The following is a 56,432-nucleotide window of genomic DNA, read 5'->3' as shown; positions in this document are numbered from 1 at the left end:
CCTTAACGTCGAAATTTTGAAAAAATTCATTGTACCTGTCCCACTCCAAAACAAAACCAATAATAACTGTGCTAATCCCACCAAGAAACAACGTCGTTAAAAATAGTCGTACCCACTTGCGGCTATTCACAACACATCCCCCATTATCCTTATATTTCTAATTAAATTGTATCAATGACAATTTCAAAAAGCTAGCCATGTTCATGTATAAATTCCTTAAAGATATTTATATTAAAAAGAGAGAACTGTGCTGAAAGGAGTTCCAACTTATGAAACGGATACTATTCATTTTCGTTTCTTCTTTTCTACTTATCGCACTTGTAGCATGCGCACAAGGAAAAGAAACGAAATCCGAACTAGATTACGATCAAACAAAGAAAATGATTGTTGATATTTTAAAAACAGATCAAGGTAAGAAAGCTATTCAAGATGTATTAACTGATGAAAAAATGAAACAAGCACTCATACTAGATGAAACAGTAGTAAAGAAAACGATTGAAGATGCCATGGTATCCGATAAAGGGCAACAATTCTGGGAAAAGCTCTTTAAAGATCCTGAGTTCTCATCAAAGTTTGCTAAAAGTATGGGGAAAGAACAAACCCAATTAATGAAAACCTTATTAAAAGACCCTGAATACCAAGCAGGCGTTATAGAAATTATGAAAAATCCTGAAGTAGAAAAAATGATGTTACAAACAATGAAGAGTAAAGAATACCGTCAATATCTACAACAAGTACTAACAGAAACTGCTGAAAGTCCACTCTTCCAAGCCAAGATGATTGATATCATTAGTAAAGGTGTACAAAAGGCTGAAAAAGGTGGATCTGATAAGAAAGAAGCAGGCGGTGACGGCGGTTCTCAAGGCGAGAAGAAGGAAGAACAGTGAAAATAATAACTATAATAACGAGTGGACAATGTATAAATTGTCCACTCGTTATTACTTTATCTTGCTATTAACAGACAAAATGGCCCTCTAGTTAAGCGAAAGGTTTACTAGTTGTTGCCAGTAACAGATGAACCCCACTGATTAAAGTTTCGCTTTATTTTTGTGTAACAGCTGTTTTATCAATTACTGTTTCAGCTATTTTACTATAAATAATGCCGGTTGTATGTGTATCCTCATATACTGAAGGAGCAAAGTCTTCTTTATTCCAATCGGGTTGTTGCAGCGGAATACGCCCAAGAACATTCGTTTGTAGTTCGGTAGCTAACTTATCTCCCCCGCCTCTTCCAAATACATATTCTTTCTCACCAGTTACCTTACTTTCAAAATATGCCATGTTCTCAACAACACCGAGAATACTATGTTCAGTGCGTAATGCCATCGCTCCAGCACGCGCTGCTACAAACGCAGCTGTTGGATGCGGCGTCGTTACAATAATCTCTTTGCAAGATGGCAACATTGAGTGCACATCTAACGCAATATCACCTGTGCCTGGTGGCAAATCTAATACTAAATAATCTAAATCGCCCCATTCTACTTCTGTGAAGAAGTGGTTTAACATTTTCCCAAGCATAGGTCCTCTCCAAATAACTGGTGCATTATCCTCTACAAAGAAGCCCATTGAGATTACCTTTACACCTAAACGTTCCACCGGAATTATCTTATCACCTCTTACGATGGGACGTTTTTCTATCCCCATCATGTCTGGCACACTAAAACCGTAAATGTCCGCATCAATAATACCAACTTTTTTTCCTAAACGAGCTAAAGCAACTGCAAGGTTAACGGAAACGGTTGATTTTCCCACGCCACCTTTTCCACTCGCTACTGCTAAGAATGTCGTTTTTGAATTTGGTGACAATAAAGATTCACTTTGCTCTGCTTCTTGTTCTGGTGCAAACTGAGCTAATTCCTCTTCTGTAAATTCTGCAAAACGAAGTCCAACTGTTGCTGCTCCAAGCTCTTTTAATAACTTTACAATTCCAGACTGCAACTGCATTTGTTCCGCTGTACCAGTTTTTACGATTGCAATTTTGACACTCACATGTTCCTTCTCAGGCTTGACTGTTACCTCTTTAATTGCACTTGTTTCTTTTAATGTTTTATGTAAAAACGGATCTACAATCCCTTCTAACGCTTCAACCACTTGTTCTTTCGTTACCATAATTAGCCCAGCCCCCTGTATGAAAAATAACGTAATGTTAATTGAATTTATCTCTGCTTATTCTTGAAATAAATGCGTTTACATTTCCAGTATAACATATTTTCCGAAAACTTCGTTAACGAGAGAAACTCAAAAAAATCCTCCTTATTCTGGAGGATTTCCTTTTTCCGTGAAATAGCGTAATATACCTCGGTATATTGCAGCTGCTACCTTTTGCTGGTATTTCTCCGAATTTAACATATACCTTTCGTTCACATTCGATAAAAAGCCGGCTTCAATTAAAGCACCTGGTGTTTTAGAATACTTTAATAAATACACATGCGAAATTGTCTTAGCAGAACGATTCGTGTTCTCTAAACTTGTTCTCAATTCAGCCTGTATAAATTTTGCAGCACGTTCATTTTCAATTGAAGAGCGGTAATAGAACGTTTGTGCGCCCTTCGATCCACTACTAGTTAAAGCATTTAAATGAATACTTGCAAAAAAGTCTACATCAGGTTTATTGATGATTTCTACACGTTTTTTTAAATCCTCTGCTTTACGTCTACTATATGACTTTGTATCTTTGTTAGCTAAATCATAATCTCCCTCACGCGTTAAAATAACTAGTGCACCTTGTTCTTGTAAATAGTCTTGTACCTTTTTTGTAATTTCAAGCGTAATATCCTTTTCTATAATATCCTTTCCTCCAACAGCCCCTCCATCTGGTCCACCATGCCCAGCATCTAATACAATTACTTTCCCTGATAAGGGTAAATTCCAAGCTCGCCACGATTTTGTAATTTGAAATTCTTGTTTGACTAAAAAAAACAATACAACCGCAGCGAGTGCAAAAGAGATAATTCGAATTCTCTTCATACCTTTCCTCCTCCAGCTAGTCCCTCTAATTACTTATATGGGACAAGAGGAAAGTTTATGCTTGTCTTAATGAAGCTTTAATCGATATCTTCTTTCACCTTTTTCATACCCTTCTTGCCACCACAATCCTATAAACTGCTGACAAGATTCAAAAAGTAATTCCTCATCTTTCAACTTTATTTCTCGCATAGTCATACTCGTTAAAAATTGAAATAGCGTTTCAGTTAATTGTTGTTCTTCTTCTAAAGCTCTATATTTCACATCAAAAAACGATTCACCATAATAACCAAATTTACTATATCTCGCTCCTAATAAATAAGATTCTATCCCTAATTCAATACAGTAATCTTCATACTGACGATGAAGCTCTTGCATTTGAAAGGCATCACGAATATTTGAACGTAATGTTTTTAATGATAATTCCCGCAACATCTTCCGCTCGTATTTTAACTGCTTTTCTTTTTGTTTTTCTTGTAAGCTGACAATGACATTCATAGTACTTATAAACCTCCCTAATACGTATTAGTCTAAACTTCTAAAGAAGAAGCATACGCGCGGTGGTAGCACTAAAATATTCCAAGCTATAAAAATTACAAAAGAGGAATGAAACATAAAAAAACCCCAACCAAAATGGTTGGGGTTTGTAGTTCGCAAAAATTAACGTTTTGAGAACTGAGGTGCACGACGTGCGCCTTTAAGACCGTATTTTTTACGCTCTTTCATACGTGCGTCACGAGTTAATAGACCTGCACGTTTTAGTGTTAGACGGTATTCTGGATCAGCTTTTAATAAAGCGCGAGAAATACCGTGACGAATAGCACCAGCTTGACCAGTGTATCCACCACCATTTACGTTTACAAGTACATCGTAGTTACCTAAAGTTTCTGTTGCAACTAGAGGTTGTTTCACTACTTCACGTAATGCAGCAAATGGGATATAGTTTTCAAAATCACGACCGTTAATGATAACGCGTCCTTCGCCTGGAACTAGGCGTACGCGCGCTACTGAACTCTTACGACGTCCAGTGCCATAGTATTGAACCTGTGCCAAAGTAAGCCCTCCTTTAATTAATTATCCGCGAAGTTCGTAAACTTCTGGTTTTTGTGCTTGGTGTGGATGCTCTGCTCCAGCATACACGTTAAGTTTCTTAGAAACTTGACGGCCTAAGCGTCCTTTTGGAAGCATGCCTTTAATTGCAAGCTCTAACATTTGTACAGGGTAGTTTGTACGCATTTCAAGAGCTGTTCTTTGCTTAAGTCCACCTGGGTGGTTAGTGTGACGGTAGTAAATTTTATCGTTTAATTTATTACCTGTTAAATGAATTTTCTCAGCGTTAATAATAATTACATGATCACCCGTGTCAACGTGTGGTGTAAATGTAGGTTTGTTTTTACCACGTAAAATGGATGCTACTTCAGTAGATAGGCGACCTAAAGTTTGACCTTCAGCATCAACCACATACCATTTACGCTCAACTTCGTTAGCTTTTGCCATAAAAGTCGTACGCATGTGTTTCCCTCCTCGTTATCTTTTCCATAGAAAAAATCTATTGTTTATCTTAAACACGATTTCCTTCCGGGGCTAATCGTGGTTTTAGAAACAATACCATATGTTATGATATACTTTTGAGTTTCTAATGTCAAGCAAATGTTACACCAGGATTAGTTGTTATAGTTTACCTCCCATAGGTAAAGCCCATGACCTGGAGCCATCTTTCCAGCAAACTGACGATTTTGTTTCGCTAAAATCTCTGGAATGCTATCAGGATCAAGCTTTCCTTGCCCTACGTTAAGTAACGTACCAACAATAATTCTGACCATATTATATAAAAATCCATTACCTACAAAACGAAAAATTAATTCATCGTCTTGCTCAATTAACTCGATTTCATAAATTGTTCGCACTTTATCTTTTTTGTCAGTTTTTGCCGAACAAAAAGAAGTGAAATCATGCGTTCCAATAAAATACGGAATTGCTTTTCTTATTTTTTTGATTTCGAGCGGATATGGATATTGATATACGTAATTTCTACGGAATACATCCGCAGTCTTTGATAATAATACACGATAACGATATTCTTTTTTCTCAACACCGTAACGTGCATGAAATTCTTCTGTTTTTTTCTCTACTTGCCTAATAACAATATCATCTGGCAACATTGTATTTAAAGCGTTACTCCATTGCCACTCTTCAAGAGACAAAGGAGTATCAAAGTGTATGACTTGTCCTTTTGCATGAACCGTAGAATCTGTTCTACCAGATGCCTGAACACGAACAAGTTCTCCCTTATGCAATTTCTGTAATGCTTTTTCTATCTCCTGTTGAACAGTACGATGCTTCGGCTGAATTTGATAACCACAAAAATGCATGCCATCATATGCAACCGTACATTTTATTCTATCCATTTCTCTATTCTCCATTACGATCGCACCCATGCCAAAATACAAGCTAAACAAAATAAGCTTACAATCGTTACTGTATCGCTTGTTTTCCAGCGTAGTTGCCTAAATTTAGTACGTCCTTCACCACTTTGATATCCACGAGCTTCCATCGCAATAGCTAAGTCCTCTGCACGCTTAAAAGCACTGATAAACAGAGGAACAAGCAGTGAGATAATAGCTTTCATTCTATCTTTTATCGGTCCCCCAGCGAAATCAATACCACGTGATGCTTGTGCTTTCATTATTTTACTCGTTTCATCCATTAATGTCGGAATAAAACGAAGAGAAATTGACATCATTAATGCGATTTCATGAACAGGAACCTTTATACGCTTCAACGGCTTTAATAACGTCTCCAAACCATCTGTAATTTCAATAGGTGTCGTCGTTAACGTTAATAATGTCGTCATTAAAATAATAACGAAGAATCGTACAGAAATGTATATCCCTTGCTCTAATCCTTTTTCATGTATCGAAAACCAACCAAGCTGGAGTAGTACATCCCCCTCTTTATTTGTAAAAATATGCAGGAAAAATGTAAAAAGAAAAATCCATAAAATTGGTTTTAAGCCCGAAAGTACATAACGAATCGGCACTTTTGCAAAAAATAAAGCAATGAGTGCATATAAAAATAAAAATCCATATGAAATCGCATTATTTGCTAAGAAAACAACAAATACATATAAAAAGACAATCAGCAGCTTCGTACGTGGATCAAGTTGATGAATAAGTGAATTCCCTGGGATATATCTCCCAATAATCAACTGCTGCATGATTCATGACCACCTTTTCGTAACACCTGCACAACTTCATGAGTAAGATCCTCTAAAGATAAGGTAGCCTTTGGAATTGAAATACCAAACTTCTCTTCAATTGCACGTTTATACTTTAATGACATAGGAAGATCCACACCAATTTTCTCTAGTTCATCAGCATGTGAAAATACTTCCTCTGCACTTCCTTGCAAAAAGACCGTTCCTTTATGCATAACTACAATCTGCTCCGCATACTGAGCGGCATCCTCCATATTATGCGTTACAAGGATAACTGTAAGCCCCTTCTCCTTATGCAACTTATAAAACATCTGCATAAGTTCGTTCTGCCCTTTTGGATCTAGACCTGCTGTAGGTTCATCTAATACAAGCACTTCAGGTTCCATCGCCAATACACCCGCTATCGCAACACGCCTCATTTGCCCGCCACTTAACTCAAACGGTGAACGTGTTAACAGTTCTGGCTCTAACCCTACAAGTTCAATTGCCTCTCTTGCCTTTTGCTTCGCTTCTTCTACAGATACCCCAAAATTAGTAGGGCCGAAACAAATATCTTTCTCCACAGTCTCTTCAAACAACTGATGTTCTGGGAATTGAAAGACAACCCCTACTTTTTTACGTAGTGGCTTTAGCTTTTTTTCTTTCTTTCCTGCCGAAATCAAATGTTCACCAATTTGAACTGTACCATTTGTCGGCTGCAATAAACCATTTAAATGTTGAATCATCGTCGACTTACCTGAACCAGTATGACCGATAATGGCATAATAGCCCCCACTTGGAAACGACACGTCTACATCATAAAGTGCGCGTCTTTCAAATGGAGTTTTATATTGATAACGATGTTCTACTTTTTGGAATGTAATCTCCAAAGTTCGTTCACCAAGCTTTCCATTGTAAGATGCGTATTTTGCAAAAGAATTTCATTTCTTTTTAATAATTCTGCTATTTTCACCGAAAACGGTACATCTAAGCCAATTTCTTGGAGCATATGAGAGGATTTGAAAATTTTTTCTGGAGTCCCTTCCTCTAATATTTCTCCCTTATTTAAAATAATGACACGATCTGACTGTGCCGCTTCTTCTAAATCGTGTGTAATTGATAGCACAGTAATACCTTTTTGATTAACAAGTTGTCTAACCGTTTCTACTACTTCACGTCTTCCTTGAGGATCTAACATTGACGTTGCTTCATCTAATATTAAAATAGATGGCTGAAGTGCTAAAACGCCTGCTATTGCCACTCGCTGCTTTTGCCCACCAGATAAGGAATGAGGCTCATCATTAAGAAAATCTTCCATACGGACAAGTCGTAAGGCCTGTTCTAATCTTTCAATCATTTGTTCTCTGGGCATTCCGATATTCTCTAAGCCAAATACAACATCATCTTGCACTGTTGTTCCAACAAATTGATTATCTGGATTTTGAAATACCATTCCAATTTGTTTTCGAACATCCCATACCGTTTCCTCTGATAAAACCATTGAATCATTTACTGTAATAGTCCCTGCTTCCGGCAAAAACAAACCATTCAATAATTTTGCAAGTGTAGACTTTCCTGAACCGTTTTGTCCAATAATAGATACCCATTCTCCCTCATATAAGGAAAATGAAACATCTTTTAATGCATACGTGGCTGCCCCAGGATATTGAAATGATATATTTCCTATCCGAAGTTTCTCTTTTTTCAATAGAAGGCACCCTTTCCTTCGCCAAGCTCGCCTATTTTTATATTTAAAAAAAAGGGCCATGACCAGTTTCTTGAAAAGAACTGTCCTGCCCTTTTAATTATCATTATACTAACTCGATAATTACCATTGGTGCTGCGTCTCCGCGACGTGGACCAATTTTTGCAATACGAGTGTATCCGCCTTGGCGCTCAGCATAGCGTGGAGCTACATCAGCGAATAATTTTTGAAGTGCATCTTGACCAGTCTCAGCGTTAGCTACTTCATTGCGAATGAAAGCTGCTGCTTGACGACGAGCATGAAGATCTCCGCGTTTACCTAAAGTGATCATTTTTTCCACTACAGAACGAAGTTCTTTTGCACGAGTTTCTGTCGTTTGGATGCGCTCGTTGATAATTAAATCAGTAGCTAAGTCACGTAACATAGCTTTACGTTGCGCACTTGTACGGCCTAATTTTCTGTATGCCATTCGTAGTTCCCTCCTTTGTTCATGGGTTTAAATCCTCAGTCGTCTTTACGTAAACCTAAACCTAATTCCTCAAGTTTATGTTTAACTTCTTCTAAGGATTTACGTCCTAAGTTACGAACTTTCATCATATCTTCTTCTGTTTTGTTCGCAAGCTCTTGTACAGTATTAATTCCTGCACGTTTTAGGCAATTATAAGAACGAACAGAAAGGTCTAGTTCTTCGATAGTCATCTCAAGAACTTTCTCTTTTTGATCTTCTTCCTTCTCGACCATAATCTCAGCATTTTGTGCTTCATCAGTTAAACCAACAAAGATATTTAAATGCTCAGTTAAGATTTTGGCACCTAAAGAGATAGCTTCTTTTGGCCCGATGCTTCCATCCGTCCATACATCAAGCGTAAGCTTATCATAATTAGCCACTTGTCCGACACGTGTCTTTTCCACTTGGTAAGTCACACGTGATACTGGAGTATAAATAGAATCAATAGGAATTACTCCTATTGGTTGATCTTCGCTTTTATTTGCATCAGCTGGCGTATACCCACGGCCACGCTTTGCAGTTAAACGCACGCGGAAATGCGCATCTTTTGCTAACGTTGCAATGTGTAAATCTGGATTTAAGATTTCTACATCACTATCGTGAGTAATATCAGCAGCTGTGACAATACCTTCGCCCTGCACATCAATTTCCAACGTCTTCTCTTCTTCAGAGTAGATTTTAAGAGCTAACTTTTTCAAGTTTAAGATGATCGTCGTAACGTCTTCTACTACGCCCTCAACTGTTGAAAATTCATGTAATACGCCATCGATTTGGATAGCAGTAACAGCGGCACCAGGGAGTGAGGATAAAAGAATACGACGTAAGGAGTTACCCAAAGTAGTACCATATCCACGCTCAAGCGGTTCAATTACGAATTTACCATATTTAGCATCTTCGTTAAGTTCAACCGTTTCGATTTTCGGCTTTTCGATTTCAATCATTAACTAAACCCTCCTTCAAAACGTCGAAACCCCGGTTAAACAAAGGTATAACCCCTGTCTAACCGAAAGTCCCCCTTAGGCAGTTCCCGATTGTGCACAACAAGCGATGTTTCTGTACGAAATTTCTCGATAATGCATCATATCCATTATAGACAAAAGGGAAAATTCTATACAGAAAAATTACACACGACGACGTTTTGGCGGACGACATCCATTATGAGGAACTGGAGTAACATCTCTAATTGCTGTTACTTCTAGACCTGCAGCTTGAAGAGCACGAATTGCAGCTTCACGACCAGCACCAGGACCTTTAACAGTAACCTCTAAAGTTTTTAAACCGTGCTCCATTGCAACTTTAGCAGCAGCTTCAGCAGCCATTTGCGCAGCGAATGGAGTAGATTTACGAGATCCACGGAAACCAAGTGCACCAGCACTAGACCAAGAAAGCGCGTTACCGTGAGTATCTGTAAGTGTTACGATTGTGTTGTTGAAAGTAGAACGAATATGAGCTATACCAGCTTCGATATTCTTTTTCACACGTTTTTTACGAGTGTTTGTTTTACGTGCCATTGTTAGTTCAACCTCCTTTACTTATTATTTCTTTTTATTTGCTACTGTACGACGTGGACCTTTACGTGTACGAGCATTGTTTTTAGAATTTTGACCACGAACTGGTAAACCACGACGGTGACGAAGACCACGGTAAGAACCGATCTCCATTAGACGTTTAATGTTAAGAGATACTTCACGACGAAGGTCTCCCTCAACTTTAATACGATCGATAACATCACGGATACGTCCTAATTCGTCTTCCGTTAAATCACGAACTCGTGTTTCTGAAGAAATACCAGCTTCAGTAAGAATTTTTTCAGCAGTTGTGCGACCAATGCCGAATACGTAAGTTAAAGAAATAACAACGCGTTTGTCTCGAGGAATATCTACACCTGCGATACGTGCCATTCTGAATGCACCTCCTTCTGATTAACCTTGTTTTTGTTTATGTTTAGGGTTTTCACAAATAACCATTACTTTTCCACGTCTACGAATAACTTTACATTTTTCGCAGATTGGTTTAACTGACGGTCTTACTTTCATGTCTCGAACCTCCTTAAAGATTACGGAGTGCTATATTATTTAAAACGGTACGTAATACGACCACGATTTAAATCGTACGGAGATAATTCTACCGTAACTTTGTCTCCTGGTAAAATACGAATGAAGTTCATACGGATTTTACCAGAAACGTGAGCCAATACGACATGCCCATTCTCTAATTCTACTTTGAACATAGCATTTGGCAACGTTTCAAGAACGGTACCTTCGACTTCAATTACATCATCTTTAGCCATTCAATAGTTCTCCCTTCTTCAAATCAGTAACATTTTACACTGCTCTGAAATCCCGGAGAGCCAGCTACTTATAAAGTGGTAAGGATTTCGTATCCTGCTTCTGTAAGAGCAATCGTGTGCTCAAAATGGGCACACCATTTACCATCTACCGTTACCACTGTCCAGTCATCAGATAGTGTTTTTACATATCGTCTTCCTTGATTCACCATCGGCTCAACACAGATGACCATTCCCGGCTTTAATCTAGGGCCTCTATTTGGTGGACCATAGTGCGGGATTTGAGGGTCCTCATGTAAGTCTTGCCCGATTCCGTGACCAACATACTCCCTAACGATCGAGAATCCATTCTCTTCAGCATGGGTTTGAACCGCATGTGAGATATTTGATAATCTCTCGCCTGGTTTTACTTGTTCTAGACCAAGATACAACGATTTTTCTGTGACATCAAGTAGCTTTTGAACAGATTCAGAAATGTTTCCAACTGGATACGTCCATGCAGAATCTCCATGGTACCCATTGTATTTCGCACCAATATCGATACTGATGATATCGCCCTCTTTGAGCTTGCGCTTTCCTGGAATTCCGTGTACAAGCTCTTCATTTACAGAAGCACATATGCTCCCCGGAAATCCGTTGTATCCTTTAAAAGATGGCGTAGCACCATATTTTTGAATCGTCTTTTCCGCTATTTGATCGAGCTCTTTCGTTGTAATTCCTGGAGTAATGTGCTGTTTCAACTCTTGATGAGTTAAAGCAACGATTCTGCCAGCTTCTCGCATGATTTCTATCTCGCGAGGAGTTTTGCAGATGATCATTACGCTAAGCCTCCGATGAGAACATCGATATCAGCAAATACTTTATTGATATCTTGCTCACCATTAATGCTTTTTAAGTAACCAAGCTCGTCGTAGAAATCAAGCAAAGGTTTTGTTTGCTTAATATTCACATCTAAACGATTTGCTACAGTTTCTTCATTGTCATCAGAGCGTTGGTATAATTCGCCACCACATTTATCGCACACATCAGCTGTTGCTGGTGGATTGAATTCTAAGTGGTAAGTCGCACCGCACTCTTTACAAATGCGACGGCCTGTAAGGCGTTTTAATAACAACCCTGAATCCACATTAATGTTTAAAACATAGTCGATTTTTTTGCCAAGATCTTTCATAATCTCTTCAAGAGCTGATGCTTGTGCAACAGTTCGTGGGAAACCGTCTAGTAAGAAACCTCTTACGCAGTCTTCTTGACTTAAACGTTCACGAACAATTCCGATTGTAACTTCATCTGGAACAAGTGCACCTTTATCAATAAAAGATTTTGCTTGTAGACCCATTTCAGTTTCAGCCTTCATAGCTGCACGGAACATATCTCCTGTTGAAATGTGAGGGATGTTATACTTGGCTACAATCTGTTCGGCTTGTGTACCTTTACCAGCACCAGGAAGCCCCATTAAAATTAAGTTCATCCTTGTTCCCCCTCAGTACATGAGCATGTAGGGAAGATGGTTCTTCCCACTTACTCACTGCTTGATAAACCCTTTGTAATGGCGTTTTACCAGTTGGCTTTCTAGCTGCTTCATTGTTTCTAAAGCAACGCCGACAACGATTAACATACTCGTTCCACCAATCTGTGCAGATGGAGGAAGATTTCCCAATTTCGTAAAGATAACTGGTAAGATTGCAATCGCTGCTAGGAAAATTGATCCTACAAAGGTCAAACGATACAAGATTTTTGTTAGATATTGTTCTGTATTCTTACCCGGACGAATACCTGGAACATATCCACCTTGCTTGTTTAGATTCTCTGACATTTGCTCTGGATTAACCTGAACAAACGCATAGAAATATGTGAAGGCTACAATGAGCGCAACATATATGATCATTCCCACTGGGTGAGAATAGTTAAAGTTTGCAATAATCCACTGCGATACATCATGTTTCGGGAAGAACTGTGCAATAGTTGGAGGCGTAATTAAGAATGAAACAGCAAAAATGACTGGAATAACACCCGCACTATTTACCTTAAGCGGTAAATGTGTGTTTTGTGCTCCAGCATGATTCCCATTCCCTCCTGTTACACGCTTCGCGTATTGAATTGGGATCTTTCTAACAGCTTGTTGAATGAAAATAACACCAACAATAACTGCTAGCACAGCTAGTAAAATCAATGCAACTTTAACGATACTCATGAACAATTGATCTCCGATATTTTGAAACTGTTGTTGATACACTTGAGATATAACACTTGGGATCGCTGCAGCAATACCGCCAAAGATAAGGATGGAAATACCATTACCCACACCTTTAGCTGTAATCTGTTCGCCTAACCACATTAAAAATGCAGTACCAGCAGTCAGTACCGTAGCAATGTATAAATAAGTGCTCCAACCAGGATTCAAAATTAATTGCCCACCTACCATACCGTTAAAACCGATTGACATACCAAACCCCTGAATAAACGCAAGAACAATTGTAAAGTAACGCGTGAATTGCGTTAGTTTACGACGGCCCATTTCACCTTGCTTCGACCATTCCGAAAATTTAGGAACAACATCCATCTGCAATAATTGCACGATGATGGATGCTGTAATATACGGCATGATTCCCATCGCAAAGATGGAGAAGTTTTTCAAGGCGCCACCGCCAAATGTATTTAGAATACCTAAAGCATTTAATTGGTCTTGTGCTTTCAGTACGTCTCCATTTGTAAATGGCACTGGGATAAACGTGCCAATCCTGAATACGATTAACATCGCTAAAGTGAATAATATTTTACGTCTTATCTCAGCAACGCGCATAAAGTTGGAGATTGTACGAAACATTAGATCACCTCAACTGATCCGCCAGCTGCTTCAATTGCTTCTTTAGCACTTGAAGAGAACTTGTGCGCTTTAACAGTTAGTTTTTTCTCTACTGCTCCGCTTGCAAGAATTTTAACACCGTCGTTTAACTTGCTGATAACGCCAGTTTCCAGCAATAATTCAGGTGTTACTTCTGTACCATCTTCAAAACGATTTAACGTTGATAAGTTTACAATAGTAAACTCTTTACGGTTAATGTTTGTGAAGCCGCGTTTTGGTAAACGACGGAATAATGGAGTTTGACCACCTTCGAAGCCAAGACGAACACCGCCACCAGAACGTGCGTTTTGTCCTTTATGACCTTTACCAGCAGTTTTACCGTTACCAGAACCGATACCACGACCGACACGGTTACGTACTTTACGAGAACCTTCTGCAGGTTTTAATTCATGAAGTTTCATTCCCAGGCACCTCCTTATATTAATGAGTTATCCTTAAGCTTCTTTTACAGTTAAAAGGTGAGAAACTTTGTTGATCATACCAAGAATAGCAGGAGTTTCTTCCTTAACTACAGTTGAATTCAACTTTTTAAGACCTAAAGCTTCTACCGTCGCACGTTGATCTTGTGGACGACCAATTACACTACGAGTGAGGGTAATTTCTAACTTTTTCGCCATTTGTTTTCCCTCCTTAACCTAGTAGCTCTTCTACAGATTTACCGCGTAATTTTGCAACATCTTCAGCGCGCTTAAGTTCGCTTAATCCGTTCACAGTAGCGCGAATCATGTTGATTGGTGTGTTAGAACCAAGAGATTTCGAAAGAATATCTTGTACACCAGCTAATTCAAGTACCGCACGAACAGGTCCACCAGCAATAACACCAGTACCTTCAGCAGCAGGTTTTAAGAATACTTCACCAGCTCCAAAGTGACCGTTGATTGTGTGTGGAATTGTTGTACCAACTAATGGTACAGCGATTAAGTTTTTCTTAGCGTCTTCGATAGCTTTGCGGATTGCGTCTGGTACCTCTTGTGCTTTACCAGTACCGAATCCAACATGACCGTTTTTATCGCCAACTACAACTAGTGCAGCAAAGCGGAAACGACGACCACCCTTAACAACTTTCGCGACACGATTTATCGTAACTACACGTTCTTCAAGTTCTAATTTACTTGGGTCAATGCGATGCATCAATTTTCCCTCCTTTGACCATTAAAATTGTAATCCAGCCTCACGAGCAGCTTCAGCTAGAGCTTTAACACGGCCATGGTATAAGTAACCACCGCGATCAAATACTACTTCTTTAACGCCTTTCTCTACAGCACGCTTAGCAACTGATTCTCCAACTTTCGTAGCAGCTTCAGTATTGCTAGTACCGTTAAGAGCAAGGTCTTTATCAAGAGTAGATGCACTTACTAACGTTACACCATTCACATCATCAATAACTTGAGCGTAAATATGTTGGTTAGAACGGAACACGTTTAAACGTGGACGCTCTGCAGTACCAGTAAGTTTAGCACGTACACGTGCATGTCTTTTCTTACGAGTCGCATTTTTATCAGCTTTAGTGATCATTTTCTTGTCACTCCTTTCTCTCACCTAACGGGTTTACTTAGCAGTTTTACCTTCTTTACGACGAACAACTTCGCCTTCGTAACGAATACCTTTACCTTTGTAAGGCTCAGGAGCACGTACAGCACGGATGTTAGCAGCAAATTCGCCAACACGTTGCTTGTCGATACCTTTAATTACGATTTTAGTTGGTGCAGGTACTTCAACTTCAAGACCTGCTTCCGGAGTCATTTCTACTGGATGAGAATAACCTACGCTTAAAACAAGTTTATCTCCTTGTTTTTGAGCACGGTAACCAACACCGACTAATTCAAGTCCGCGTGCGAAACCTGCAGTTACACCTTCAACCATGTTTCCGATTAAAGCACGAGTTGTACCGTGTAATGCACGGTGTTCCTTCTGTTCAGATGGACGCTCAACTGTTAGTGTATTTTCTTCAATTTTGATAGACATATCAGCATTGAATTTACGAGTTAATTCACCTTTAGGGCCTTTTACTGTTACAGTATTGTCTTCTGCAATTGTAATAGTAACACCTGCAGGGATTTCAAGAATCTTTTTACCAATACGAGACATGTGGTCACACCTCCGTTCGTTTTAAATATATATTACCAAACGTATGCTACTACTTCTCCACCAGTTTGTAATTGACGAGCGTCTTTGTCTGTCATTACTCCCTTAGATGTAGAAACAAGAGCGATACCTAATCCGTTAAGTACACGTGGTACTTCGTCAGCTTTAGCGTAAACGCGTAAGCCAGGTTTACTGATACGTTTTAATCCAGTGATTACACGTTCATTGTTTGCACCATATTTCAGGAAAATACGAAGGATACCTTGTTTGTTATCCTCGATGTATTCTACATCACGAATGAAACCTTCACGTTTTAAAAGTTCAGCGATCTCTTTTTTGATTTTAGAAGCAGGAACCTCTAATTTCTCATGACGTACCATGTTCGCATTACGGATGCGAGTAAGCATGTCTGCAATTGGATCTGTCATCACCATGTGTTTTACCTCCTTCCCATTTGTGGGTTTTACCAACTAGCTTTTTTAACACCAGGAATTTGACCTTTATATGCAAGTTCACGGAAACAAATACGGCAAAGTTTAAATTTGCGGTATACAGAATGCGGACGACCGCAGCGTTCGCAACGTGTATACTCTTGTACTTTAAACTTAGGAGTACGCTTTTGTTTCGCTATCATAGATTTTTTAGCCACGTTTTCGCCTCCTCTACTTAGCGTTGGCTTCCATTATTTTTGGAATGGCATACCGAATTGTGTTAAAAGTTCACGAGCTTCTTCATCAGTTTTCGCTGTAGTAACGATTACGATGTCCATACCGCGTACTTTGCTTACTTTATCATAATCAATCTCAGGGAAGATAAGTTGCTCTTTAACACCTAATGTGTAGTTCCCACGACCATCGAATGATTTCTTAGAAACACCACGGAAATCACGTACACGTGGTAAAGAAACCGATACTAATTTGTCGAAGAACTCATACATTTGCTCGCCGCGTAAAGTTACTTTCGCACCGATTGGCATACCTTCACGAAGACGGAAACCAGCGATTGATTTTTTAGCACGAGTTACAACAGGTTTTTGACCTGCGATTTGTGTTAATTCTTCTACTGCATTGTCTAAAGCTTTTGAGTTAGATACCGCGTCACCAACACCAGTGTTGATTACGATCTTTTCGATTTTCGGTACTTCCATCACAGATTTATAGTTAAACTTGCTCACTAGAGCAGGAGTAATTTCCTTTTGGAACTTCTCTTTAAGGCGATTCAATGAAGTGACCTCCTTTCTTAAGAAAATTATTTATCTAATAATTCACCAGATTTTTTTGCAATACGAACTTTTTTACCATCTTCTACTTTGAAGCCTACGCGAGTAGGTTCACCTGTTTTCGGATCTAAAATCATAACGTTAGAAACGTGAATAGGTGCTTCTTTAGTAATAATTCCACCTTGTGGATTTAATTGAGATGGCTTAGAGTGTTTTTTAACGATGTTAACACCCTCAACGATAACACGGTTTTGCTTTGGGAAAGCCACAAGGATAACGCCTTGTTTTCCTTTGTCTTTACCAGTGATTACCTGTACTTTATCACCTTTTTTTACATGCATCTTAATTCTGCACCTCCTTAGCAAGGCAATACCTTAAATTATAGAACTTCTGGAGCTAAAGAAACGATCTTCATGAAGTTGCTATCACGTAATTCACGAGCTACTGGTCCGAAGATACGAGTACCACGTGGGCTCTTATCGTCTTTAATGATAACCGCTGCGTTTTCATCAAATTTGATGTAAGAACCGTCCGGACGACGAGCTCCGCTCTTCGTACGTACTACTACTGCTTTAACAACGTCACCTTTTTTAACAACGCCACCTGGTGTTGCTTGTTTTACCGTAGCAACGATAATGTCACCAATGTTAGCATATTTACGACCAGAGCCGCCTAATACTTTAATTGTTAAAAGTTCACGTGCACCAGAGTTGTCAGCAACTTTCAAACGAGATTCTTGTTGGATCATGTTATGAAACCTCCCTTCGGACTAAAAATTCCGATTCGTCTATTTAGATAATAACCGCTTCTTCAACGATTTCAACTAAACGGAAACGCTTAGTAGCAGAAAGCGGGCGAGTTTCCATGATTTTAACGATATCGCCAAGTTTCGCTTGGTTTTGCTCATCATGGGCTTTGTACTTCTTAGAATACTTAACACGTTTTCCGTACAAGGAATGAGTTTTGTAAGTTTCAACTAAAACTGTAATCGTTTTGTCCATTTTGTCAGACACTACACGACCAGTATAAACTTTGCGTTGGTTACGTTCGCTCACTATGCAAACCTCCCCTCAATTTATCGATTAATTCCGATCTCTCTTTCACGAACTACAGTTTTCATACGAGCAATTGCTTTACGCACTTCACGAATGCGAGTTGGATTCTCTAATTGTCCTGTAGCAAGTTGGAAGCGAAGATTAAACAACTCTTCCTTTAAAGCTTTAACTTTTGTTTCGATTTCGGCAGTGGTTAATTCACGAATATCATTAGTTTTCATTAGATTCACCACCATTTTCTTCACGTTTTACGAATTTACATTTCACAGGTAACTTGTGAGCTGCAAGACGTAATGCTTCGCGTGCTACCTCTTCAGATACACCCGCGATTTCGAACATAATTTTCCCAGGTTTTACTACTGCTACCCAGCCTTCTGGTGCCCCTTTACCGGAACCCATACGTACTTCTAGAGGTTTTGCAGTGTAAGGTTTAGAAGGGAAAATTTTAATCCATACTTTACCGCCACGTTTCATGTAACGAGTCATTGCACGACGAGCAGCTTCGATTTGACGGTTTGTAATCCATGAAGCAGCTTGTGCTTGTAAACCGAATTCACCGAAAGCAACTTCAGTTCCACCTTTAGCACGACCACGCATTTTACCACGATGCTCTCTACGATATTTTACGCGTTTTGGCATTAACATATTATTTTCCTCCTTCCTCAGAAGCTTTCTTTTTTGTAGGAAGGACTTCTCCACGGTAGATCCATACTTTTACGCCTAATTTACCGTATGTTGTATCAGCTTCAACTGCTGCATAGTCAATATCAGCGCGAAGTGTATGAAGTGGAACAGTTCCTTCACTGTAAGATTCTGCACGAGCGATATCAGCTCCGCCAAGACGACCAGAAACCTGTGTTTTAATACCTTTAGCACCTGCACGCATAGCACGTTGAATAACTTGCTTTTGTGCACGACGGAATGATACACGGTTTTCTAATTGACGAGCGATGTTTTCGCCTACTAATTTAGCGTTAAGATCAGCTCTCTTAACTTCTAAAATGTTGATGTGTACACGCTTGCCTGTTAATTGGTTAAGAGCTTTACGAAGTGCTTCAACTTCAGTACCACCTTTACCAATTACCATACCAGGTTTTGCAGTGTGAATTGTAACATTTACACGATTTGCTGCACGTTCGATTTCTACTTTAGCAACAGCAGAATCTTTTAAGCGTACATTAATGTACTCACGGATTTTGATGTCTTCATGTAATAATGTAGCGTAATCTTTCTCAGCGAACCAACGAGATTCCCAGTCACGGATAACACCGACACGAAGACCAATTGGATTAACCTTTTGACCCATCGATTATCCCTCCTTCTTTTCTGATACCACAACTGTAATGTGGCTTGTGCGTTTGTTAATTTGGCTTGCACGACCCATTGCACGTGGACGGAAACGTTTCAACGTTGGACCTTCGTCAACGAAGACTTTTTCAACAACTAGGTTGTTAATGTCCATCTCATAATTGTGCTCTGCATTTGCGATTGCAGATTTTAAAACTTTTTCTACAACTGGAGAAGCAGTTTTTGGTGTGTGGTTAAGGATAGCAATCGCTTCACCCACTTGCTTACCTCGGATTAAGTCTACTACTAAACGAACTTTACGAGGAGCAATACGAACTGTTCTCGCTACTGCTTTAGCTTGCATTGAAGTGCCTCCTCTCATTATCTTCTAGTTTTCTTATCGTCAGCAAGGTGACCTTTATACGTACGAGTTGGTGCGAATTCACCTAACTTATGGCCAACCATATCCTCAGTGATGTACACAGGTACGTGTTTACGACCATCATATACAGCGATTGTGTGTCCGATGAACTGAGGGAAGATTGTTGAACGGCGAGACCAAGTTTTAACAACTTGTTTTTGCTCAGATGCAACTAATTTTTCCATTTTGCTCATTAAGTGATCATCGACAAATGGTCCTTTTTTTAAGCTACGAGCCATTTTGGTGCCTCCCTTCGTGATTGGCGTACGGTTCTAGAAATGAACCGTACTACAATCCCATTATTTTTTACGACGACGAACGATGAATTTGTCAGACGCTTTGTTTTTCTTACGAGTCTTGAATCCAAGAGTTGGTTTACCCCATGGAGACATTGGAGACTTACGTCCGATTGGAGAACGTCCTTCACCACCACCGTGTGGGTGATCAACCGGGTTCATTACAGAACCACGAACTGTTGGGCGTTTACCTAACCAGCGAGAGCGACCTGCTTTACCGATTTTGATAAGTTCGTGTTGTTCGTTACCTACTTGACCGATTGAAGCGCGACAAGCAGATAATACAAGACGTACTTCACCAGAAGTTAAACGTACAAGTACGTATTTACCTTCTTTACCAAGTACTTGAGCAGATGTACCAGCAGAACGAACTAATTGTCCGCCACGACCAGGCTTAAGCTCGATGTTATGAACAACAGTACCTACTGGAATGTTGATTAATGGTAATGCGTTACCGATTTTGATGTCAGCTTCTGGGCCAGACATAACTTCCATACCTACTTCTAAAGATTTAGGAGCAAGAATGTAACGTTTTTCACCGTCAACGTAGTTAATTAATGCGATATTCGCAGAGCGGTTTGGATCGTATTCGATCGTAGCAACGCGTCCTGGAATTCCATCTTTGTTACGCTTAAAGTCGATGATACGATATTGACGCTTATGTCCGCCACCTTGATGACGTACAGTAATTTTACCTTGGTTATTACGACCAGCCTTCTTGCTTAAAGGAGCAAGTAATGACTTTTCGGGTCTGTCAGTCGTGATTTCAGCGAAATCATTCGTAGTCATATTACGACGACCGTTAGTAGTTGGATTATACTTTTTAATTCCCATCTCAATTTCCCTCCTTCTTTAGTAAGAATTAAACGCCTTGGAAGATTTCGATTTCTTTGCTGTCAGCAGTTAGCTTAACGATTGCTTTACGACGACGGCTAGTAAAACCAGCGTGACGACCAACGCGTTTTGCTTTCGGCTTGTAGTTCATGATGTTCACTTTTTCTACTTTAACACCAAAGATCGCTTCAAGAGCATCTTTAACTTCTGTTTTATTAGATTTAACGTCCACATCGAACGTGTATTTTTTTTCAGCCATCATTTCCATAGAACGTTCAGTGATAACTGGGCGCTTAATGATATCACGAGGATCTCTCATTATGCAAGCACCTCCTCTACTTTTTCCACTGCCGCTTTTGTCATGATTAGCTTATCATGATGAAGCACGTCTAAAACGTTTACGCCATCAGCAGTGATTACTGTTACTCCAGGGATATTGCGAGCAGATAACTCTACAGATTCGTTTGCATCAGCAGTTACGATAAGAGCTTTCTTCTCAACAGTTAATCCTTTAAGTACTGCTAGCATGTCTTTTGTTTTTGGTGCATTTAACACTAGGTCTTCAAGAACTACAATGTTGTTCTCAACTACTTTAGTAGCTAATGCAGATTTGATTGCTAAACGACGAACTTTCTTAGGAAGTTTGTACGCATAGCTTCTTGGTGTAGGTCCGAATACCGTACCACCACCACGCCATTGAGGAGAGCGGATAGACCCTTGACGAGCACGTCCAGTTCCTTTTTGACGCCATGGTTTACGACCACCACCGCGAACTTCAGAGCGAGTTTTTACTTTGTGTGTACCTTGACGTAAAGATGCACGTTGCATCATTACAGCTTCGAAAAGTACAGCTTCATTTGGTTCGATACCGAAAATAGCTTCAGCTAATTCGATTTCACCAACCTGTGAACCAGTTTGGTTATATACAGTAACTTTTGGCATTGGAATTCCTCCTTCCTATTGTGAATTATTTGCTAACCTTCACAGCGCCTTGAACAACTACAAGAGATTTCTTAGCACCTGGAACGTTACCTTTTACTAGTAATAAGTTGCGCTCAGTGTCAACTTGAACGATTTCTAAGTTTTGGATAGTAACTTGGTCTCCACCCATACGTCCAGCAAGTTTTTTGCCTTTGAATACACGGTTCGGAGCAACTGGGCCCATTGAACCTGGACGACGGTGATAGCGAGAACCATGAGACATAGGTCCGCGAGATTGTCCGTGGCGTTTGATAACACCTTGGAAACCTTTACCTTTAGAAATTCCTGTTACGTCAACGATTTCACCTGCAGCGAAAACTTCAACTTTTACCTCTTGACCAACCTCTAATCCGTCCACGTCTGCATCGCGGATTTCGCGAATGAAGCGCTTAGGAGTTGTAGATGCTTTAGCAGTGTGGCCTTGTTCAGGTTTGTTAGTTAACTTTTCACGTTTATCTTCAAATCCTAACTGGATTGCATTGTAGCCATCAGTTTCAGTTGTTTTCTTTTGAAGAACAACGTTTGGATTAGCAGCGATAACTGTTACTGGGATTAACTCACCGTTCTCAGCAAATACTTGAGTCATACCGATCTTTCTTCCTAAGATTCCTTTGGTCATGAGTTACACCTCCTACATTTTTAAGTTATATAATTTATAGTTTGATTTCGATATCTACACCAGACGGTAAGTCTAAACGCATTAATGAATCTACTGTTTGTGGAGTAGGACTCACGATATCGATTAAACGTTTGTGTGTGCGCATTTCGAATTGCTCACGAGAATCTTTGTACTTATGAACAGCACGAAGAATTGTGTAAATAGTCTTCTCAGTTGGTAATGGGATCGGACCAGAAACTGTTGCCCCAGAACGCTTAGCTGTTTCTACAATTTTCTCAGCTGATTGATCAAGAATACGGTGATCATAAGCTTTTAAACGGATACGAATTTTTTCTTTTGCCATTATTTTCCCTCCTTCGTTCGCCTATTTCTAAAATAGACCTTCTCCATGGAAATTTCCCCACACCATGCCATGGCAAAGCGGCCGGGTGTGTCAGCAACCTTCCACTTCATCGCAGTCAAAGACCAACATTGTCTATTATACAATGTTATTCGTCTAGATGCAAGCATCTTTTTGTTTGCATCTGCTTTTCTCTACTTTTGCTATTATACATGGCACTTTAAAGAATTTCAAGTTTTCATCTAACAGAATTCGTTTTACAGTTTCTGGATTATCTTTTGTTGTTTTTATATTACTATAGAAGAAACTCGTCAAAACAAAAAAACACACTCTTCTTCTTTATATAAACGCAAACAAAAAACCTAAGGGAAAATCCCTTAGGTTTTTTTATATCAGCTAAGATTACTCAACGATAGTAGCAACTACACCGTAACCTACTGTACGTCCACCTTCACGAATAGAGAATTTAGTTCCCTCTTCGATAGCGATTGGAGCGATAAGTTCGATAGTCATTTCGATGTTGTCACCAGGCATTACCATTTCAGTACCTTCTGGTAATTGGATGATACCAGTTACGTCAGTTGTACGGAAGTAGAACTGAGGACGGTAGTTAGCGAAGAATGGAGTGTGACGTCCACCTTCTTCTTTAGATAATACGAAAACTTCAGCTTTGAATTTAGCGTGTGCTTTTACAGAGCCAGTTTTAGCAAGAACTTGTCCACGTTGGATGTCTTCACGAGCAACCCCACGAAGAAGAGCACCGATGTTGTCTCCAGCTTGAGCTTGGTCAAGAAGTTTACGGAACATTTCTACACCAGTTACAGTTGTAGAAGCATTCTCTTCAGCAAGACCGATGATTTCTACTACGTCACCAACTTTAACGATTCCGCGCTCTACACGACCAGTTGCAACTGTACCACGACCTGTGATAGAGAATACATCCTCGATAGGCATTAAGAATGGTTTGTCAGTTTCACGTTCTGGAGTTGGGATGTAAGCATCAACTTCAGTCATTAATTCAATGATTTTTGCTTCCCAATCAGCTTCTCCTTGAAGAGCTTTAAGAGCAGAACCTTTGATTACAGGAATGTCGTCGCCTGGGAATCCGTATTCAGATAATAGGTCACGAACTTCCATTTCTACTAATTCTAATAATTCTTCGTCGTCTACCATGTCGCATTTGTTTAAGAATACAACGATGTAAGGAACACCTACTTGACGAGAAAGAAGGATGTGCTCACGTGTTTGAGGCATTGGGCCATCAGCAGCAGATACTACTAAGATACCGCCGTCCATTTGAGCAGCACCAGTGATCATGTTTTTAACATAGTCAGCGTGACCTGGGCAGTCAACGTGTGCATAGTGACGAGTTTCAGTTTCGTACTCAACGTGTGCAGTTGAGATTGTGATTCCGCGCTCTCTTTCTTCTGGAGCAGCGTCGATTTGATCGTATCCGCGTGCTTCAGCACCACCAGCTTTTGCAAGAACTGTAGTGATCGCAGCAGTTAATGTAGTTTTACCATGGTCAACGTGGCCGATTGTACCGATGTTAACATGGGGTTTAGAACGTTCGAATTTAGCTTTAGCCATTCTAAATTCCTCCTTAGTTTATATAGGTTATTTTATATTTAGACTAGAAAGCGAAACTTACGTCCCACTTTCTAAGCTTACATAAGTAGTTATACTCGAACAATTGATAAAAATCAATTATTCACCTTTATTTTTTTTAATAATTTCTTCTGAAACAGACTTCGGTACTTCTTCATAATGATCAAATGTCATTGAGAATGTTCCGCGTCCTTGAGTGTTAGAACGTAATGCTGTCGCATAACCGAACATTTCAGAAAGTGGAACCATAGCGCGAACAACTTGTGCGTTACCGCGAGCTTCCATACCTTCTACACGTCCACGACGAGATGTTACGTCACCCATGATGTCTCCCATGTACTCTTCAGGAATTACAACTTCAACTTTCATCATTGGCTCAAGAATTACTGGGTTACATTTAGAAACCGCAGCTTTAAGTGCCATAGATGCAGCGATTTTGAACGCCATCTCAGATGAATCGACATCATGGTAAGAACCGTCAACTAATGCTGCTTTAATGTCAACTAGTGGGTAACCAGCTAGTACACCATTTTTAAGTGAGTCTTCAAGACCCGCTCCAACAGCTGGGATGTATTCACGTGGAACTACACCGCCGACGATTTTGTTTTCGAATTCAAATCCTTTACCTTCTTCGTTAGGTGCAAACTCAATCCAAACGTGACCGAATTGTCCACGTCCACCAGATTGACGAGCAAACTTACCTTCAACTTTCGCAGCAGCGCGGAAAGTTTCACGGTATGCTACCTGAGGAGCACCAACGTTTGCTTCGACTTTGAATTCACGGCGCATACGGTCAACGATGATATCAAGGTGAAGTTCACCCATACCAGCGATGATAGTTTGGCCAGTTTCTTGGTCAGTGTGAGCACGGAATGTTGGATCTTCTTCAGAAAGCTTAGATAATGCTGTACCCATTTTATCTTGGTCAGCTTTAGATTTTGGTTCGATAGCTACAGAGATAACTGGCTCTGGGAATTCCATAGACTCAAGGATAACAAGGCTCTTCTCGTCACAAAGAGTATCACCAGTAGTAGTATCTTTTAAACCTACAGCAGCAGCGATATCACCAGCGTAAACTGTTGAAATCTCTTCACGGCTGTTAGCGTGCATTTGTAGGATACGTCCTACACGCTCACGCTTACCTTTAGTTGAGTTTTTCACGTATGATCCAGAGTTTAACACACCAGAGTACACACGGAAGAACGTTAACTTACCAACATAAGGGTCAGTCATGATTTTGAATGCTAAAGCTGCGAATGGTTCTTCATCGCTAGACTTACGTTCTACTTCTTCATCTGTATCCGGAAGAGTACCTTTAATAGCAGGTACATCTAATGGAGATGGTAGGTAGTCGATAACTGCGTCTAACAGAATTTGAACACCTTTGTTTTTGAATGCAGAACCACAGATTACTGGGAAGAATTCTACAGAAGTTGTAGCCTTACGGATACCAGCTTTAAGCTCTTCTACAGTGATTTCTTCACCTTCTAGGTACTTCATCATCATTTCTTCATCAAGCTCAGCTACCGCTTCAATAAGCTTTCCACGGTATTCTTCAGCTAGTTCTTTGTGCTCTTCAGGAATTTCGACACGCTCGATGTCTGTTCCTAAATCGTTACCGTACATGTAAGCACACTCTTCAACAAGGTCAATGATACCATTGAACTCATCTTCAGCACCGATTGGTAACTGAATTGGATGTGCGTTTGCTTGTAAACGATCGTGGATTGTTCCTACAGAGTATAAGAAATCTGCACCGATCTTATCCATTTTGTTAACGAATACGATACGAGGTACACCGTAAGTAGTAGCCTGACGCCAAACAGTTTCTGTTTGTGGTTCTACACCAGATTGTGCATCAAGTACTGCTACCGCACCATCAAGTACGCGTAAAGAACGTTCTACTTCTACTGTGAAGTCTACGTGTCCTGGAGTATCAATGATGTTTACACGGTGACCTTTCCATTGAGCTGTAGTTGCAGCAGAAGTAATTGTGATACCACGCTCTTGCTCTTGCTCCATCCAGTCCATCTGAGATGCACCTTCATGAGTTTCACCGATTTTATGAATACGTCCTGTGTAATACAGAATACGCTCAGTTGCTGTTGTTTTACCAGCATCGATGTGAGCCATGATACCAATATTACGAGTGTTTTCTAAAGAGAACTCTCTTGTCATTTGGTGTCTTGCTCCTTCCATATATGGATTGGATTTTTTATTTTAAGTAGCAAAAAAGCCACTTTATATTGTTACATATGCCAGTGTCCAGTACCCTCATTATGTAAAACGAGCGCCCAACGAAAGGGAGAGGCATTCTCCCTCTCCACACTTCCATAAGCGACAAATAAAGCGGTTTATGCATACATTTATTTTACGTTGAATCCTACCAACGGTAATGAGCAAATGCTTTGTTAGCTTCTGCCATTTTATGAGTGTCTTCACGTTTCTTAACAGATGCACCAGCGTTGTTAGCTGCATCTAAGATTTCGTAAGCTAGACGCTCTTCCATAGTTTTTTCACCACGAAGACGAGCATAGTTTACTAACCAGCGAAGACCTAAAGTTGTACGGCGTTCTGGACGAACCTCAACTGGAACTTGGTAGTTAGCACCACCAACACGACGAGCGCGTACTTCAAGAACAGGCATGATGTTCTTAAGAGCTTGCTCGAATACTTCCATTGGTTCTTTATCTGAACGTTCACGAACGATATCGAAAGCGTTATAAAGAATTGTTTGAGATTTACCTTTTTTACCGTCAACCATCATTTTGTTGATAAGGCGTGTTACTAGCTTAGAATTGTACATTGGATCTGGTAACACGTCACGTTTCGCAACAGGTCCTTTACGAGGCATATTGAGTTCCTCCTTTCATTATAAGTTTATTATTTTTTAGCAGGTTTTGGTCGCTTAGTACCATATTTAGAACGTCCTTGCATACGTTTGTCAACACCAGCTGTATCAAGCGCTCCACGAACGATGTGGTAACGTACCCCTGGTAAATCCTTTACTCGACCACCGCGAATTAATACTACGCTATGCTCTTGTAAGTTATGACCGATACCTGGGATGTAAGCTGTAACTTCAATACCGTTTGTTAAACGTACACGAGCGTATTTACGTAACGCTGAGTTAGGTTTCTTTGGAGTCATTGTACCAACACGAGTACATACACCACGTTTTTGAGGTGCAGAGATATCAGTTGATTTTTTCTTTAAAGAGTTAAATCCTTTGTTTAACGCAGGTGATTTAGATTTCCATACTTTATCAGTACGACCATTTCTCACTAATTGGTTAATAGTAGGCATTTGATTATCCTCCCTTCGCATGTTTGTATGACCACATATCCAGGTGGTTCATTATTAGTTGAAAACAAAGTTTTTGCAAGGAAGAGCAAATGCTCTCTCCTCACAAAAACAGTTTTAACTTATTATTCCTATTGCTGAAGCTCCCACTTGAATCCCCGAAACTTTTCCAAGCTTACGAACTGATTCAACCTTTGTTATGGGTATGTTATGTTGCAAAGCAGTGCGAATGATAACATGGGTTAACCGCACATCAGCATCTTCTGCAATAACAACTTCTTTAACTATACCATTTTTGATTGCTTCCAATGTGCGTTTATGACCAACGACTACATTTTCAGCATTTGACACTTTTTGATAAGACATATAAATATCCTCCAAAGCATCGTTCAGGAGCAACCTTGATTATAGTAACATTTTGACTCATACAATGTCAACTAGGATTAGATGTTTTTATACAAAATTTACGACGGAAAATTTTACTGTTCCACATAAATCTCATCATTTTCTACATTCATGTTATCTTGTGTTGTTTTTACAAGATCCACTTTGCGATAACGATTCATACCTGTTCCAGCAGGAACAAGTTTACCGATAATAACGTTCTCTTTCAATCCTAGAAGCTCATCACGTTTACCTTTAATTGCTGCATCAGTTAAGACACGAGTTGTTTCTTGGAATGATGCTGCAGATAAGAATGAATCAGTTTCAAGTGAAGCTTTTGTAATACCAAGTAGAACAGGTCTAGCTGTCGCTGGTTGTTTACCTTTCAGTAACACCTTCGCATTCGCATCAGTAAACTGATGGATATCTAGTAATGTTCCTGGTAATACGTCTGTTTCACCTGCATCACTTACACGAACTTTACGTAGCATTTGACGTACCATTACCTCTACGTGTTTGTCACCAATTTCTACCCCTTGCATACGGTATACTTTTTGAACTTCACGTAATAAGTATTCTTGAACTGCTGTAATGTCCGTTACTTTTAGTAATTCTTTCGGATCAATAGAACCTTCTGTTAACTCTTTACCGTGGCTAATTGGCTGTCCTGGAGTTACTTTCAGACGAGCACCGTAAGGAATAGCATACGTACGAGCTTCAACTTCACCCTGTACAACTACTTCTTGGCGATCTTTAACATCGTTGATCGCTGCGATAACACCGTCGATTTCACTGATAACTGCCTGACCTTTCGGATTACGAGCTTCGAAGATCTCTTGGATACGAGGTAAACCTTGAGTGATATCATCTCCGGCAACCCCACCTGTATGGAATGTACGCATCGTTAACTGTGTACCTGGCTCACCGATAGATTGAGCTGCGATAATACCTACCGCTTCTCCTACTTCTACGTCTGTACCAGTTGCTAAGTTACGACCGTAACACTTCTTACATACACCATGGCGAGTGTTACACGTAAACGCTGAACGAATATTTACAGTTTCAACACCCGAATTTTCAACGATATGAGCGATATCTTCAGTAATTAATTGGTTTTCACTAACTAATACTTCACCTGTTTCAGGATGTTTTACAGTTTTTCTTGCAAAACGTCCAACAAGACGATCATATAATGACTCAATTACTTCATTACCCTCTTTAATCGCACCAATTAATAGACCACGATCTGTTCCACAATCATCTTCACGGACAATTACATCTTGTGCAACGTCTACAAGACGACGTGTTAAGTAACCAGAATCGGCAGTTTTAAGTGCTGTATCGGCAAGACCTTTACGCGCACCATGCGTAGAGATGAAGTACTCAAGTACTGTTAAACCTTCACGGAAACTCGATTTGATTGGAAGTTCGATGATACGACCAGATGGATTGGCCATCAGACCACGCATACCAGCAAGCTGAGTAAAGTTAGATGCGTTACCACGGGCACCTGAGTCACTCATCATGAAGATTGGATTGCGTTTATTCAAGGATTTCATCAGTTTTCCTTGGATAACATCTTTTGCATTACTCCAAATAGAGATAACGCGATCGTAACGTTCTTCTTCCGTGATTAAACCGCGACGGAATTGTTTAATTACATTATCTACTTTTGCTTGTGCTTCGTGGAGAATTTCATCTTTTTCGCCTAATACAAGAATGTCAGATACCCCAACTGTAATACCAGCTTTTGTAGAGTACTTGAACCCTAAGTTTTTCATACGGTCAAGCATGCGAGACGTTTCTGTAATTTGGAAACGTTTGAACACTTCCGCAATGATGTTACCAAGGATCTTCTTGCTAAATGGCGCCACTTCTTCGCGACTAGCAATAATTTCTTTAATGTTCGCACCTTTTTCAACGAAATATTCCGCTGGTGTTTCTTTTTCAAGGTTTGAGTTTGTCGGTTCATTAATATAAGGGAACGACTCTGGTAAGATTTCGTTAAATATTAATTTACCAACTGTTGTTAATAGAAGCTTACCTTTTTGCTCTTCAGTAAACGTTACGTTATTTACTGAACTTGCAGCAACTGCAACACGTGTGTGCAGATGTACATATCCATTTTGATATGCAAGTATTGCTTCGTTTGCATCTTTGAAGACCATACCTTCACCGATTGCGCCTTCACGCTCAAGTGTTAAGTAGTAGTTACCTAATACCATATCCTGAGATGGAGTAACAACTGGTTTTCCGTCTTTTGGATTCAAGATGTTTTGTGCCGCTAACATAAGAATACGAGCTTCTGCTTGTGCCTCTGATGATAACGGAACGTGAACCGCCATTTGGTCACCGTCAAAGTCCGCGTTGTATGCAGTACATACAAGTGGGTGAAGACGAATTGCGCGACCTTCTACTAATGTAGGTTCAAACGCCTGGATACCAAGACGGTGAAGTGTTGGTGCGCGGTTTAGAAGTACTGGATGTTCTTTAATCACAGATTCTAAAACGTCCCAAACTTCAGGGTGTACACGCTCAATTTTACGTTTCGCACTCTTAATGTTGTGTGCTAACCCTTTTCCAACTAACTCTTTCATAACAAAAGGTTTGAACAGTTCAAGCGCCATTTCTTTCGGTAATCCACATTGGTACATCTTTAAGTTCGGTCCTACAACGATTACAGAACGGCCAGAGTAGTCAACACGTTTACCTAATAAGTTTTGACGGAAACGTCCTTGTTTACCTTTAAGCATGTGAGATAGTGATTTTAATGGACGGTTACCTGGTCCAGTTACTGGACGGCCACGACGACCATTATCAATTAATGCATCTACAGCTTCTTGTAACATACGTTTTTCGTTTTGAACAATGATGCTTGGAGCACCTAGGTCCAATAGACGTTTTAAACGGTTGTTACGGTTAATTACACGACGATATAAGTCGTTTAAGTCAGAAGTAGCAAAACGTCCACCATCTAACTGTACCATTGGGCGTAGTTCTGGTGGGATAACTGGTAGAACATCTAAGATCATCCAAGATGGTTCATTTCCAGAGTTACGGAATGCTTCTAATACTTCTAGACGTTTAATAGCACGAGTACGGCGTTGTCCTTGTGCTGTTTTTAATTCTTCTTTTAAGAAGTCTACTTCTTTATCTAAATCAATGTCTTGTAGTAGCTTTTTAATCGCTTCTGCACCCATAGCAGCTTGGAATGTGCTACCATATCGATCACGATATGCACGGTATTCTTTTTCAGAAAGTAATTGCTTCTTATCAAGTGGTGTATCTCCACTTTCTGTTACAACATAAGAAGCGAAATAAATTACTTCTTCAAGCGCGCGAGGGGACATGTCTAAGACAAGTCCCATGCGGCTCGGGATACCTTTGAAATACCAAATATGAGATACAGGAGCAGCTAACTCAATATGACCCATACGTTCACGACGTACTTTTGCACGCGTTACTTCAACGCCACATCGATCACAAACTACACCTTTATAACGTACACGTTTGTATTTTCCGCAATGACATTCCCAGTCCTTTTGTGGTCCGAAAATACGCTCACAGAACAAGCCATCTTTTTCAGGCTTTAACGTACGATAGTTAATAGTTTCTGGTTTCTTAACTTCACCGTATGACCAAGAACGAATCTTGTCAGGTGAAGCAAGTCCAATCTTCATATATTCAAAGTTATTTACATCTATCAAGGGGCCTACCTCCCTTTTAGTCTACAGGTTATCCCAATTATTCCTTAGTTGTCTCAACTTCGACATTCAATTTATCTGCTGATTGATGATCATCGTCATCTTCTGTATCACGCATTTCAATTTCTGTATCGTCGCTAGACATCATTTTAACGTCCATACCTAAACTTTGCAGCTCTTTAATCAATACTTTGAATGATTCAGGAACGCCTGGTTCTGGAACATTTTCGCCTTTAACAATTGCTTCATAAGTCTTAACACGTCCAACAACATCATCAGACTTCACTGTTAAGATTTCTTGAAGAGTATAAGCAGCACCGTAAGCTTCAAGTGCCCAAACCTCCATCTCACCGAAACGCTGTCCACCGAACTGAGCTTTACCTCCAAGAGGTTGCTGCGTTACAAGTGAGTATGGTCCAGTAGAACGAGCATGAAGTTTATCGTCAACCATGTGCGCAAGTTTGATCATATACATGACACCAACAGATACGCGGTTATCGAATGGTTCACCAGTACGTCCGTCATACAGGATTGTTTTCGCGTCATTTGCCATACCAGCTTCTTCAATTGTGCCCCAAACATCTTCCTCACGAGCACCATCGAATACTGGTGTTGCAATGTGAATGCCCAGGTATCTTGCTGCCATACCAAGATGAAGCTCTAATACCTGACCGATATTCATACGAGATGGTACCCCTAATGGGTTTAACATGATATCGATTGGCGTACCGTCTGGTAAGTAAGGCATATCTTCTTCTGGTAAAATACGAGAAATAACACCTTTGTTACCGTGACGTCCGGCCATCTTGTCACCTTCAGAAATTTTACGTTTTTGAACGATATATGCACGTACAAGTTGATTCACGCCTGGTGGCAATTCATCGCCATCTTCACGGTTGAATACTTTTACGTCTAAGATAATACCGCCACCACCGTGTGGTACACGTAGTGATGTATCACGTACTTCACGCGCTTTTTCTCCAAAGATAGCATGTAATAGACGTTCTTCAGCTGTTAATTCTGTTACACCTTTAGGTGTTACTTTACCAACAAGTAAATCTCCATCTTTTACTTCAGCACCAACGCGAATGATACCGCGCTCGTCAAGGTTACGTAATGCGTCTTCCCCAACGTTTGGAATGTCACGTGTAATTTCTTCTGGTCCAAGCTTCGTATCACGAGCTTCTGATTCATATTCTTCAATATGAATAGAAGTGTACACATCATCTTTTACAAGGCGCTCACTCATGATGATCGCATCCTCGTAGTTATAACCGTCCCAAGTCATGAAGCCAACAAGCACGTTACGTCCAAGTGCTAGTTCACCTAATTCCATAGAAGGACCATCCGCAAGGATTTCACCTTTTACAACTTCATTTCCAACACTTACGATTGGACGTTGGTTGTAACAAGTTCCTTGGTTAGAACGAATGAATTTTTGCATTTTGTAGCGATCTAAGTCGCCTTTTACTGTTTGACCGTCAACTTCTACATAGCGACGTACCCAAACTTCACGTGCTTCTACGCGCTCAACAACACCAGGATGTTTACAGATTACTGCAGCACCTGAGTCTTTTGCTGATACGTACTCCATACCTGTACCTACAATCGGAGATTCCGGATTCATTAACGGAACTGCCTGACGTTGCATGTTCGCTCCCATAAGTGCGCGGTTAGAGTCATCGTTTTCTAAGAACGGAATACAAGCTGTCGCTGCCGACACTACTTGTTTTGGAGATACATCCATGTAGTCGATGCGTTCTCTATTTGTGACAATGTTTTCACCACGGAAACGAGCTACGATATCTTCACTTAGGAATTCACCTTCATCAGATAATTTCATATTCGCTTGGGCTACAACATAGTTATCTTCTTCATCTGCTGTTAAATAATCAACATGCCCTGTTACAAGACCAGTTTCTGGGTCAACACGACGATATGGTGTTTCAATGAAACCAAACTCATTTACTTTCGCGAACGAAGATAATGAGTTAATCAAACCGATGTTTGGTCCCTCTGGTGTTTCAATCGGACACATACGACCGTAGTGGGAGTAATGAACGTCACGTACTTCAAAGCCTGCGCGCTCACGCGTTAAACCACCAGGTCCTAATGCAGATAGTCTTCGTTTGTGAGTTAACTCTGCTAATGGATTTGTTTGGTCCATGAACTGAGATAACTGAGAACTTCCGAAGAACTCTTTAATAGATGCAATAACAGGACGAATATTAATTAGCGCCTGTGGTGTAATTGCATTTGTATCTTGGATCGACATTCTCTCACGAACAACACGTTCCATACGAGAAAGACCGATACGGAATTGATTTTGTAATAGTTCTCCAACAGAACGCAGACGACGGTTTCCTAAATGGTCAATATCATCTGTATCCCCTACTTTGTATAGTAGGTTGAAGAAGTAACTGATAGAAGCAAGGATATCACCTGGTGTGATGTGTTTCACATCACGAGTAATATTTGCATTACCAATTACATTAATTACACGTTCGCCTTCCGACTCAGGAGCATAAATCTTAATAGATTGCAGCTCAACATCGCCTTCTACCACTCCACCCATTGGTTTCGCTGTTTTGAATCCAATGTTTTTCTCTAAGTAAGGTAAAATGCGATCAAGTGTACGACGATCTAAGATTGTTCCTTCTGCCGCTAAAATTTCACCAGTTTCTGGATCCACTAATGTTTCAGCTAAACGTTGATTAAACAATCTGTTTTTAATGTGTAACTTCTTGTTGATCTTATAGCGACCTACATTTGCTAAATCGTAGCGCTTTGGATCGAAGAAACGAGACACAAGTAAGCTCTTAGCATTTTCTACTGTTGGTGGTTCACCAGGACGTAGACGCTCATAAATTTCAAGCAATGCTTTTTCTGTACTATCTGTGTTGTCTTTTTCTAATGTGTTGCTTAAGTATTCGTTATCACCTAAAAGCTCGGTGATTTCTTGATCAGAGCCAAACCCTAATGCGCGTAACAAAACAGTTACAGGAAGTTTACGCGTACGGTCAATACGCACATATACAACATCCTTAGCATCTGTCTCATACTCTAACCAAGCTCCGCGGTTTGGAATTACAGTAGCAGTAAAACCACGTTTTCCGTTTTTATCCACTTTGCCACTATAGTATACGCTTGGAGAGCGAACTAACTGGGAAACGATAACACGTTCTGCACCGTTAATTACGAATGTTCCAGTCTCTGTCATGAGTGGGAAATCTCCCATGAACACATCTTGTTCTTTTACTTCACCAGTTTCCTTGTTGATTAGACGCACTTTTACACGAAGTGGTGCTGCATACGTCACATCACGCTCTTTGCATTCGTCTACAGAGTATTTAGGTTCACCTAAGCTGTAGTCGATAAATTCAAGCGATAGATTTCCCGTAAAGTCTTCAATCGGAGAAATGTCTTGGAACATTTCTCGCAAACCCTCATCAAGAAACCACTGATAAGAAGAGGTTTGAATTTCGATAAGATTTGGTAACTCTAATACTTCACTAATACGGGCATAACTTCTTCGTTGGCGGTGGCGTCCGTATTGAACTAGTTGACCTGTCAACTGCTTCACCCCTCAAATCATGAGTATTATAAATGCACAAAAAAATTTGTGCAAAATCACAAATAAATACAACTACTGCTATTAGCGTAGTCTTTTTCTCTTAAAGATAAATACGTTGAGTCTTTCTACCTGCTCAAAAAAGAAAAATGGCTTCTATAAGAAAACCATCATTCTGTTTCATAATCTGCTGATTTTACTATCTTTTCCAAGAGAAACAAAAATATACATCTTTCTCAACGCAGAAAATCATATATTGGCATTGTATAATGTTAACATAGCCAAAAATAACCGTCAACGTTTTTTTGATTTTATGATATAATATCCTTTTTTCTTTTCTACAATCTCAACTTCAGAAAATACTTCTTCTAGTTTTTTCAGCGCAGATGGTGCACCTTGCTTCTTTTGAATAACAATCCAAAGTTCTCCACCTGGAACTAAATACTCCACAGCTTTTTCTAAAATCTCATGTACGATATCTTTACCCGCACGAATTGGAGGGTTAGATAGAATAGCAGCATACTCGCCATCTACATTTTCATAGACGCTACTTTGAAAAATACGTATATTCTCGATTCTGTTATTAGCGGCATTTTCTTTCGCAAGCCCAAGCGCCCTTTCATTCACATCCACCATGTGAACTTCACAACCTTGAAACTCTTTCGCTAACGACAAACCAATAGGACCGTATCCACAACCTACGTCTAATATATCACCTTTAATATCCGGCATTTGAAACGCTTCAATTAAAAGACGAGAACCAAAGTCCACCTCGTTTTTCGAAAACACCCCATGGTCAGATAAAAAAGTAAATTGAGATCCACGAAGTGGAAATTCCCATCGTTTACGATCACTTTTACTAGAAGGGTCGTTAGAAAAATAATGGTCTGCCATATGGCCACCTCTTTTCTTTACAGTTAAAAAAAAAGCTCGCATGAGAGCGAGCTTTTTTTAAAGCATCAAAAGTTAATTACTTAACTTCTACAGCAGCGCCAACTTCTTCAAGTTTAGCTTTCATTTCTTCAGCTTCCTCTTTAGAAACGCCTTCTTTGATTGCTTTTGGAGTGTTGTCAACTAATTCTTTAGCTTCTTTTAAGCCAAGACCAGTGATTTCACGTACAGCTTTGATAACTTTGATTTTTTGAGCGCCAGCACTTGCAAGTACTACGTCAAACTCAGTTTTTTCAGCAGCAGCTTCACCAGCGCCACCAGCTACAGCTACAGGAGCAGCAGCAGTTACGCCGAATTCTTCCTCGATAGCTTTTACTAAGTCGTTAAGTTCTAATACAGTCATAGATTTAACTGCTTCAATGATTTGTTCTTTAGTCATTGTAAATATCCTCCCTTAAATAGGTTTGTATTGTTTTATAGATAACAAGTAATTATCTTTTAAAAAATTAAGCGCCTTGCTCTTCCTTTTGTTCTGCAACTGCTTTAGTAGCAAGTGCAAGGTTACGGATTGGAGCTTGAAGAACGCTAAGAAGCATAGAAAGTAAGCCTTCACGTGATGGAAGAGTAGCGATTGCTTTAACCTCATCAAGTGTTACAAGTTTACCTTCGATTACGCCCGCTTTAATTTCTAAAGCTTCATGTTTTGTAGCGAAGTCGTTTAATACTTTCGCAGGAGCAACTACATCCTCGTTACTGAACGCGATTGCGTTTGGTCCTGTTAAGAATTCGTTTAACTCAGCCATTTCAGCAGATTCTGCAGCACGACGAGTTAGAGAATTTTTGTAAACTTTGAACTCAACGCCAGCTTCACGTAATTGCTTACGTAATTCTGTTGCTTCAGAAACTGTTAAACCACGGTAGTCAACAACAATTGTAGATTTACTAGCACGAAGTTTGTCCGCGATTTCAGTTACAACTTGTTGTTTAGTTTCGATTACTTTGCTCATGTTATTACACCTCCTGTAGATTATATAGAAGATGTACCGAAAGTGCACTAAAAACCTCCATGCCCAACTTGTAGACATGGAGGCATATAGTCACAGAAAAAAATTCCGTTTCGTATATTAACACCTAGGTAGGAAATTAAGTCTATTGACACCTACTGTCTACGGTACACTATTTAAATTCACAACATAAATGATTATATTAAATCTTCTTTATGAAGTCAACTTCCAATTTTTACGCTAATGTAGAAACGTCTACGCGTACGCCAGGTCCCATTGTAGAAGCAACTGTTACGTTCTTCATGTAAGTACCTTTTGCAGCAGATGGCTTAACTTTTAATAAAGTGTCAGCGATTGTTTTGAAGTTTTCTACTAATTTAGCATCTTCGAAAGATACTTTACCGATTGGAACATGGATGTTACCAGCTTTATCAACGCGGTATTCAACTTTACCAGCTTTGATTTCGTTAACAGCTTTAGTTACATCGAAAGTAACTGTTCCAGTTTTAGGGTTTGGCATTAAACCTTTAGGTCCTAATACGCGACCAAGTTTACCAACTTCACCCATCATGTCAGGAGTTGCTACTACTACATCGAAATCGAACCAACCTTGTTGGATTTTACCGATGTAATCAGTATCGCCTACAAAGTCAGCGCCAGCAGCTTCAGCTTCTTTAGCTTTTTCACCTTTAGCGAACACTAATACACGTTGTACTTTACCAGTACCGTGTGGAAGAACAACTGCACCACGGATTTGTTGGTCAGCTTTCTTAGGGTCAACACCTAAACGGAATGCAGCTTCTACAGTTGCATCAAATTTAGCTGTGTTTGTTTTCTTTACTAATTCTACTGCTTCTGTTGCAGAGTAAGCAGATGCACGATCAACAAGCTTTGCAGCTTCTACGTACTTTTTACCTCTTTTAGCCATTTTTATTTCCTCCTCGAATGTGGTTTTAGCGGAATAACCTCCCACGTTTACGCCTGTTTTCAGGTATAACCTGAGGATGAGCGCCATCCATTTATTTAAAAACAATAATCATTTACGATAATAAAGGTTGCGAATTGGAATTCCAGACCCGCAACCTTTTTTAAAAACAAATCGAATTAGTCTTCGATAACGATGCCCATACTGCGTGCAGTACCTTCAACCATACGCATTGCAGCTTCTACGCTAGCAGCGTTTAGGTCAGGCATTTTAGTTTCAGCGATTTCGCGTACTTTATCACGCTTAACAGTTGCCACTTTATTACGGTTTGGTTCACCAGAACCAGACTCAATACCAGCTACTTTCTTAAGAAGAACAGCAGCAGGAGGAGTTTTAGTAATGAAAGTGAATGAACGGTCCTCAAATACCGTAATTTCAACAGGGATGATAAGACCAGCTTGATCTGCTGTACGAGCGTTAAACTCTTTACAGAAGCCCATGATGTTAACACCTGCTTGTCCTAATGCTGGACCAACTGGTGGAGCTGGGTTAGCTTTACCTGCAGGAATTTGAAGCTTTACCATTTTAATTACCTTTTTAGCCACGAGACACACCTCCTTAAGTCCGTGATGTGGTCAATTGGACAGTGATTTGCCCTCCCACGTCATATTTTATCTGTAAGGATAAAATCTTTCAAAAAACGTCTCCGATAACGAAGACGTACTGACTTAAAAGATATTATCACTTTTTACAATTCATTTCAAGTTTCATTTTATAATTTTTCAATTTGATGGAAGTCAAGTTCAACTGGAGTCTCGCGACCAAACATGTCCACAAGTACGCTAACCTTTTTCTTCTCCACATCAATTTCTTCAATAGCACCTGTATAATCTGCGAATGGCCCCTCATTTACACGTACTGTCTCATGAAGTTCAAAGTCGAAATCAACCACTTCGTTGTCCATTCCCATATGTTTCATAATGGTAACAACTTCCTCTTCTAATAGAGGTGATGGTTTAGATCCAGAACCAGAAGAACCAACGAACCCAGTTACACCCGGCGTGTTACGTACAACATACCAAGAATCATCAGTCATGATTAATTCTACTAATACATAACCTGGGAACACTTTTCTTTTCATTAATTTTTCTTTTCCGTTTTTCATTTCTACTTCTACTTCTTCCGGGACAACAACACGGAAAATTTTATCTTGCATACCCATTGATTCTACACGCTTCTCTAGGTTTGCTTTTACTTTATTTTCATATCCAGAATAAGTATGGACAACATACCAACTTTTTTCCATTCATTTAGGACGAGCGTCCTTCCCTCCCTGACGTACATTTTTTTGCGCAAATGAAAAAAACCCGTTCACCGGGCTTTTACACAGTTCTTATAAATAACATTATATCATGGATAAGTGCTTCTTATTCAAGAATTAACCAAGAATTAACCGAATTAAAGAAGAAATGCCCATATCAACTACTGCGAAGAAAATCGCAAAGAACACAACTGTAGCAACAACAGTCGCTGTTGAGCGGAGTAATTCATCTTTTTTAGGCCAACTTACTTTTTTCATTTCGCGACCTACATCGCCGAAAAAGTTCGTTAAACGCATCTGCGGGACCTCCAGTGTATTATTTCAATTATTTATTTTGTTTCCTTGTGAACTGTATGCTGATTGCATGTTTTACAAAACTTTTTTATTTCAAGTCGCTCTATTGAGCTCGTATCTTTCATAGTAGAGTAGTTTCGATTTTTACACTCTTCACATGAGAGTACAACTTTTTTCCTCATTAGTTACACCAACCTTGTAACATTATGTCCCTAAAAATGTATCATACAATAAAAGACAATGTCAATGACATGCATTTTGTACTGTCTACAAAAGAAAACAGGTGATTTATTTTACACCTGTTGCACTTGTTATTTGTTATGAATTTAAAGTTGTACTTTCTCGCATTTCCATATATCGTTCCAATTTCCTCTTCACCCGCTGTAAAGCGTTATCAATAGATTTCACATGTCTGTTTAACTGTTCTGAAATCTCTTGATAAGAACGCCCATCTAGATATAAAGAAAGTACTTTTCTTTCTAAATCGCTTAATAATTCTGATATTTTTGATTCTATGTCTGTATATTCTTCTTGGCTAATAATCATCTCTTCAGGATCAGTTACCTTCGCTTCAGAAATAACATCCAATAACGTTCGATCAGATTCCTCATCGTAAATCGGCTTATCTAAAGACACATACGAATTTAAGGGAATATGTTTTTGCCTTGTTGCCGTTTTAATAGCGGTAATAATTTGTCGAGTGATACACAGTTCAGCAAATGCTTTGAATGAAGACAGCTTGTCCTCTTTATAATCACGAATTGCTTTAAACAATCCTATCATACCTTCTTGAACAATATCTTCTCGATCGGCACCCACTAAAAAGTAAGATCTTGATTTCGCGCGAACAAAGTTCTTATATTTGTGAATTAAATATTCTAGAGCGTCAGTATTACCTTTTCGAACTAACTCAACGATTGCCTCATCCTCTAAATCACGAAATGTAACGTCGCCTACACTTACGAAGCCTGCTTCCACCTTGATCCCTCCGACCGCTATTTATTTAGCAATATTATACAGTAAAAAGACAAAGAGCGTCAATGCTTCAACGCTCTCCTCTTCTTAATTTTTCTAATTTTTCTGTAATATCTTTACTAAATATCTTTCGCATGGCGGGTTGCTGTTCTTTCGTGTCTTTTGTACGCCTTCTTACTTGTTGCTCCATTGCCTGTACTTCCAACTCTAATTCACGCGCAGATTTCCGAAGGGCACCTTGCGCAAATATAACCCATTGTTCCGTGTAATCAGAAGTCGCAACATATATTCGTGTATTTATATTTCTAAGCTCTATCGCAAGTTGCTCTATCTTTTCGTCTGCAGTTTGATTCTTTCGTGTGAATATTACTTCCACACGAGATTGTTTCATCTTTTTTTCAATACCATGTACTGTATAGGCATCAAAGACTATCATCACTTTTGTACCTGTATAACCTTGATAATCCGCCATCTTATCAATAAGTGCATCTCTTGATGATTGTAAATCTACATCCCGCAGTTTCTTCAAATCTCCCCAAGCTCCGATAATGTTGTAACCGTCAACGATTAAAATATCGTTCATCTTTTATTTACCAATTTCGTGACGTTTACGATATACCTCATACATTAACAAACTTGCGGCTACGGAAGCATTTAAGGATGTAACTTTACCAACCATCGGTAGAGTGATTAGGAAATCACACTTTTCACCAATAATACGACTCATACCTTTTCCTTCACTACCAATTACTAACCCAATTGGCATTTTACCATCTAAATTACGGTAATCCGTTTTCCCTTTGGCATCTGTACCAGCAATCCAAAGTCCACGTTCTTTTAATTCATCAATTGTACGGGATAAGTTCGTTACGCGCGCAACAGGAATGTATTCAATCGCTCCTGTTGATGCTTTCGCAACTGACGCTGTAAGCCCCACAGCCCTTCTCTTTGGAATAATAATTCCATGAGCTCCTGTCGCATCAGCAGTACGCATAATAGAACCTAGGTTATGCGGATCTTCAATCTCATCTAAAATTAAGAAGAATGGATCTTCATTACGTTTTTCTGCCACTTTGAATAACTCTTCTAACTCCGCATACTGATATGCAGCTACTTGAGCAATTACACCTTGATGATTACCCTCAACTAATTGATCTAACTTTTTCTTTGGTGCATGTTGTAAAATAACCTTATTTTCTTTCGCTAACGCTAGTACAATCTGTACTTGTCCTTTGGCAGCACCTTCTGCGATCCAAATTTTATTTATATCTCTCCCTGATCGTAACGCCTCAATTACAGGGTTACGTCCGATAATATATTCACTACTCATGATGATGTGCCCCCTTCCTTTTCTTCTAAAACTGCAATAGCCTTATATACAATTTCGTCTAATCTTTCACGGTTATTTAATAAATGATGATAACCAATTAGCGCTTCAAAGGCTGTACTATGTCGATATGTTTGTACATCCGTATTTTTTGGAACTGTACCTGAATTTGCATTACGTCCTCTTCTTAATACCGCCTCTTCTTCCTCTGTCAAAAACGCCGTCTCTAATAAATGATAAACAACTTTCGCCTGTGCTTTTGCTGAAACAAAGCTCGTCCCTAATCGATGTAATTGATTAGGGCGAACTTTCCCTTTTTGAAGTAGGTGATAGCGGATATATTGTTCATATACCGCATCACCCATGTATGCTAACGCTAAGCTGTTTAATTGCTTTGCATCAATCATTCTTATCCTCTTTTCCATCTTGTACCTTGAGCGGTATCTTCTAAAATAATATTACGGTCTTTTAAGTCATCGCGAATTTGATCTGATAATGCAAAATCACGATTTTTACGAGCTTCAATGCGTTTTTGAATAAGTGCCTCAATTTCTTCATCAAGCAACTCTTCTTGCGCTAATTCTAACCCTAAAATATCAAATAATGTTTCAAGTTGTTTTACGTATGCTTCAATTACCACTGTAGACGTATGTTCTTCCAGTAAATATTGATTCGCATGATTTGCCACATTATATAACTCAGTGATTGCATTAGCAGTGTTGAAGTCATCATTCATCGCTTCTTCAAATGCAGTCTGGAATTTTTCCAGTTCCGCTAACCATTTCTCATTATGGTCTGTTAAATCAGTACTACTTTCCATACGGTGTTTTAAGTTACCGTAAGCCGTCTTAATTCTTTCCAGTCCGTTATTTGTGCTTTGTAATAACTCTTCACTGAAATTAATTGGATGACGGTAATGTACCGATAGCATAAAGAATCTAATTAACTGCGGATTATATTGCTTAATGATATCGTGAACTAAAATAAAGTTCCCCAATGACTTAGACATCTTCTCATTATTAATATTAATATATCCATTGTGCATCCAGTAACGTGCAAATGTTTTTCCAGTTAACGCCTCAGACTGCGCAATTTCATTCTCATGATGAGGAAATGCTAAGTCTTGACCACCAGCATGAATATCGATTGTATCTCCTAAGTATTTACGTGCCATTGCCGAGCATTCAATATGCCAGCCTGGACGACCTTTCCCCCAAGGGCTTTCCCAGAAGATTTCTCCTTCTTTAGCATCTTTCCATAAAGCAAAATCAAGAGGGTCTTGTTTCTTTTCTCCTACTTCAATACGCGCACCGTGACGTAAGTCTGCGATTGGTTGATGCGATAATTTACCGTATCCTTCGAATTCCTTCGTTCTAAAGTACACATCACCTTCTGATTCATATGCATATCCTTTATTCACAAGTTCTTGAATAAATTCAATAATAATATCCATATTTTCCGTTACACGCGGATGAACTGTTGCGTGTTTGCAACCTAGTGCCGTTACATCCTCAAAGTACGCTTCAACGAAACGGTCAGCAATTGTCGGCACATCTTCACCTAATTCATTTGCTGCTTTAATTAATTTATCATCTACGTCAGTAAAGTTGGACACATACTGCACATCATACCCTTTATATTCTAAATAACGGCGTACCGTATCAAATACCATAGGTGGTCTTGCATTCCCAATGTGAATATAGTTATAAACTGTAGGTCCACACACATACATCTTTACCTTATTTTCTTCTAATGGAGTAAACTCTTCCTTTTGACGTGTTAACGTATTATAAATGTGAATAGTCATTTTTATCCTTCCTTTCTACCTTTACTTCAAGTTGTTTTTTCAATTTATCAAGTTCTACTTCCATGACCTTTAACTTATCAAAAATTGGGTCTGGAAGGTCAGAATGATTTAATTCTTGACCGATTTTTACTCCATTTTGAATAACGACTCGGCCAGGTATACCTACAACTGTAGAATGTGCAGGGACTTCTTTTAATACGACAGAACCTGCTCCAATTTTAGAATTCTCTCCAACTGTAATAGAACCTAGTACTTTAGCACCTGTTGCAATTAATACATTATCCTGAATTGTAGGGTGCCTCTTTCCCTTTTCTTTACCCGTACCACCTAATGTAACCCCTTGATAGATCGTTACATTATCACCAATTTCGCACGTTTCTCCAATTACAACCCCCATTCCATGGTCTATGAAAAAACGACGACCAATTGTTGCTCCTGGATGAATCTCAATGCCAGTAAAGAAACGACTAACTTGTGAGATCCAACGTGCAATAAAGAAGAAATTTTTTTTATAAAAAGCATGTGCAATTCGATGGGCCCAAACTGCATGTAATCCAGAGTAAGTCAAAATGACTTCGAAATAACTTCTTGCCGCTGGATCCTGTTCAAAAACGACTTCAATATCTTCCCGAAGCCTCTTAAACATCGACGTTCCCTCCCCTTTATGGGCTGCTTTTTCGAGTGAACTAACTCCCTACTTATCTCCCTAAATCTTTATACAAGTAGATAAAATTTATACTCATACCCAGTTTTACGGTATAAAAAAAGACGCCTCTGTCATATTGACAGAGACGCCTTATAAGCGCGGTTCCACTCTGTTTAGGCTAAAAAAGCCTCAAACTCATCTCTGATAACGGTGTACACCGCTTCTGCTTACTTTACGCCCTAAGACGTTTCGCAAAACAATTTACTGTTCAGCAGAAGACTCGAAGGGGCATTTCAAAAATCCACTTATAAACCACTTCCAGCCTAAAGGTGGTTCTCTCTGTAAAAAGCCTGATTTTCTACTTCTCCTTCTCGTCGCTTTTCCTTATTAGGTTTTAAGTATACTTATTATATTTCTAAACCTAGAAAATGTTAACCAATTACTTTTTGAAGACGATTTAAAACTTTTTCTTTTCCAAGAAGTGCAATAGCATTCGGAAGCTCTGGACCATGTGTTTGACCAGTAGTTGCAACACGGATTGGCATAAATAAGTTTTTACCTTTATGACCTGTTTCCTTTTGAACTGCTTTAATAGCCGCCTTAATTGCTGCTGGTTCCATCGCTTCTAGTGCTTCTACTTGACCAGCAAATGCACGAAGTACTTCTGGTACTTGTTCACCTTTTAATACTTCTTGTCCTTCTTCTTCATAATCAACATGATCTTTGAAGAACATTTCAGAAAGCTCTACAATTTCAGCTCCAAAACTCATTTGTTCATGGTATAAAGCAATTACACCACGGATCCAATCTTGATCTTGTTCACTTAAAGTTTCTCCCACACGTCCAGCTTTCACTAAATGCGGTAAACTTAACTCTACAACCGTATCTAAATCTTGCTTTTTCATATACTGGTTGTTCATCCATTTTAGTTTTTGAGAATCAAATAATGCAGGTGATTTTGATAAACGAGCTGCATCAAACATTTTGATAAACTCATCTTTAGAGAAGATTTCTTCTTCACCTACTGGTGACCAACCTAATAGCGCAATAAAGTTAAAGATTGCTTCTGGAAGATATCCAAGCTCTTTATATTGCTCAATAAATTGAATAATAGATTCATCACGCTTGCTTAATTTTTTACGACTTTCATTTACAATTAAAGTCATATGACCGAATTGTGGGATATCCCAACCGAAAGCTTCATAAATCATCATTTGTTTTGGCGTGTTTGAAATATGATCATCACCACGAAGTACATGTGTAATCTCCATTAAGTGATCATCTACTGCTACCGCAAAGTTATAAGTTGGGATTCCATCTTTTTTCACGATAACAAAATCACCAAAATCATTTGAATGGAATGCAACTTCGTCTTTTACGATGTCTTTGAATGTGTAATCACGATTAGCTGGTACACGGAAACGAATACTCGGAATACGTCCCTCAGCTTCAAATTCTTTCATTTGTTCTTCAGTTAAATCACGGTGGTTACCTGCATAACGAGGTGTTTCACCACGAGAAATTTGTCCTTCACGCTCTGCTTCTAGCTCTTCTTCTGTCATATAACATTTGTAAGCTAAACCACGCTCTAATAAATCTAGATATAATTTTTTATAAATATCTAAACGCTCTGTTTGACGATATGGTCCAAATTCACCGCCAACATCAACACCTTCATCCCAGTCCATACCGAGCCATTTTAAGTATTTTAATTGGCTTTCTTCTCCACCAGCCACGTTACGTTTTACATCAGTATCTTCAATACGAATAATAAACTTGCCATCTAAATGACGAGCAAATAAATAATTAAATAATGCCGTACGCGCATTTCCGATATGTAAGTGTCCTGTTGGACTTGGCGCATAGCGCACTCTCACTTGCTTTTCCATAATTGGTACACCTTCCATTCTTAATGTCTACACATTCTATAATTGTACAACAAAAAAATGTGATTATCCATCTTACGAATTAAAAACCATTATTTTTTCTGTAATAATACCACTGCTTGAGAGGCAATTCCTTCTTCCCTACCTGTAAATCCTAATTTTTCTGTTGTAGTTGCCTTTACATTAATGTTATCTATAGACGTTTCTAACAGTTCACTAATACGTTTACGCATACTTTCAATATGCGGTGCCATTTTTGGCTTTTGAGCAATAATTGTACAATCTAAATTCCCTAACTCGTAACCTTGTTCACGCACAAATTCCCAAACTTTTTGCAACAATACAGCTGAATCTGCATCTTTAAAAGCTGGGTCTGTATCAGGAAAATGCTTTCCGATATCTCCTGCTGCAATGGCACCTAAACATGCATCAGCAATCGTATGTAACAATACATCTGCATCTGAATGGCCGATTAATCCTTTCTCGTGTGGAATTGTAATTCCGCCAATAATTAACGGTCTACCTTCTGCAAATTCATGCACGTCAAAACCTTGTCCAATTCGAAACATTCTTTACATCCTCCTTGAGCTAAACCACTGAGCTTTATGACTCTATATTATATCGATATCCTTACAAAGAAAAGCCCGGCCATTGCCGAGCTTTTCTTTGTTATACACCATCACGGCTATTTTTTCAGAACATGAAGGAAACTTTCAGCAATTAGTAAATCCTCTGGAGTCGTCACTTTAATATTATAGTAACTCCCTTCTACTACACCTACTTGCTTTCCAATACGTTCCACGAGACTTGCATCATCTGTACCAAGAAAACAGCTCTGTTTTGCACTTCTATGAGCTTCTAGCAAAAGAGAAACAGAGAACCCTTGCGGTGTTTGTACAGCCTTAAGCTGAGATCGTTCTACCGTTTCGACAACAACACCTTGCTCTACCTTCTTAACTGTATCCTTTACTGGCACTGCACAAATGGAAGCTCCATATTTTTCTGCTGCTGTTAATACATCTTGAATCACTTTATTCGTTACGAATGGGCGCGCTCCGTCATGTACAAGAACGTATTCAACATCACTCGCATGCTGAATCGCGTTATATACACTATCTTGTCTTTCGGCTCCACCCTGAATAAATTGTACCTGTTTTTCAATCGGATACTTCTGCATTAATTCTTCAAAATACGGGCGTTCCTCTTCGTTAATTGCCATAACAATACTTTTGCACGCTTTATCTCTTTCAAAAGCACGTAATGTATGAACGATAATCGGTACTTCATTTATAAGTAAGAATAACTTATTTTTGCCAGCACCCATCCGCTTTCCTTGGCCGGCTGCCGGAATAATTAATGTATACATATTAATAATCCTCTACCTATAATGCTTTTTCTAATAATTTACGTTTTGCGAAAATCATACGACCAGCTGATGTTTGTAATACGCTAGTAACCAGTACATTAAGTTGCGAACCTACATACTCTCTACCATCTTCTACTACAATCATCGTACCATCATCTAAGTACGCAACACCTTGGTTTTGCTCTTTACCATCTTTCACAACATAAACATTTAATTCTTCGCCAGGGAGTACAACTGGTTTAATTGCATTAGCTAAATCATTAATGTTTAACACTGTTACTCCTTGTAATTCAGAAACTTTATTTAAGTTAAAATCATTCGTTACTACAGTTCCACCGGTGATTTTTGCTAACTTTACAAGTTTGCTATCCACCTCTTGGATATCCTCGAAATCGCCTTCATAAATTTCTACCGGAATCGGCATCTCTTTTTGAATACGATTTAAAATGTCTAGTCCTCTGCGACCACGATTACGCTTTAAAGCATCGGAAGAATCGGCAATATGCTGAAGCTCTTCTAATACGAATTGTGGAATCACAATTGTTCCTTCCAAAAACTTCGTTTGGCAAATGTCAGCAATACGTCCATCGATAATTACACTCGTATCGAGAATTTTCCAATGAGTCGTAGATTTTTCTGCTTCTGCCTCTTCGTTCTCGTTATTATTTTTCTTCTTACCTCCGCGTTGGGGTAATGTAAATAATCCTAGCAATTCATTCCTCTTTTTAAATCCTACTTGGAATCCTAAATATCCAAGTAAAAGAGTGAAGAACACTTGCAATACCGTACTAATAACCGGAATTGTAAATTCACGAATCGGTATTAAAATTAAATATGCAACAATAAGACCAGAGATCAATCCTAATGTACCAAATAAAACATCTGCTACAGGCGCCTTTACAAGAGCCTCTTCAATATGCTTAATAAGTTGAACAATATAATCTACAAGCCAAAATGTTGTTAAAAATAAAATAATTGCACCAATAATCGCACGAACATACGATCCTTCCAATAAAGGAACAGCACCGATGTCTAATACATTAATAACTTTTGGGATTAAGTAAATCCCTAACGCTCCCCCGATCACTAGAAAGAAGAGCTGTACGATCCGTTTTAACATCCAACCACCTCCTACTCATTATTAACCATTGTTTCGCTAATCAAAACGCCGAATGCAAAAGCGGACGTGTTTTTTTATAAATAGTTTTATTTACCAATATATCATATCATATACCAAAAATGTTCTAGTGTCGTTATATTATGGAATCAATGTAATATTCTTAATTGTGTCTACTCATATATAGATGCTCTTGAATTCTTTTTAGGCCTTCTCGTATTTTCTTCGCCCTTACTTCCCCAATTCCTTCCACATCATCCAATTCATGAATAGTCGCGCGACAAACTCCTTGCAACGTTTTGAATCGATTAATTAAATTTTCAATGATAAGTGGCGGAACACGAGAGATTTTGCTTGTAATTCGATATCCCCTTGGCGTCACACTTTCTTCTAAACTGGTTTGCCCTGGGTAACCAAGTAATTTAACTAAATCACTATCCTCTAAAAGTTGTGTATTTGCAAGGTCCTGTAACTTTTTCAAAATTTGATGATGGTCTTGTGTTTTCTCCTGATGGTAATCTTTAATTAACAATGCTGCCTCTGCTTCTAAATCAGCTAGTAATTCTGTAAGCTGTAAACGAATTAACCTACCTTCTGTTCCTAGCTCATGAATATAGCTCAATATTTCATTTTTAATACGCAGTACCATTTCAACACTATGTAAAACGTGAACTACCTCAGACATTGTAACGACCTCTTCAAATTCTAGAATGCCCAAATTCGTAATACCATCATTCCATACAGCCTTATATTTTTCTAACGTTTGAATAGCTTGGTTTGCCTTTGTTAAAATAACCCCTATATCTTTTAGTGTATAACGTAAGTTCCCTTGATATAGCGTAATTACGTTACGTCTTTGTGAAATGGCCACAACAAGGCTGCCCGTCTGCTTCGCTACACGTTCTGCTGTTCGGTGACGCATACCGGTTTCAATAGAATCAATAGATGCCTCTGGAACTAACTGTGCATTCGCTATTAAAATTTTACTTCCCGTTTCATTTAAAATAAGTGCCCCGTCCATTTTTGCTAATTCATATAAACTAGCAGGAGAGAATGCACAATTAATGTGAAAACCACCATCCACAATACTTTTAATCTGCTCATTATATCCAAGAACAATTAGCCCCCCTGTTTGTGCGCGAAGTACATTATCTATCCCTTCACGCAGTGGTGTTCCTGGGGCCACGAGCTGTAAAATATTAATCATACTTTTGACACGTTGCTTATTTTCTTCCATAGCCTAGCCTCCTAATGTCAAACGAAGCGCTTCTCCTAAATTAGAAACACCTACAACCTCAATCCCATCCGGAATTGTCCATCCTCCTAAGTTTTTTCTAGGAATAATAACACGTTGAAATCCTAATTTAGCCGCTTCTTGTACACGTTGTTCGATTCTTGATACTCTTCTTATTTCTCCAGTTAATCCTACTTCTCCTATTACTGCATCAGTTGGTGCCGTAGATTTATCCCTAAAACTTGAGGCTATACTTAAAGCCACTGCTAAATCAATTGCCGGTTCGTCTAATTTCAAACCACCAGCTACTTTTAAATATGCATCTTGATTTTGCAATAGTAAACCTGTTCTTTTTTCTAATACTGCCATAATAAGCGAAACACGGTTATGATCAATTCCCGTCGCCATTCTTCGAGGATTTCCAAAACTAGTAGGGGAGATTAATGCTTGTATTTCTACTAAAACCGGTCTTGTTCCTTCCATTGAAGCAACTACTGTTGATCCTGCAACACCAACCGGCCTTTCCTCAAGGAAGATTTCAGAAGGATTTAAAACTTCCGCAAGACCAAGCTCTTTCATTTCAAAGATACCCATTTCATTCGTGGAACCAAAACGGTTCTTCACAGCCCGTAAAATACGATACGTATGGTGTCGATCTCCTTCAAAGTAAAGAACTGCATCGACCATATGTTCTAACATACGAGGTCCTGCAATTGCTCCTTCTTTTGTCACATGCCCGACAATGAAAATAGGGATTCCTTTTGTTTTTGCAAGTTTCATTAATTCCGCTGTACATTCACGTACTTGTGCCACACTTCCTGGTGCTGACGTCACTTCAGGTAAATGTATCGTTTGAATAGAATCAATAACAACAAAAGCTGGATTCATCTCTTCAATATGTGCTGCAATACGCTGCAGGTCTGTCTCTGCTACAACAAATAGATTGCTACCCTTTACATGCAAACGATCTGCACGAAGTTTAATCTGCTTTGCCGACTCCTCACCCGATATGTATAATACATCATATGAAGAATCTGCTAATTGTGATGAAATCTGTAATAGTAATGTTGATTTTCCAATCCCAGGGTCTCCACCAATAAGCACTAAGGACCCATCTACAATTCCACCACCAAGCACACGATTAAACTCTTGAAATTCCGTTTCAATACGTGCCTCAGACTTTGTTTCTACTTCGGTAAGACGTCTTGGTTTTGTTACTTCCGTTTGAATTGCATTCGCGTAATTAAGGCGCCTAGATGATACAACTGGCTCCATTTCTTCAACAAGTGTATTCCATTGACCACATCCAGGACATTTACCCATATATTTTGGTGACTGATAACCACATTCTTGACATATAAATTTCGTTTTCTTTTTAGCCATACCTTTTTATAGTTCACTTCACTTTCGTCTATAAACGTTTATCCTTCTCGTACAAGAAAGAGGGCTATCGCGTAGCCCTCTTTGTTTGTCTATACTTATTTTACCTTTTCCGCACTATGAATGACAAATGATTCTCCTTCTACATCAAAGATAACTTTTTGTCCTTTCTCAATAGCACCTTTTAAAAGTTCTTCTGATAGTCTATCTTCTACATGTTTCTGAATTGCTCTGCGAAGTGGACGAGCGCCATACTCACGATCAAATCCTTTATCTGCAATAGCTGAAATTGCCCCTTCCGTTAAGTGCAATTCGATTTCTTGTTCTTTTAAGCGATTAACTAACTGATTTACCATAAGAGTTACAATCTCTTGAATATGTTTTTTCTCAAGCATATGGAATACGATAATTTCATCAATACGGTTTAAGAATTCTGGACGAAATGCCTTTTTCAGCTCATCCATTACTTTACCTTTCATATCCGAATAATCACGGCTTTCATCTTGTACATTAAATCCAAGATGTTTGTTACGTTTTAACGCCTCGGCACCAACGTTAGACGTCATAATAACAATCGTATTACGGAAATCAACTGTACGTCCTTTAGAATCTGTTAAACGACCATCTTCTAATACTTGTAGTAAAATATTAAACACATCCGGATGAGCTTTCTCTACCTCATCTAATAAGACAACTGAATATGGCTTGCGACGAACTTTCTCTGTTAATTGTCCACCTTCTTCATATCCAACATATCCTGGAGGAGAACCAACTAAACGGGAAGTAGAATGCTTCTCCATGTATTCTGACATATCGATGCGAATCATTGCATCTTCATCACCGAACATAGATTCTGCTAGTGCTCTTGCAAGTTCTGTTTTACCTACACCTGTTGGCCCTAAGAAAATAAATGAACCAATTGGGCGCTTCGGATCTTTTAATCCTGCTCTTGCACGACGAACAGCTTTTGCTACAGCTACTACTGCTTCATCTTGACCAATCAAACGATCATGGAGAATGGATTCTAAATTTAATAATTTATCAGTCTCTGTTTGTGCAAGTTTAGAAACTGGGATACGCGTCCATGTAGAAACGACATTTGCAATATCTTCTACCGTAACCTCTGAATTTTCTTTTCCTTGTTGCTCTTTCCATTGACGTTTTGTATCTTCTAACTTCTCACGTAAGCGTTGCTCCATATCACGTAAGGATGCAGCCTTTTCAAATTCTTGACTTTGTACAGCTGCATCTTTTTCTTTTCGAATCTCCTCAAGCTTCACTTCAAGCTCTTTTAAGTTTGGTGGTGTTGTATAAGAACGTAAGCGAACTTTTGAAGCAGCTTCATCAATTAAATCAATTGCTTTATCTGGTAAAAAGCGATCTGTAATATAACGATCTGAAAGTTTTACAGCTGCATCAATAGCGTCATCTGTAATAGATACACGGTGATGCGCCTCATAACGATCACGTAAACCTTTCAAGATTTGAATCGATTCTTCTAAACTTGGCTCATCAACATGAATTGGTTGAAAACGTCTTTCTAAAGCCGCGTCTTTTTCAATATATTTACGATACTCATCTAAAGTTGTTGCCCCAATACATTGTAACTCTCCTCGTGCTAAAGATGGTTTTAAAATATTCGATGCATCGATTGCACCTTCTGCTCCACCTGCACCAATTAATGTATGAAGCTCATCAATAAATAGAATAATATTGCCTGCTTGGCGAATTTCATCCATCACTTTCTTTAAACGATCTTCAAATTCACCGCGATATTTCGTTCCAGCTACCACTGTACCCATATCTAGTGTCATAACACGCTTATCTCTTAAAGTTTCAGGAACTTCATTATTTACAATTTGCTGTGCTAATCCTTCTGCGATTGCCGTTTTACCTACACCAGGCTCACCAATTAATACTGGGTTGTTTTTCGTTCTACGGCTTAATACCTCAATTACACGTTGAATTTCTTTACCACGTCCAATAACAGGGTCTAAGCGATTTTCACGCGCAACAACTGTTAAGTCCCTTGCTAAACTGTCAAGTGTCGGTGTATTTGCATTTGATGCTGAACCACCTTGATGACCTGAACTAGCTTCATTACTTCCAAGAAGTTGTAAAACTTGTTGTCTTGCTTTATTTAGACTTACACCTAAATTATTTAAAACACGTGCGGCTACACCTTCACCTTCACGGATTAAACCGAGTAAAATGTGTTCTGTTCCAACGTAAGAATGGCCTAGCTTACGCGCTTCATCCATAGATAATTCAATAACCTTTTTAGCACGAGGTGTATAATGTACAGTTTGAGAAGCTTCTGTTCCACGCCCAATTAACGCTTCTACTTCTTTTTGAACTTTCTCTGGACTTAATCCAAGAGCAATTAATGCTTTTGCTGCAATTCCTTCACCTTCGCGTACAAGCCCAAGTAAAATATGTTCTGTTCCAATATTATTATGCCCAATACGAATTGCTTCCTCTTGAGATAAAGCTAATACTTTCTGTGCTCTTTCTGTAAATCTTCCAAACATCATAGAAATCGCCTCCTACTTGCGCTTAGTTTTTTTCAATACGTAATCGCTCACGGATTAAGGTTGCTCTTCGATAATCTCTTTCTTCTGGCCCTAAAGGTCCACCTGCGTATTGTTGTAAAATACCTGGTTGTGTAAGAACCATTAGCTCAGTCAAAATATTTCTCGATATACCTTTTATATATCCTAGATCAATACCAAGTCGTACATCCGATAAGCAATTGGCTGCTTCTGCAGATTGAATTAAACGACTGTTTGCTAGTATGCCGTAAGAACGATAAACCTTATCTTCAAGTTCAATACTTGAATTTTGTACAATTAATTCTCTAGCTATTTTTTCTTGCTGTATAATTTGTTGAATGACACTCTTTAAATCTGCAATAATATCTTCTTCAGACTTTCCTAGCGTCATTTGATTTGAAACTTGAAATATATTACCTAACGCTTCGCTACCTTCACCGTATATTCCTCTTACTACTAACCCTAATTTTTGAATTACTTGTATAATACGGCTAATTCTTTTTGTTAAAACCAGTCCCGGTAAATGAATCATCACAGAAGCTCTTAACCCTGTGCCAACATTAGTAGGACAACTTGTAATATATCCAAGTGACTCATCAAAAGCGTATTCAACTTCTTTCTCAATCCAATTATCTATTTGATTGGCGCTTTGAAGCGCCTCTGATAACTGTAATCCTGAAAATAGGCACTGAATCCGAATATGGTCTTCTTCATTAAGCATAACACTAATATGTTCACTTTCTGATAGTAGACATGCTCCATATTCTGTCCCTGCAAGATTTGGACTAATTAAATGCTTTTCGACTAAAACTCTCCTTTGAAGAGGGGTTAATTCATTCATCTTTAATAGTCCAAACTCCCCAAAGGACCCTACTGCTTTATTTATAAATTTCTTTTTGAATAGTTCATGAATCTGTTTAGCTTCTTCTTCGTTTTGCATAGTGGAAAATTGATATTGTTTAAAATTACGAGCCAAACGAATTCGACTACTTAAAACAATATCAGAATCAGGGCCATCCCCCTTCATCCATGGACTAATTGCTTCGTTCATAATTTTGTCCAGTGACATAGAATTATTCCCCCTCCCTATGCTCACTAAGCTGTATTTCAAGACCTCGGATTTTATCCCTTACCTCTGCAGCTTTCTCAAATTCCTCTTTCTGTACGTATTGTTTCAGAATAAGTTTTAGTTCATCTAATTCTTTCTTTAAGTGGATATTTCCTTCTATACGTTCCGGAATTTTTCCACAATGTTCTGTATGCCCACCGTGAAGGCGTTTTAATAATGGCTTTAAATGCTCCTTAAATGTATCGTAACAAGAAGAACAGCCAAAACGTCCGACTTTTGTAAATTGTTCATATGTCATCTTACAATCTGGACACCTTACTATATCTGCATTTGAAAATCCATTTTTTCCTTCTTCAAACATTGTTGATTCACCGTGTAATAAACCAGCAAATAAATCATGAAATGAAAAGTTAGACTGCGATGATTGAAAGAAAGACGTATAGCCACTTTGCTCTGCACATTGCTCACAAAGATGAACTTCCGCCTTCTTCTCGTTAATTACTTTTGTATAATGTAAAGTTGCTGGTCTTATGTTACAGTTTTGACAAGTCATCACTATCCCCACCTTTACAACAGGAACGCTCTATCTCATGGTACTTTTCATACATTACTAGATTGTTCGCTTTCCTGAATCCATTTAAATAAAAGTGCATGTTCTTTTTCAAAACTTCTACAATATTTAACTGCTTTATCTTAGTTATCAATCTTTTACAAAAGTTATATTTATTTATATTTCAGTGTTCTTAACATTGCGCATAATATTCGAGCCCTAAGTTCATCTCGAGAAGGAACATCCATTGATAATACAGAACGGTCTATTACACTTAACATCAGTTTCGCTTCACGATTTGTTATGATTCCCTCTTCTATTAAACGTATAATCATACTTTCTGCATTCCCTTGCGCAACGCTATGATCAATCATATGAAGCATTTGATCAATAATGTCTATATCATCATGCAGTTTGACTTTTATAATGCGAATGTAACCTCCTCCACCACGTTTACTTTCTACTACAAATCCTCTTTCTAACGTAAAACGGGTATTGATTACATAATTGATTTGAGATGGTACGCACTCGAATCGATCCGCAATCTCATTTCTCTTGATTTCAATCACATTATTATTACTTAAGTCAATAACTTGCTTTAGATATTGCTCAATGATATCAGATATATTTCTCATTTATCCGCCACCTTTATTGACTTTGACTATCTTTGACTTTAATTATATACGTATTAATAAAATTTGCAACTCTTTTGCTTATTCACTATCCTAGCCACATTCCCCTGTATTTAAACAAAATATGAATACTTTAAACACATTTTTTATTACTATGGATTATAAAATAAAACACGAAAAAACACGAGTCATTTGACTCGTGTTTTAGTTGCTTGGCGACGTCCTA

The 56,432-nt window shown here is 38.9% G+C and carries 72 protein-coding genes and 2 other annotated features (1 of these 74 running past the window's edge); of the genes, 1 reads left to right on the top strand and 71 read right to left on the bottom strand.

Annotated elements, in window-relative coordinates; translation table 11 throughout:
* On the bottom strand, window positions 1-130 hold the beginning of the coding sequence (kbaA, locus tag DN400_RS27340) for a KinB signaling pathway activation protein KbaA (RefSeq protein ID WP_001088531.1). 482 nt of this gene lie to the left of the window's left edge; 130 of the gene's 612 nt are visible here — the first part of the coding sequence; its start codon is at window positions 128-130; its stop codon lies off the left edge, out of view.
* Window positions 131-269: 139 nt separating this feature from the next.
* Here kbaA and gerD point away from each other — a divergent pair, with 139 nt between their 5' ends.
* The gene (gerD, locus tag DN400_RS27335; protein WP_050842394.1) at window positions 270-887 is read left to right on the top strand and encodes a spore germination lipoprotein GerD; all 618 of its coding nucleotides are present in this window, start codon (window positions 270-272) and stop codon (window positions 885-887) included.
* A gap of 154 nt (window positions 888-1,041) precedes the next feature.
* Here gerD and DN400_RS27330 read toward each other — a convergent pair whose 3' ends face one another.
* The 70 genes from DN400_RS27330 to ctsR form a co-directional block, all read right to left on the bottom strand.
* On the bottom strand, window positions 1,042-2,109 hold the full coding sequence (locus DN400_RS27330) for an Mrp/NBP35 family ATP-binding protein (protein ID WP_000256623.1): 1,068 nt from the start codon (window positions 2,107-2,109) through the stop codon (window positions 1,042-1,044).
* A 144-nt stretch (window positions 2,110-2,253) separates the two neighbouring features.
* Window positions 2,254-2,967 carry an N-acetylmuramoyl-L-alanine amidase CwlD gene (gene cwlD, locus DN400_RS27325; RefSeq protein ID WP_000822439.1) on the bottom strand — a complete coding sequence of 238 codons (714 nt, stop codon included), beginning with the start codon at window positions 2,965-2,967 and terminating at the stop codon, window positions 2,254-2,256.
* A 66-nt stretch (window positions 2,968-3,033) separates the two neighbouring features.
* Window positions 3,034-3,462 carry a DUF2521 family protein gene (locus DN400_RS27320; protein ID WP_001101005.1) on the bottom strand — a complete coding sequence of 143 codons (429 nt, stop codon included), beginning with the start codon at window positions 3,460-3,462 and terminating at the stop codon, window positions 3,034-3,036.
* Between the two features lie 162 nt (window positions 3,463-3,624).
* Window positions 3,625-4,017, bottom strand: coding sequence for a 30S ribosomal protein S9 (gene rpsI / locus DN400_RS27315; RefSeq protein ID WP_000079986.1), 393 nt, complete (start codon window positions 4,015-4,017; stop codon window positions 3,625-3,627).
* A gap of 21 nt (window positions 4,018-4,038) precedes the next feature.
* Window positions 4,039-4,476 carry a 50S ribosomal protein L13 gene (gene rplM / locus DN400_RS27310; RefSeq protein ID WP_001260795.1) on the bottom strand — a complete coding sequence of 146 codons (438 nt, stop codon included), beginning with the start codon at window positions 4,474-4,476 and terminating at the stop codon, window positions 4,039-4,041.
* A gap of 152 nt (window positions 4,477-4,628) precedes the next feature.
* Window positions 4,629-5,372 carry a tRNA pseudouridine(38-40) synthase TruA gene (gene truA, locus DN400_RS27305; RefSeq protein ID WP_002094238.1) on the bottom strand — a complete coding sequence of 248 codons (744 nt, stop codon included), beginning with the start codon at window positions 5,370-5,372 and terminating at the stop codon, window positions 4,629-4,631.
* 14 nt (window positions 5,373-5,386) lie between these two features.
* Entirely contained in the window at window positions 5,387-6,181 is a 795-nt protein-coding gene (locus DN400_RS27300; RefSeq protein ID WP_001186530.1) for an energy-coupling factor transporter transmembrane component T family protein, read from the bottom strand.
* The gene (locus DN400_RS27295) at window positions 6,169-7,050 is read right to left on the bottom strand and encodes an energy-coupling factor ABC transporter ATP-binding protein (protein ID WP_000406539.1); all 882 of its coding nucleotides are present in this window, start codon (window positions 7,048-7,050) and stop codon (window positions 6,169-6,171) included. Before DN400_RS27295 ends, DN400_RS27300 begins: the two co-directional genes overlap by 13 nt.
* Window positions 7,026-7,868, bottom strand: a complete 843-nt coding sequence (locus DN400_RS27290) for an energy-coupling factor ABC transporter ATP-binding protein (RefSeq protein WP_000711763.1) — start codon at window positions 7,866-7,868, stop codon at window positions 7,026-7,028. The genes DN400_RS27295 and DN400_RS27290 overlap by 25 nt, the downstream gene beginning before the upstream one ends.
* Before the next feature lie 103 nt (window positions 7,869-7,971).
* Window positions 7,972-8,334 (bottom strand): 50S ribosomal protein L17, encoded by a 363-nt coding sequence (gene rplQ, locus DN400_RS27285; RefSeq protein ID WP_000331490.1) that lies wholly within the window; start codon window positions 8,332-8,334, stop codon window positions 7,972-7,974.
* Between the two features lie 35 nt (window positions 8,335-8,369).
* Complete coding sequence (locus tag DN400_RS27280; RefSeq protein WP_000569643.1) at window positions 8,370-9,314, bottom strand: DNA-directed RNA polymerase subunit alpha; 945 nt, start codon at window positions 9,312-9,314, stop codon at window positions 8,370-8,372.
* Window positions 9,315-9,494: 180 nt separating this feature from the next.
* On the bottom strand, window positions 9,495-9,884 hold the full coding sequence (gene rpsK, locus DN400_RS27275) for a 30S ribosomal protein S11 (RefSeq protein WP_000101797.1): 390 nt from the start codon (window positions 9,882-9,884) through the stop codon (window positions 9,495-9,497).
* Window positions 9,885-9,908: 24 nt separating this feature from the next.
* The gene (rpsM, locus tag DN400_RS27270; protein ID WP_000090792.1) at window positions 9,909-10,274 is read right to left on the bottom strand and encodes a 30S ribosomal protein S13; all 366 of its coding nucleotides are present in this window, start codon (window positions 10,272-10,274) and stop codon (window positions 9,909-9,911) included.
* A gap of 21 nt (window positions 10,275-10,295) precedes the next feature.
* Window positions 10,296-10,409: a 50S ribosomal protein L36 gene (gene rpmJ / locus DN400_RS27265; RefSeq protein ID WP_000868344.1), complete on the bottom strand. Its 114-nt coding sequence runs from the start codon at window positions 10,407-10,409 to the stop codon at window positions 10,296-10,298.
* A gap of 35 nt (window positions 10,410-10,444) precedes the next feature.
* A complete protein-coding gene (gene infA, locus DN400_RS27260) occupies window positions 10,445-10,663 on the bottom strand; it encodes a translation initiation factor IF-1 (protein WP_001029884.1) in 219 nt (72 codons plus the stop codon).
* A 68-nt stretch (window positions 10,664-10,731) separates the two neighbouring features.
* Window positions 10,732-11,478, bottom strand: coding sequence for a type I methionyl aminopeptidase (gene map / locus DN400_RS27255; RefSeq protein WP_000582539.1), 747 nt, complete (start codon window positions 11,476-11,478; stop codon window positions 10,732-10,734).
* Window positions 11,478-12,128, bottom strand: coding sequence for an adenylate kinase (locus DN400_RS27250; protein ID WP_001048997.1), 651 nt, complete (start codon window positions 12,126-12,128; stop codon window positions 11,478-11,480). Before DN400_RS27250 ends, map begins: the two co-directional genes overlap by 1 nt.
* A gap of 54 nt (window positions 12,129-12,182) precedes the next feature.
* A complete protein-coding gene (gene secY, locus DN400_RS27245; protein ID WP_000490118.1) occupies window positions 12,183-13,484 on the bottom strand; it encodes a preprotein translocase subunit SecY in 1,302 nt (433 codons plus the stop codon).
* On the bottom strand, window positions 13,484-13,924 hold the full coding sequence (gene rplO, locus DN400_RS27240; RefSeq protein WP_000766083.1) for a 50S ribosomal protein L15: 441 nt from the start codon (window positions 13,922-13,924) through the stop codon (window positions 13,484-13,486). Before rplO ends, secY begins: the two co-directional genes overlap by 1 nt.
* Window positions 13,925-13,957: 33 nt before the next feature.
* The gene (gene rpmD / locus DN400_RS27235; protein WP_001085233.1) at window positions 13,958-14,140 is read right to left on the bottom strand and encodes a 50S ribosomal protein L30; all 183 of its coding nucleotides are present in this window, start codon (window positions 14,138-14,140) and stop codon (window positions 13,958-13,960) included.
* Window positions 14,141-14,153: 13 nt separating this feature from the next.
* Window positions 14,154-14,654 (bottom strand): 30S ribosomal protein S5, encoded by a 501-nt coding sequence (gene rpsE / locus DN400_RS27230; protein ID WP_000554646.1) that lies wholly within the window; start codon window positions 14,652-14,654, stop codon window positions 14,154-14,156.
* Between the two features lie 21 nt (window positions 14,655-14,675).
* Window positions 14,676-15,038 carry a 50S ribosomal protein L18 gene (gene rplR / locus DN400_RS27225; protein WP_000628818.1) on the bottom strand — a complete coding sequence of 121 codons (363 nt, stop codon included), beginning with the start codon at window positions 15,036-15,038 and terminating at the stop codon, window positions 14,676-14,678.
* A 33-nt stretch (window positions 15,039-15,071) separates the two neighbouring features.
* The gene (gene rplF / locus DN400_RS27220; protein ID WP_000086551.1) at window positions 15,072-15,611 is read right to left on the bottom strand and encodes a 50S ribosomal protein L6; all 540 of its coding nucleotides are present in this window, start codon (window positions 15,609-15,611) and stop codon (window positions 15,072-15,074) included.
* 32 nt (window positions 15,612-15,643) lie between these two features.
* Window positions 15,644-16,042: a 30S ribosomal protein S8 gene (gene rpsH / locus DN400_RS27215; protein ID WP_000245511.1), complete on the bottom strand. Its 399-nt coding sequence runs from the start codon at window positions 16,040-16,042 to the stop codon at window positions 15,644-15,646.
* A gap of 29 nt (window positions 16,043-16,071) precedes the next feature.
* A complete protein-coding gene (gene rpsN, locus DN400_RS27210) occupies window positions 16,072-16,257 on the bottom strand; it encodes a 30S ribosomal protein S14 (RefSeq protein WP_001085700.1) in 186 nt (61 codons plus the stop codon).
* Between the two features lie 33 nt (window positions 16,258-16,290).
* Complete coding sequence (gene rplE, locus DN400_RS27205; protein WP_001080829.1) at window positions 16,291-16,830, bottom strand: 50S ribosomal protein L5; 540 nt, start codon at window positions 16,828-16,830, stop codon at window positions 16,291-16,293.
* 26 nt (window positions 16,831-16,856) lie between these two features.
* Window positions 16,857-17,168: a 50S ribosomal protein L24 gene (gene rplX, locus DN400_RS27200; protein WP_000558200.1), complete on the bottom strand. Its 312-nt coding sequence runs from the start codon at window positions 17,166-17,168 to the stop codon at window positions 16,857-16,859.
* A 38-nt stretch (window positions 17,169-17,206) separates the two neighbouring features.
* Window positions 17,207-17,575 carry a 50S ribosomal protein L14 gene (gene rplN, locus DN400_RS27195; RefSeq protein WP_000615912.1) on the bottom strand — a complete coding sequence of 123 codons (369 nt, stop codon included), beginning with the start codon at window positions 17,573-17,575 and terminating at the stop codon, window positions 17,207-17,209.
* A 43-nt stretch (window positions 17,576-17,618) separates the two neighbouring features.
* Window positions 17,619-17,882 carry a 30S ribosomal protein S17 gene (rpsQ, locus tag DN400_RS27190; RefSeq protein WP_000004106.1) on the bottom strand — a complete coding sequence of 88 codons (264 nt, stop codon included), beginning with the start codon at window positions 17,880-17,882 and terminating at the stop codon, window positions 17,619-17,621.
* Window positions 17,883-17,902: 20 nt separating this feature from the next.
* Window positions 17,903-18,103, bottom strand: coding sequence for a 50S ribosomal protein L29 (gene rpmC / locus DN400_RS27185; RefSeq protein WP_000855718.1), 201 nt, complete (start codon window positions 18,101-18,103; stop codon window positions 17,903-17,905).
* Complete coding sequence (gene rplP, locus DN400_RS27180; RefSeq protein ID WP_000928971.1) at window positions 18,093-18,527, bottom strand: 50S ribosomal protein L16; 435 nt, start codon at window positions 18,525-18,527, stop codon at window positions 18,093-18,095. The genes rpmC and rplP overlap by 11 nt, the downstream gene beginning before the upstream one ends.
* Before the next feature lies 1 nt (window position 18,528).
* A complete protein-coding gene (gene rpsC, locus DN400_RS27175; protein ID WP_000529956.1) occupies window positions 18,529-19,188 on the bottom strand; it encodes a 30S ribosomal protein S3 in 660 nt (219 codons plus the stop codon).
* A 3-nt stretch (window positions 19,189-19,191) separates the two neighbouring features.
* Window positions 19,192-19,533, bottom strand: a complete 342-nt coding sequence (rplV, locus tag DN400_RS27170; RefSeq protein ID WP_001148024.1) for a 50S ribosomal protein L22 — start codon at window positions 19,531-19,533, stop codon at window positions 19,192-19,194.
* A gap of 17 nt (window positions 19,534-19,550) precedes the next feature.
* Window positions 19,551-19,829 (bottom strand): 30S ribosomal protein S19, encoded by a 279-nt coding sequence (gene rpsS, locus DN400_RS27165; RefSeq protein ID WP_000124454.1) that lies wholly within the window; start codon window positions 19,827-19,829, stop codon window positions 19,551-19,553.
* Window positions 19,830-19,889: 60 nt separating this feature from the next.
* Window positions 19,890-20,720, bottom strand: coding sequence for a 50S ribosomal protein L2 (rplB, locus tag DN400_RS27160; protein WP_000511583.1), 831 nt, complete (start codon window positions 20,718-20,720; stop codon window positions 19,890-19,892).
* Between the two features lie 28 nt (window positions 20,721-20,748).
* Entirely contained in the window at window positions 20,749-21,039 is a 291-nt protein-coding gene (gene rplW, locus DN400_RS27155) for a 50S ribosomal protein L23 (RefSeq protein ID WP_001205558.1), read from the bottom strand.
* A complete protein-coding gene (gene rplD / locus DN400_RS27150; RefSeq protein ID WP_001127258.1) occupies window positions 21,039-21,662 on the bottom strand; it encodes a 50S ribosomal protein L4 in 624 nt (207 codons plus the stop codon). Before rplD ends, rplW begins: the two co-directional genes overlap by 1 nt.
* Before the next feature lie 25 nt (window positions 21,663-21,687).
* Window positions 21,688-22,320 (bottom strand): 50S ribosomal protein L3, encoded by a 633-nt coding sequence (gene rplC, locus DN400_RS27145; RefSeq protein ID WP_000160209.1) that lies wholly within the window; start codon window positions 22,318-22,320, stop codon window positions 21,688-21,690.
* 34 nt (window positions 22,321-22,354) lie between these two features.
* Window positions 22,355-22,663 (bottom strand): 30S ribosomal protein S10, encoded by a 309-nt coding sequence (rpsJ, locus tag DN400_RS27140; RefSeq protein ID WP_001040595.1) that lies wholly within the window; start codon window positions 22,661-22,663, stop codon window positions 22,355-22,357.
* Between the two features lie 399 nt (window positions 22,664-23,062).
* Window positions 23,063-24,250 carry an elongation factor Tu gene (gene tuf, locus DN400_RS27130; RefSeq protein WP_001029617.1) on the bottom strand — a complete coding sequence of 396 codons (1,188 nt, stop codon included), beginning with the start codon at window positions 24,248-24,250 and terminating at the stop codon, window positions 23,063-23,065.
* Window positions 24,251-24,367: 117 nt separating this feature from the next.
* Window positions 24,368-26,446 (bottom strand): elongation factor G, encoded by a 2,079-nt coding sequence (gene fusA, locus DN400_RS27125; protein WP_000196384.1) that lies wholly within the window; start codon window positions 26,444-26,446, stop codon window positions 24,368-24,370.
* A gap of 205 nt (window positions 26,447-26,651) precedes the next feature.
* Window positions 26,652-27,122: a 30S ribosomal protein S7 gene (rpsG, locus tag DN400_RS27120; RefSeq protein ID WP_001137492.1), complete on the bottom strand. Its 471-nt coding sequence runs from the start codon at window positions 27,120-27,122 to the stop codon at window positions 26,652-26,654.
* Window positions 27,123-27,151: 29 nt separating this feature from the next.
* Complete coding sequence (gene rpsL, locus DN400_RS27115) at window positions 27,152-27,574, bottom strand: 30S ribosomal protein S12 (RefSeq protein ID WP_001142341.1); 423 nt, start codon at window positions 27,572-27,574, stop codon at window positions 27,152-27,154.
* Window positions 27,575-27,688: 114 nt separating this feature from the next.
* Window positions 27,689-27,937 (bottom strand): 50S ribosomal protein L7ae-like protein, encoded by a 249-nt coding sequence (locus DN400_RS27110; RefSeq protein WP_000121833.1) that lies wholly within the window; start codon window positions 27,935-27,937, stop codon window positions 27,689-27,691.
* A 113-nt stretch (window positions 27,938-28,050) separates the two neighbouring features.
* The gene (gene rpoC, locus DN400_RS27105; protein WP_000567943.1) at window positions 28,051-31,662 is read right to left on the bottom strand and encodes a DNA-directed RNA polymerase subunit beta'; all 3,612 of its coding nucleotides are present in this window, start codon (window positions 31,660-31,662) and stop codon (window positions 28,051-28,053) included.
* 37 nt (window positions 31,663-31,699) lie between these two features.
* Window positions 31,700-35,233, bottom strand: a complete 3,534-nt coding sequence (rpoB, locus tag DN400_RS27100) for a DNA-directed RNA polymerase subunit beta (RefSeq protein ID WP_000147553.1) — start codon at window positions 35,231-35,233, stop codon at window positions 31,700-31,702.
* A 291-nt stretch (window positions 35,234-35,524) separates the two neighbouring features.
* The gene (locus tag DN400_RS27095) at window positions 35,525-36,124 is read right to left on the bottom strand and encodes a class I SAM-dependent methyltransferase (RefSeq protein WP_000763269.1); all 600 of its coding nucleotides are present in this window, start codon (window positions 36,122-36,124) and stop codon (window positions 35,525-35,527) included.
* Between the two features lie 76 nt (window positions 36,125-36,200).
* Window positions 36,201-36,560 (bottom strand): 50S ribosomal protein L7/L12, encoded by a 360-nt coding sequence (gene rplL, locus DN400_RS27090; RefSeq protein WP_000159737.1) that lies wholly within the window; start codon window positions 36,558-36,560, stop codon window positions 36,201-36,203.
* A 67-nt stretch (window positions 36,561-36,627) separates the two neighbouring features.
* Window positions 36,628-37,128, bottom strand: a complete 501-nt coding sequence (rplJ, locus tag DN400_RS27085; RefSeq protein WP_000048718.1) for a 50S ribosomal protein L10 — start codon at window positions 37,126-37,128, stop codon at window positions 36,628-36,630.
* Between the two features lie 39 nt (window positions 37,129-37,167).
* Window positions 37,168-37,311: a sequence feature (ribosomal protein L10 leader region), on the bottom strand.
* Between the two features lie 49 nt (window positions 37,312-37,360).
* Complete coding sequence (rplA, locus tag DN400_RS27080) at window positions 37,361-38,053, bottom strand: 50S ribosomal protein L1 (RefSeq protein ID WP_002094239.1); 693 nt, start codon at window positions 38,051-38,053, stop codon at window positions 37,361-37,363.
* 176 nt (window positions 38,054-38,229) lie between these two features.
* A complete protein-coding gene (gene rplK, locus DN400_RS27075; protein WP_001085872.1) occupies window positions 38,230-38,655 on the bottom strand; it encodes a 50S ribosomal protein L11 in 426 nt (141 codons plus the stop codon).
* 167 nt (window positions 38,656-38,822) lie between these two features.
* Window positions 38,823-39,356: a transcription termination/antitermination protein NusG gene (nusG, locus tag DN400_RS27070; protein ID WP_000415794.1), complete on the bottom strand. Its 534-nt coding sequence runs from the start codon at window positions 39,354-39,356 to the stop codon at window positions 38,823-38,825.
* 132 nt (window positions 39,357-39,488) lie between these two features.
* The gene (gene secE / locus DN400_RS27065) at window positions 39,489-39,668 is read right to left on the bottom strand and encodes a preprotein translocase subunit SecE (RefSeq protein ID WP_001241323.1); all 180 of its coding nucleotides are present in this window, start codon (window positions 39,666-39,668) and stop codon (window positions 39,489-39,491) included.
* A 32-nt stretch (window positions 39,669-39,700) separates the two neighbouring features.
* Entirely contained in the window at window positions 39,701-39,847 is a 147-nt protein-coding gene (gene rpmG / locus DN400_RS27060; protein ID WP_014481927.1) for a 50S ribosomal protein L33, read from the bottom strand.
* A 136-nt stretch (window positions 39,848-39,983) separates the two neighbouring features.
* A complete protein-coding gene (locus DN400_RS27055; RefSeq protein ID WP_000387198.1) occupies window positions 39,984-40,643 on the bottom strand; it encodes an RNA polymerase factor sigma-70 in 660 nt (219 codons plus the stop codon).
* Between the two features lie 67 nt (window positions 40,644-40,710).
* The gene (locus DN400_RS27050) at window positions 40,711-41,223 is read right to left on the bottom strand and encodes an NYN domain-containing protein (protein ID WP_000997887.1); all 513 of its coding nucleotides are present in this window, start codon (window positions 41,221-41,223) and stop codon (window positions 40,711-40,713) included.
* 3 nt (window positions 41,224-41,226) lie between these two features.
* Entirely contained in the window at window positions 41,227-41,970 is a 744-nt protein-coding gene (gene rlmB, locus DN400_RS27045) for a 23S rRNA (guanosine(2251)-2'-O)-methyltransferase RlmB (RefSeq protein WP_000093765.1), read from the bottom strand.
* Window positions 41,967-42,374, bottom strand: coding sequence for a Mini-ribonuclease 3 (locus tag DN400_RS27040; protein ID WP_000564261.1), 408 nt, complete (start codon window positions 42,372-42,374; stop codon window positions 41,967-41,969). The genes rlmB and DN400_RS27040 overlap by 4 nt, the downstream gene beginning before the upstream one ends.
* Window positions 42,375-42,376: 2 nt before the next feature.
* Window positions 42,377-43,774: a cysteine--tRNA ligase gene (gene cysS, locus DN400_RS27035; RefSeq protein WP_000152273.1), complete on the bottom strand. Its 1,398-nt coding sequence runs from the start codon at window positions 43,772-43,774 to the stop codon at window positions 42,377-42,379.
* Window positions 43,755-44,420, bottom strand: coding sequence for a serine O-acetyltransferase (cysE, locus tag DN400_RS27030; RefSeq protein ID WP_000476500.1), 666 nt, complete (start codon window positions 44,418-44,420; stop codon window positions 43,755-43,757). Before cysE ends, cysS begins: the two co-directional genes overlap by 20 nt.
* 138 nt (window positions 44,421-44,558) lie before the next feature.
* Window positions 44,559-44,804, bottom strand: a binding site (T-box leader).
* A gap of 47 nt (window positions 44,805-44,851) precedes the next feature.
* Window positions 44,852-46,309, bottom strand: a complete 1,458-nt coding sequence (gene gltX / locus DN400_RS27025) for a glutamate--tRNA ligase (protein ID WP_000415150.1) — start codon at window positions 46,307-46,309, stop codon at window positions 44,852-44,854.
* 89 nt (window positions 46,310-46,398) lie between these two features.
* Entirely contained in the window at window positions 46,399-46,875 is a 477-nt protein-coding gene (ispF, locus tag DN400_RS27020) for a 2-C-methyl-D-erythritol 2,4-cyclodiphosphate synthase (protein ID WP_000488386.1), read from the bottom strand.
* 116 nt (window positions 46,876-46,991) lie between these two features.
* On the bottom strand, window positions 46,992-47,672 hold the full coding sequence (gene ispD / locus DN400_RS27015) for a 2-C-methyl-D-erythritol 4-phosphate cytidylyltransferase (RefSeq protein WP_000288307.1): 681 nt from the start codon (window positions 47,670-47,672) through the stop codon (window positions 46,992-46,994).
* A 16-nt stretch (window positions 47,673-47,688) separates the two neighbouring features.
* Complete coding sequence (locus tag DN400_RS27010) at window positions 47,689-48,792, bottom strand: PIN/TRAM domain-containing protein (RefSeq protein WP_000919679.1); 1,104 nt, start codon at window positions 48,790-48,792, stop codon at window positions 47,689-47,691.
* A 160-nt stretch (window positions 48,793-48,952) separates the two neighbouring features.
* A complete protein-coding gene (disA, locus tag DN400_RS27005; protein ID WP_000392164.1) occupies window positions 48,953-50,026 on the bottom strand; it encodes a DNA integrity scanning diadenylate cyclase DisA in 1,074 nt (357 codons plus the stop codon).
* A 3-nt stretch (window positions 50,027-50,029) separates the two neighbouring features.
* Window positions 50,030-51,406, bottom strand: a complete 1,377-nt coding sequence (radA, locus tag DN400_RS27000; protein WP_001085199.1) for a DNA repair protein RadA — start codon at window positions 51,404-51,406, stop codon at window positions 50,030-50,032.
* 95 nt (window positions 51,407-51,501) lie between these two features.
* The gene (gene clpC / locus DN400_RS26995) at window positions 51,502-53,937 is read right to left on the bottom strand and encodes an ATP-dependent protease ATP-binding subunit ClpC (protein WP_000971170.1); all 2,436 of its coding nucleotides are present in this window, start codon (window positions 53,935-53,937) and stop codon (window positions 51,502-51,504) included.
* Between the two features lie 22 nt (window positions 53,938-53,959).
* A complete protein-coding gene (gene mcsB / locus DN400_RS26990; protein WP_000050836.1) occupies window positions 53,960-55,024 on the bottom strand; it encodes a protein-arginine kinase McsB in 1,065 nt (354 codons plus the stop codon).
* Between the two features lie 4 nt (window positions 55,025-55,028).
* Window positions 55,029-55,577 carry a protein-arginine kinase activator protein McsA gene (mcsA, locus tag DN400_RS26985; protein ID WP_000128385.1) on the bottom strand — a complete coding sequence of 183 codons (549 nt, stop codon included), beginning with the start codon at window positions 55,575-55,577 and terminating at the stop codon, window positions 55,029-55,031.
* A gap of 170 nt (window positions 55,578-55,747) precedes the next feature.
* Complete coding sequence (ctsR, locus tag DN400_RS26980; protein ID WP_001244560.1) at window positions 55,748-56,209, bottom strand: transcriptional regulator CtsR; 462 nt, start codon at window positions 56,207-56,209, stop codon at window positions 55,748-55,750.
* Between the last annotated feature and the right edge of the window lie 223 nt (window positions 56,210-56,432).

Source organism: Bacillus sp. AR8-1 (assembly GCF_008042345.1).
In the GTDB taxonomy this organism is placed as follows: Bacteria; Bacillota; Bacilli; order Bacillales; family Bacillaceae_G; genus Bacillus_A; species Bacillus_A cereus.
This window is presented reverse-complemented; position numbering and strand designations above follow the sequence as displayed.

Coding starts and splice junctions, on each gene's coding strand:
- DN400_RS27330 (WP_000256623.1), bottom strand. CDS start 2,109: ATGGTAACGAAAGAACAAGTGGTTGAAGCGTTAGAAGGGATTGTAGAT.
- rplL (WP_000159737.1), bottom strand. CDS start 36,560: ATGACTAAAGAACAAATCATTGAAGCAGTTAAATCTATGACTGTATTA.
- secE (WP_001241323.1), bottom strand. CDS start 39,668: ATGCGTTTAACGAACTTTTTCGGCGATGTAGGTCGCGAAATGAAAAAA.
- rplW (WP_001205558.1), bottom strand. CDS start 21,039: ATGAGAGATCCTCGTGATATCATTAAGCGCCCAGTTATCACTGAACGT.
- fusA (WP_000196384.1), bottom strand. CDS start 26,446: ATGACAAGAGAGTTCTCTTTAGAAAACACTCGTAATATTGGTATCATG.
- ctsR (WP_001244560.1), bottom strand. CDS start 56,209: ATGAGAAATATATCTGATATCATTGAGCAATATCTAAAGCAAGTTATT.
- rpsK (WP_000101797.1), bottom strand. CDS start 9,884: ATGGCACGTAAAACAAACACTCGTAAAAAACGTGTGAAAAAGAATATC.
- rpmD (WP_001085233.1), bottom strand. CDS start 14,140: ATGGCGAAAAAGTTAGAAATTACCCTCACTCGTAGTGTAATTGGTCGT.
- rplO (WP_000766083.1), bottom strand. CDS start 13,924: ATGAAACTTCATGAATTAAAACCTGCAGAAGGTTCTCGTAAAGTACGT.
- rpsG (WP_001137492.1), bottom strand. CDS start 27,122: ATGCCTCGTAAAGGACCTGTTGCGAAACGTGACGTGTTACCAGATCCA.
- rpmJ (WP_000868344.1), bottom strand. CDS start 10,409: ATGAAAGTAAGACCGTCAGTTAAACCAATCTGCGAAAAATGTAAAGTT.
- DN400_RS27040 (WP_000564261.1), bottom strand. CDS start 42,374: ATGATTGATGCAAAGCAATTAAACAGCTTAGCGTTAGCATACATGGGT.
- rplF (WP_000086551.1), bottom strand. CDS start 15,611: ATGTCTCGTATTGGTAAAAAGATTCTTGAAATCCCTGCAGGTGTTACT.
- nusG (WP_000415794.1), bottom strand. CDS start 39,356: ATGGAAAAAAGTTGGTATGTTGTCCATACTTATTCTGGATATGAAAAT.
- gerD (WP_050842394.1), top strand. CDS start 270: ATGAAACGGATACTATTCATTTTCGTTTCTTCTTTTCTACTTATCGCA.
- ispD (WP_000288307.1), bottom strand. CDS start 47,672: ATGTATACATTAATTATTCCGGCAGCCGGCCAAGGAAAGCGGATGGGT.
- rpsC (WP_000529956.1), bottom strand. CDS start 19,188: ATGGGTCAAAAGGTTAATCCAATTGGTCTTCGTGTCGGTGTTATCCGT.
- cysS (WP_000152273.1), bottom strand. CDS start 43,774: ATGACTATTCACATTTATAATACGTTAACACGTCAAAAGGAAGAGTTT.
- rlmB (WP_000093765.1), bottom strand. CDS start 41,970: ATGAGTAGTGAATATATTATCGGACGTAACCCTGTAATTGAGGCGTTA.
- rpmC (WP_000855718.1), bottom strand. CDS start 18,103: ATGAAAACTAATGATATTCGTGAATTAACCACTGCCGAAATCGAAACA.
- rplA (WP_002094239.1), bottom strand. CDS start 38,053: ATGGCTAAAAGAGGTAAAAAGTACGTAGAAGCTGCAAAGCTTGTTGAT.
- clpC (WP_000971170.1), bottom strand. CDS start 53,937: ATGATGTTTGGAAGATTTACAGAAAGAGCACAGAAAGTATTAGCTTTA.
- DN400_RS27280 (WP_000569643.1), bottom strand. CDS start 9,314: ATGATTGAAATCGAAAAGCCGAAAATCGAAACGGTTGAACTTAACGAA.
- cysE (WP_000476500.1), bottom strand. CDS start 44,420: ATGTTTAAGAGGCTTCGGGAAGATATTGAAGTCGTTTTTGAACAGGAT.
- DN400_RS27010 (WP_000919679.1), bottom strand. CDS start 48,792: ATGTTAAAACGGATCGTACAGCTCTTCTTTCTAGTGATCGGGGGAGCG.
- rplV (WP_001148024.1), bottom strand. CDS start 19,533: ATGCAAGCTAAAGCAGTAGCGAGAACAGTTCGTATTGCTCCTCGTAAA.
- rplM (WP_001260795.1), bottom strand. CDS start 4,476: ATGCGTACGACTTTTATGGCAAAAGCTAACGAAGTTGAGCGTAAATGG.
- disA (WP_000392164.1), bottom strand. CDS start 50,026: ATGGAAGAAAATAAGCAACGTGTCAAAAGTATGATTAATATTTTACAG.
- rplJ (WP_000048718.1), bottom strand. CDS start 37,128: ATGAGCAAAGTAATCGAAACTAAACAACAAGTTGTAACTGAAATCGCG.
- DN400_RS27300 (WP_001186530.1), bottom strand. CDS start 6,181: ATGCAGCAGTTGATTATTGGGAGATATATCCCAGGGAATTCACTTATT.
- rplD (WP_001127258.1), bottom strand. CDS start 21,662: ATGCCAAAAGTTACTGTATATAACCAAACTGGTTCACAGGTTGGTGAA.
- rpmG (WP_014481927.1), bottom strand. CDS start 39,847: ATGAGGAAAAAAGTTGTACTCTCATGTGAAGAGTGTAAAAATCGAAAC.
- rplR (WP_000628818.1), bottom strand. CDS start 15,038: ATGATCACTAAAGCTGATAAAAATGCGACTCGTAAGAAAAGACATGCA.
- mcsA (WP_000128385.1), bottom strand. CDS start 55,577: ATGACTTGTCAAAACTGTAACATAAGACCAGCAACTTTACATTATACA.
- map (WP_000582539.1), bottom strand. CDS start 11,478: ATGATCATCTGCAAAACTCCTCGCGAGATAGAAATCATGCGAGAAGCT.
- rpsE (WP_000554646.1), bottom strand. CDS start 14,654: ATGCATCGCATTGACCCAAGTAAATTAGAACTTGAAGAACGTGTAGTT.
- rpsJ (WP_001040595.1), bottom strand. CDS start 22,663: ATGGCAAAAGAAAAAATTCGTATCCGTTTAAAAGCTTATGATCACCGT.
- rplN (WP_000615912.1), bottom strand. CDS start 17,575: ATGATCCAACAAGAATCTCGTTTGAAAGTTGCTGACAACTCTGGTGCA.
- infA (WP_001029884.1), bottom strand. CDS start 10,663: ATGGCTAAAGATGATGTAATTGAAGTCGAAGGTACCGTTCTTGAAACG.
- DN400_RS27110 (WP_000121833.1), bottom strand. CDS start 27,937: ATGTCTTATCAAAAAGTGTCAAATGCTGAAAATGTAGTCGTTGGTCAT.
- DN400_RS27250 (WP_001048997.1), bottom strand. CDS start 12,128: ATGAACTTAATTTTAATGGGGCTTCCTGGTGCTGGTAAAGGTACACAA.
- rpsL (WP_001142341.1), bottom strand. CDS start 27,574: ATGCCTACTATTAACCAATTAGTGAGAAATGGTCGTACTGATAAAGTA.
- gltX (WP_000415150.1), bottom strand. CDS start 46,309: ATGGAAAAGCAAGTGAGAGTGCGCTATGCGCCAAGTCCAACAGGACAC.
- DN400_RS27095 (WP_000763269.1), bottom strand. CDS start 36,124: ATGGCAGACCATTATTTTTCTAACGACCCTTCTAGTAAAAGTGATCGT.
- mcsB (WP_000050836.1), bottom strand. CDS start 55,024: ATGTCACTGGACAAAATTATGAACGAAGCAATTAGTCCATGGATGAAG.
- ispF (WP_000488386.1), bottom strand. CDS start 46,875: ATGTTTCGAATTGGACAAGGTTTTGACGTGCATGAATTTGCAGAAGGT.
- radA (WP_001085199.1), bottom strand. CDS start 51,406: ATGGCTAAAAAGAAAACGAAATTTATATGTCAAGAATGTGGTTATCAG.
- rplB (WP_000511583.1), bottom strand. CDS start 20,720: ATGGGAATTAAAAAGTATAATCCAACTACTAACGGTCGTCGTAATATG.
- rpsH (WP_000245511.1), bottom strand. CDS start 16,042: ATGGTGATGACAGATCCAATTGCAGACATGCTTACTCGCATCCGTAAT.
- DN400_RS27050 (WP_000997887.1), bottom strand. CDS start 41,223: ATGAACGATATTTTAATCGTTGACGGTTACAACATTATCGGAGCTTGG.
- cwlD (WP_000822439.1), bottom strand. CDS start 2,967: ATGAAGAGAATTCGAATTATCTCTTTTGCACTCGCTGCGGTTGTATTG.
- DN400_RS27320 (WP_001101005.1), bottom strand. CDS start 3,462: ATGAATGTCATTGTCAGCTTACAAGAAAAACAAAAAGAAAAGCAGTTA.
- rplP (WP_000928971.1), bottom strand. CDS start 18,527: ATGTTAATGCCAAAACGCGTAAAATATCGTAGAGAGCATCGTGGTAAA.
- rplQ (WP_000331490.1), bottom strand. CDS start 8,334: ATGGCATACAGAAAATTAGGCCGTACAAGTGCGCAACGTAAAGCTATG.
- rplX (WP_000558200.1), bottom strand. CDS start 17,168: ATGCATGTAAAAAAAGGTGATAAAGTACAGGTAATCACTGGTAAAGAC.
- truA (WP_002094238.1), bottom strand. CDS start 5,372: ATGGATAGAATAAAATGTACGGTTGCATATGATGGCATGCATTTTTGT.
- tuf (WP_001029617.1), bottom strand. CDS start 24,250: ATGGCTAAAGCTAAATTCGAACGTTCTAAACCCCATGTTAACATCGGT.
- secY (WP_000490118.1), bottom strand. CDS start 13,484: ATGTTTCGTACAATCTCCAACTTTATGCGCGTTGCTGAGATAAGACGT.
- rpsM (WP_000090792.1), bottom strand. CDS start 10,274: ATGGCACGTATCGCAGGTGTAGATATTCCTCGAGACAAACGCGTTGTT.
- rplC (WP_000160209.1), bottom strand. CDS start 22,320: ATGACCAAAGGAATCTTAGGAAGAAAGATCGGTATGACTCAAGTATTT.
- rpsS (WP_000124454.1), bottom strand. CDS start 19,829: ATGGCTCGTAGCTTAAAAAAAGGACCATTTGTCGATGATCACTTAATG.